52 protein-coding genes (1 of these 52 only partly in view) are annotated in these 57671 nt (G+C 66.1%); 30 read left to right on the top strand and 22 right to left on the bottom strand.

Features of this window, described 5'->3' with window-relative positions; translation table 11 throughout:
- The 3 genes from FOB72_RS00815 to FOB72_RS00825 form a co-directional block, all read right to left on the bottom strand.
- Positions 1-137 carry the 5' portion of a DUF192 domain-containing protein gene (locus tag FOB72_RS00815; RefSeq protein WP_150370803.1) on the bottom strand. Its footprint begins 322 nt before the window's first position, so 137 of the gene's 459 nt are visible here — the first part of the coding sequence; its start codon is at positions 135-137; the stop codon falls past the left edge of the window.
- Positions 138-282: 145 nt separating this feature from the next.
- Positions 283-468, bottom strand: a complete 186-nt coding sequence (locus FOB72_RS00820) for a hypothetical protein (protein ID WP_109580198.1) — start codon at positions 466-468, stop codon at positions 283-285.
- A gap of 107 nt (positions 469-575) precedes the next feature.
- The gene (locus FOB72_RS00825) at positions 576-1178 is read right to left on the bottom strand and encodes a pseudouridine synthase (protein WP_150370804.1); all 603 of its coding nucleotides are present in this window, start codon (positions 1176-1178) and stop codon (positions 576-578) included.
- A gap of 69 nt (positions 1179-1247) precedes the next feature.
- Here FOB72_RS00825 and icd point away from each other — a divergent pair, with 69 nt between their 5' ends.
- Complete coding sequence (icd, locus tag FOB72_RS00830; RefSeq protein ID WP_150370805.1) at positions 1248-2498, top strand: NADP-dependent isocitrate dehydrogenase; 1251 nt, start codon at positions 1248-1250, stop codon at positions 2496-2498.
- A 13-nt stretch (positions 2499-2511) separates the two neighbouring features.
- Here icd and FOB72_RS00835 read toward each other — a convergent pair whose 3' ends face one another.
- Both FOB72_RS00835 and FOB72_RS00840 read right to left on the bottom strand, forming a co-directional pair.
- Positions 2512-3264 (bottom strand): carbonic anhydrase, encoded by a 753-nt coding sequence (locus FOB72_RS00835; RefSeq protein WP_150370806.1) that lies wholly within the window; start codon positions 3262-3264, stop codon positions 2512-2514.
- A 295-nt stretch (positions 3265-3559) separates the two neighbouring features.
- Positions 3560-3766, bottom strand: a complete 207-nt coding sequence (locus tag FOB72_RS00840; protein ID WP_109580202.1) for a cold-shock protein — start codon at positions 3764-3766, stop codon at positions 3560-3562.
- A gap of 480 nt (positions 3767-4246) precedes the next feature.
- Between FOB72_RS00840 and clpS the strand changes: the two genes are divergently transcribed.
- The 4 genes from clpS to FOB72_RS00860 all read left to right on the top strand — a co-directional run bounded on the left by clpS (position 4247) and on the right by FOB72_RS00860 (position 8909).
- A complete protein-coding gene (gene clpS / locus FOB72_RS00845) occupies positions 4247-4573 on the top strand; it encodes an ATP-dependent Clp protease adapter ClpS (RefSeq protein ID WP_167468394.1) in 327 nt (108 codons plus the stop codon).
- Positions 4570-6867: an ATP-dependent Clp protease ATP-binding subunit ClpA gene (gene clpA / locus FOB72_RS00850; RefSeq protein WP_150370807.1), complete on the top strand. Its 2298-nt coding sequence runs from the start codon at positions 4570-4572 to the stop codon at positions 6865-6867. Before clpS ends, clpA begins: the two co-directional genes overlap by 4 nt.
- Before the next feature lie 170 nt (positions 6868-7037).
- Positions 7038-8063 (top strand): tripartite tricarboxylate transporter substrate binding protein, encoded by a 1026-nt coding sequence (locus FOB72_RS00855; RefSeq protein WP_150370808.1) that lies wholly within the window; start codon positions 7038-7040, stop codon positions 8061-8063.
- 3 nt (positions 8064-8066) lie between these two features.
- The gene (locus tag FOB72_RS00860) at positions 8067-8909 is read left to right on the top strand and encodes a VOC family protein (RefSeq protein WP_150370809.1); all 843 of its coding nucleotides are present in this window, start codon (positions 8067-8069) and stop codon (positions 8907-8909) included.
- Between the two features lie 90 nt (positions 8910-8999).
- On the opposite strand, the gene dut is transcribed toward FOB72_RS00860, so the two are convergent.
- The 6 genes from dut to FOB72_RS00895 form a co-directional block, all read right to left on the bottom strand.
- The gene (gene dut, locus FOB72_RS00870) at positions 9000-9497 is read right to left on the bottom strand and encodes a dUTP diphosphatase (RefSeq protein WP_150370811.1); all 498 of its coding nucleotides are present in this window, start codon (positions 9495-9497) and stop codon (positions 9000-9002) included.
- An 80-nt stretch (positions 9498-9577) separates the two neighbouring features.
- On the bottom strand, positions 9578-10603 hold the full coding sequence (locus tag FOB72_RS00875) for an LLM class flavin-dependent oxidoreductase (RefSeq protein WP_150370812.1): 1026 nt from the start codon (positions 10601-10603) through the stop codon (positions 9578-9580).
- 40 nt (positions 10604-10643) lie between these two features.
- A complete protein-coding gene (gene coaBC / locus FOB72_RS00880) occupies positions 10644-11843 on the bottom strand; it encodes a bifunctional phosphopantothenoylcysteine decarboxylase/phosphopantothenate--cysteine ligase CoaBC (RefSeq protein ID WP_150370813.1) in 1200 nt (399 codons plus the stop codon).
- A 63-nt stretch (positions 11844-11906) separates the two neighbouring features.
- Positions 11907-12458 (bottom strand): signal peptidase II, encoded by a 552-nt coding sequence (lspA, locus tag FOB72_RS00885; protein ID WP_150370814.1) that lies wholly within the window; start codon positions 12456-12458, stop codon positions 11907-11909.
- Complete coding sequence (ileS, locus tag FOB72_RS00890) at positions 12458-15337, bottom strand: isoleucine--tRNA ligase (protein WP_150370815.1); 2880 nt, start codon at positions 15335-15337, stop codon at positions 12458-12460. Before ileS ends, lspA begins: the two co-directional genes overlap by 1 nt.
- Before the next feature lie 132 nt (positions 15338-15469).
- Positions 15470-16435, bottom strand: a complete 966-nt coding sequence (locus FOB72_RS00895) for a bifunctional riboflavin kinase/FAD synthetase (protein ID WP_150370816.1) — start codon at positions 16433-16435, stop codon at positions 15470-15472.
- A gap of 282 nt (positions 16436-16717) precedes the next feature.
- Between FOB72_RS00895 and FOB72_RS00900 the strand changes: the two genes are divergently transcribed.
- Positions 16718-18508, top strand: a complete 1791-nt coding sequence (locus FOB72_RS00900; protein ID WP_223851375.1) for a hybrid sensor histidine kinase/response regulator — start codon at positions 16718-16720, stop codon at positions 18506-18508.
- 46 nt (positions 18509-18554) lie between these two features.
- On the opposite strand, the gene FOB72_RS00905 is transcribed toward FOB72_RS00900, so the two are convergent.
- Complete coding sequence (locus FOB72_RS00905; protein WP_150370818.1) at positions 18555-19214, bottom strand: response regulator; 660 nt, start codon at positions 19212-19214, stop codon at positions 18555-18557.
- Between the two features lie 237 nt (positions 19215-19451).
- On the opposite strand from FOB72_RS00905, the gene purN reads away from it, so the two are divergent.
- The 6 genes from purN to nadC all read left to right on the top strand — a co-directional run bounded on the left by purN (position 19452) and on the right by nadC (position 26581).
- A complete protein-coding gene (purN, locus tag FOB72_RS00910; protein WP_150370819.1) occupies positions 19452-20117 on the top strand; it encodes a phosphoribosylglycinamide formyltransferase in 666 nt (221 codons plus the stop codon).
- Positions 20114-21535, top strand: a complete 1422-nt coding sequence (locus FOB72_RS00915) for an RsmB/NOP family class I SAM-dependent RNA methyltransferase (RefSeq protein ID WP_191002171.1) — start codon at positions 20114-20116, stop codon at positions 21533-21535. The genes purN and FOB72_RS00915 overlap by 4 nt, the downstream gene beginning before the upstream one ends.
- 86 nt (positions 21536-21621) lie before the next feature.
- Positions 21622-22959: a mechanosensitive ion channel family protein gene (locus FOB72_RS00920; RefSeq protein ID WP_223851540.1), complete on the top strand. Its 1338-nt coding sequence runs from the start codon at positions 21622-21624 to the stop codon at positions 22957-22959.
- 265 nt (positions 22960-23224) lie between these two features.
- Positions 23225-24415, top strand: a complete 1191-nt coding sequence (locus FOB72_RS00925; RefSeq protein ID WP_150370821.1) for an acyl-CoA desaturase — start codon at positions 23225-23227, stop codon at positions 24413-24415.
- Positions 24416-24557: 142 nt separating this feature from the next.
- Positions 24558-25721, top strand: coding sequence for a quinolinate synthase NadA (gene nadA / locus FOB72_RS00930; protein ID WP_150370822.1), 1164 nt, complete (start codon positions 24558-24560; stop codon positions 25719-25721).
- The gene (gene nadC / locus FOB72_RS00935; RefSeq protein ID WP_150370823.1) at positions 25718-26581 is read left to right on the top strand and encodes a carboxylating nicotinate-nucleotide diphosphorylase; all 864 of its coding nucleotides are present in this window, start codon (positions 25718-25720) and stop codon (positions 26579-26581) included. The genes nadA and nadC overlap by 4 nt, the downstream gene beginning before the upstream one ends.
- Before the next feature lie 19 nt (positions 26582-26600).
- Here the strand turns inward: nadC and nadB are convergent, their stop codons facing one another.
- The 4 genes from nadB to radC all read right to left on the bottom strand — a co-directional run bounded on the left by nadB (position 26601) and on the right by radC (position 29635).
- On the bottom strand, positions 26601-28226 hold the full coding sequence (gene nadB / locus FOB72_RS00940; protein ID WP_150370824.1) for an L-aspartate oxidase: 1626 nt from the start codon (positions 28224-28226) through the stop codon (positions 26601-26603).
- A 127-nt stretch (positions 28227-28353) separates the two neighbouring features.
- On the bottom strand, positions 28354-28524 hold the full coding sequence (rpmG, locus tag FOB72_RS00945; RefSeq protein ID WP_010814980.1) for a 50S ribosomal protein L33: 171 nt from the start codon (positions 28522-28524) through the stop codon (positions 28354-28356).
- Between the two features lie 13 nt (positions 28525-28537).
- Positions 28538-28771 carry a 50S ribosomal protein L28 gene (rpmB, locus tag FOB72_RS00950; RefSeq protein ID WP_006575661.1) on the bottom strand — a complete coding sequence of 78 codons (234 nt, stop codon included), beginning with the start codon at positions 28769-28771 and terminating at the stop codon, positions 28538-28540.
- Positions 28772-28918: 147 nt separating this feature from the next.
- Positions 28919-29635 carry a RadC family protein gene (gene radC, locus FOB72_RS00955; RefSeq protein ID WP_150370825.1) on the bottom strand — a complete coding sequence of 239 codons (717 nt, stop codon included), beginning with the start codon at positions 29633-29635 and terminating at the stop codon, positions 28919-28921.
- A 94-nt stretch (positions 29636-29729) separates the two neighbouring features.
- On the opposite strand from radC, the gene FOB72_RS00960 reads away from it, so the two are divergent.
- The 7 genes from FOB72_RS00960 (at position 29730) to FOB72_RS00990 (ending at position 36771) form a co-directional block, all read left to right on the top strand.
- Positions 29730-30218: a peptidylprolyl isomerase gene (locus tag FOB72_RS00960; RefSeq protein WP_150370826.1), complete on the top strand. Its 489-nt coding sequence runs from the start codon at positions 29730-29732 to the stop codon at positions 30216-30218.
- 23 nt (positions 30219-30241) lie between these two features.
- Positions 30242-31201 (top strand): 4-hydroxy-3-methylbut-2-enyl diphosphate reductase, encoded by a 960-nt coding sequence (gene ispH, locus FOB72_RS00965; RefSeq protein WP_150373688.1) that lies wholly within the window; start codon positions 30242-30244, stop codon positions 31199-31201.
- A gap of 511 nt (positions 31202-31712) precedes the next feature.
- Positions 31713-32918, top strand: a complete 1206-nt coding sequence (locus FOB72_RS00970; RefSeq protein WP_150370827.1) for a branched-chain amino acid ABC transporter substrate-binding protein — start codon at positions 31713-31715, stop codon at positions 32916-32918.
- A gap of 215 nt (positions 32919-33133) precedes the next feature.
- Positions 33134-34069, top strand: a complete 936-nt coding sequence (locus FOB72_RS00975; RefSeq protein ID WP_109580222.1) for a branched-chain amino acid ABC transporter permease — start codon at positions 33134-33136, stop codon at positions 34067-34069.
- Positions 34070-34082: 13 nt separating this feature from the next.
- Complete coding sequence (locus FOB72_RS00980) at positions 34083-35237, top strand: ABC transporter permease subunit (RefSeq protein WP_150370828.1); 1155 nt, start codon at positions 34083-34085, stop codon at positions 35235-35237.
- Positions 35238-35254: 17 nt separating this feature from the next.
- The gene (locus tag FOB72_RS00985) at positions 35255-36031 is read left to right on the top strand and encodes an ABC transporter ATP-binding protein (protein WP_150370829.1); all 777 of its coding nucleotides are present in this window, start codon (positions 35255-35257) and stop codon (positions 36029-36031) included.
- Positions 36032-36054: 23 nt separating this feature from the next.
- Complete coding sequence (locus FOB72_RS00990; protein WP_150370830.1) at positions 36055-36771, top strand: ABC transporter ATP-binding protein; 717 nt, start codon at positions 36055-36057, stop codon at positions 36769-36771.
- 74 nt (positions 36772-36845) lie between these two features.
- Here FOB72_RS00990 and FOB72_RS00995 read toward each other — a convergent pair whose 3' ends face one another.
- Positions 36846-38033, bottom strand: coding sequence for an acetylornithine transaminase (locus FOB72_RS00995; RefSeq protein WP_150370831.1), 1188 nt, complete (start codon positions 38031-38033; stop codon positions 36846-36848).
- Positions 38034-38290: 257 nt separating this feature from the next.
- Entirely contained in the window at positions 38291-39346 is a 1056-nt protein-coding gene (locus tag FOB72_RS01000; RefSeq protein WP_150370832.1) for a CDP-6-deoxy-delta-3,4-glucoseen reductase, read from the bottom strand.
- Positions 39347-39356: 10 nt separating this feature from the next.
- Here FOB72_RS01000 and FOB72_RS01005 point away from each other — a divergent pair, with 10 nt between their 5' ends.
- The 11 genes from FOB72_RS01005 to hutG all read left to right on the top strand — a co-directional run bounded on the left by FOB72_RS01005 (position 39357) and on the right by hutG (position 51622).
- Entirely contained in the window at positions 39357-40415 is a 1059-nt protein-coding gene (locus FOB72_RS01005) for an NAD-dependent epimerase/dehydratase family protein (RefSeq protein WP_150370833.1), read from the top strand.
- A gap of 226 nt (positions 40416-40641) precedes the next feature.
- Positions 40642-41604, top strand: a complete 963-nt coding sequence (locus FOB72_RS01010; protein WP_223851376.1) for an ABC transporter substrate-binding protein — start codon at positions 40642-40644, stop codon at positions 41602-41604.
- 7 nt (positions 41605-41611) lie between these two features.
- Positions 41612-42478, top strand: coding sequence for an ABC transporter permease (locus FOB72_RS01015; RefSeq protein ID WP_150370835.1), 867 nt, complete (start codon positions 41612-41614; stop codon positions 42476-42478).
- Positions 42475-43263 (top strand): ABC transporter ATP-binding protein, encoded by a 789-nt coding sequence (locus FOB72_RS01020; RefSeq protein ID WP_150370836.1) that lies wholly within the window; start codon positions 42475-42477, stop codon positions 43261-43263. The genes FOB72_RS01015 and FOB72_RS01020 overlap by 4 nt, the downstream gene beginning before the upstream one ends.
- Positions 43264-43268: 5 nt before the next feature.
- Positions 43269-44036, top strand: a complete 768-nt coding sequence (hutC, locus tag FOB72_RS01025; protein ID WP_150370837.1) for a histidine utilization repressor — start codon at positions 43269-43271, stop codon at positions 44034-44036.
- An 83-nt stretch (positions 44037-44119) separates the two neighbouring features.
- Positions 44120-45718 carry a histidine ammonia-lyase gene (gene hutH, locus FOB72_RS01030; protein ID WP_223851377.1) on the top strand — a complete coding sequence of 533 codons (1599 nt, stop codon included), beginning with the start codon at positions 44120-44122 and terminating at the stop codon, positions 45716-45718.
- Between the two features lie 59 nt (positions 45719-45777).
- The gene (gene hutU / locus FOB72_RS01035; RefSeq protein WP_150370838.1) at positions 45778-47496 is read left to right on the top strand and encodes a urocanate hydratase; all 1719 of its coding nucleotides are present in this window, start codon (positions 45778-45780) and stop codon (positions 47494-47496) included.
- Positions 47493-48110, top strand: a complete 618-nt coding sequence (locus FOB72_RS01040) for a HutD family protein (protein ID WP_150370839.1) — start codon at positions 47493-47495, stop codon at positions 48108-48110. The genes hutU and FOB72_RS01040 overlap by 4 nt, the downstream gene beginning before the upstream one ends.
- The gene (gene hutI, locus FOB72_RS01045; RefSeq protein ID WP_150370840.1) at positions 48107-49348 is read left to right on the top strand and encodes an imidazolonepropionase; all 1242 of its coding nucleotides are present in this window, start codon (positions 48107-48109) and stop codon (positions 49346-49348) included. The genes FOB72_RS01040 and hutI overlap by 4 nt, the downstream gene beginning before the upstream one ends.
- A complete protein-coding gene (locus FOB72_RS01050) occupies positions 49345-50745 on the top strand; it encodes a formimidoylglutamate deiminase (RefSeq protein WP_150370841.1) in 1401 nt (466 codons plus the stop codon). Before hutI ends, FOB72_RS01050 begins: the two co-directional genes overlap by 4 nt.
- 58 nt (positions 50746-50803) lie before the next feature.
- A complete protein-coding gene (hutG, locus tag FOB72_RS01055; RefSeq protein WP_150373690.1) occupies positions 50804-51622 on the top strand; it encodes an N-formylglutamate deformylase in 819 nt (272 codons plus the stop codon).
- A 41-nt stretch (positions 51623-51663) separates the two neighbouring features.
- Here the strand turns inward: hutG and FOB72_RS01060 are convergent, their stop codons facing one another.
- From FOB72_RS01060 to FOB72_RS01075, 4 genes are all read right to left on the bottom strand, one after another.
- Positions 51664-53289: a bifunctional aspartate transaminase/aspartate 4-decarboxylase gene (locus FOB72_RS01060; protein ID WP_150370842.1), complete on the bottom strand. Its 1626-nt coding sequence runs from the start codon at positions 53287-53289 to the stop codon at positions 51664-51666.
- Positions 53290-53313: 24 nt separating this feature from the next.
- Positions 53314-54999 carry an aspartate-alanine antiporter gene (gene aspT / locus FOB72_RS01065; protein ID WP_150370843.1) on the bottom strand — a complete coding sequence of 562 codons (1686 nt, stop codon included), beginning with the start codon at positions 54997-54999 and terminating at the stop codon, positions 53314-53316.
- Positions 55000-55049: 50 nt separating this feature from the next.
- On the bottom strand, positions 55050-56762 hold the full coding sequence (gene aspT / locus FOB72_RS01070) for an aspartate-alanine antiporter (protein WP_150370844.1): 1713 nt from the start codon (positions 56760-56762) through the stop codon (positions 55050-55052).
- Positions 56763-56912: 150 nt separating this feature from the next.
- A complete protein-coding gene (locus FOB72_RS01075) occupies positions 56913-57662 on the bottom strand; it encodes a M48 family metallopeptidase (protein WP_150370845.1) in 750 nt (249 codons plus the stop codon).
- Positions 57663-57671: the final 9 nt, after the last annotated feature.

The raw sequence follows: 57671 nt of genomic DNA on the forward strand, positions 1-57671 counted from the left end.
GCCACCTCGGCGTGAATGGCGTACATGCCCGCGTTCAGGTTGACGGTGGGCAGCGCGCCCTGGGCATGCGCCAGGGGGGCGAGGGCGGTCAGCGCGAGGGCGCTGGCAGCCAGCGAGGACTTGAGCACGGAAGGCATGGCGTGGACGTGGGATAGGTTCGACTGCAGACCGTGAGCATAGCGCAGTCAGGACGCGCCGGGCCAGACGTCGGACCGGACAGCAAAAAAGGCAGGCCGCCTGAGCGAGCCTGCCTTCGGGTCACGCGAATGCTGCGACGTCAGATCATGCAGCCGGTGCCGAAGCGGCAGCCTTCTTTGCATGCTTCTTGTGCGAGGTCTTCTTCTTGGCGGACTTGGTGGTCTTCGAGGCCGCAGCGGGCGCGGCGGCGTCGGCGGCAGGCGCCGAAGCTTGAGCGAAAGCGCCGGTAGCGAACAGGCCGACAACCAGGGCAGCGATCAGTTTTTTCATTTGCGAGTACCTCGAATTGGAGTGCAGTCTGGGAAATTGACGCGCTTGTTGGCGTGTCTGCCTCAAAAACGAGACCATCTCGCCCCTCGTTGACCACAGAAATGTACCTATTTGTAACGCCGTCTTACGGGCCTGGACGGTGTCGCCGGCGGCAGACCGAGGGTCGACGGGTCGATCTCGCGGGACTGGCCGGGCTGCAGGCCCAGGTCCGGGAGCCGCAGCGCCCCGATCGCCACGCGCACGAGGCGCAGCGTGGGATAACCGACCGCCGCCGTCATGCGCCGCACCTGGCGGTTCTTGCCCTCGCGGATCTCCAGCTCCACCCAGGTCGTCGGGATCGCGGCGCGGAATCGGATGGGCGGATCGCGCGTCCATAGCCAGTCCGGTGCGCCGACGATGCGCGCGCGGGCCGGCCGCGTCGTGAAATCGCCCAGATCCACGCCACGGCGCAGCCGCGCCAGCGCGGCGTCGTCGGGCACGCCTTCCACCTGCGCCAGATAGACTTTGGCGAGCTTGTGTTCGGGGTCGGCGATGCGCGCCTGCAGCACGCCGTCGTCGGTCAGCAGCAGCAGCCCCTCGCTGTCGGCATCGAGCCGGCCGGCCGGATAGACATCGGGGGTGTGCACGCAGTCCGCCAGCGTCGGCCGCGAGGGGTGCGGCGAGAACTGGCTCATGGTGTTGTAGGGCTTGTTGAGGGCGATCAGCGTCATGGGCGCAGATTATGGCGGCATGGCGCGGATTGCTGCAAAATGCCTCGCGACACAAATGTGGAGACGCTCATGTACCAGCACATCAGGATTCCCGCGGGCGAGAAGATCACGGTCAACGCGGACGGCTCGCTCAACGTGCCGGACAACCCGGTCATTCCGTACATCGAAGGGGACGGCATCGGCATCGACATCACGCCGGTCATGCTGCGCGTGGTCGATGCGGCCATCGCCAAGTGCTATGGCGACAAGCGCCGCATCGCATGGATGGAGGTCTATGCGGGCGAGAAATCGACGCGTGTGTATGGCCCCGATGTGTGGCTGCCCGACGAGACGCTCGATGCGGTGAAGGAATATGTCGTGTCCATCAAGGGCCCGCTGACCACGCCCGTCGGTGGCGGCATCCGCTCGCTCAACGTTGCGTTGCGCCAGCAGCTCGATCTCTACGTCTGCCTGCGCCCGGTCCGCTATTTCAAGGGCGTGCCGTCGCCGGTGCGCGAGCCCGAGAAGACCAACATGGTGATCTTCCGCGAGAACTCGGAAGACATTTATGCGGGTCTGGAGTGGGAAGCCGAGAGTGCGAATGCGAAAAAACTGATCGCGTTCCTGCAGAACGAGATGGGCGTGCGCAAGATCCGCTTCCCGGAGACATCGGGCATCGGCATCAAGCCCGTCTCGCGCGAAGGCACGCAGCGGCTCGTCCGCAAGGCCATCCAGTATGCGATCGACAATGACCGCCCGTCGGTGACGCTCGTGCACAAGGGCAACATCATGAAGTTCACGGAGGGCGCGTTCCGCGACTGGGGCTACGAGCTCGCGCAGCAGGAATTCGGCGCCGAACTCGTGGACGGCGGCCCGTGGTGCAAGTTCCGCAACCCGCGGACGGGTCGCGATATCGTGATCAAGGACGCCATCGCCGATGCCTTCCTGCAGCAAATCCTGCTGCGCCCGGCCGAGTATTCGGTGATCGCGACGCTCAACCTCAACGGCGACTACATCTCCGACGCGCTGGCCGCGCAGGTGGGCGGCATCGGCATCGCGCCGGGCGCCAACATGTCCGACTCGGTGGCGATGTTCGAGGCGACGCACGGCACCGCGCCCAAGTACGCAGGCAAGGATTACGTGAATCCCGGCTCGGAGATCCTGTCCGCGGAAATGATGCTGCGCCATATGGGCTGGACCGAAGCGGCCGACCTGATTATCGCCTCGATGGAGCGCGCGATCCTGTCGAAGAAGGTCACGTACGACTTCGCGCGCCAGCTCGAAGGCGCGACGCAGGTCTCTTGCTCCGGCTTCGGTCAGGTGATGATCGACAACATGTAATCGGCGCGGCCGCTCATTCCTCGATCTTGCGGTCGTACAGAGGCTGCAAGGGCCGCGCGTTCATCGGATAGAGCTGGCGGAACGCCGCCAGTTGCGCGGCCGAGACCTGCACGGGCTGCTTGAGGACGCGCCACTGCACGCCTTCGCTGCAGGGTGGGGTGGTCAGCGATCCGATGAACGCATAGAACGCGTGATCGGCGGGCAGGAAGGCCGTGGCATCGAGCGCGTGCGACAGCTTCGCGGACTTGCCCGCCCGCTTCGGCATGGCCGCGAACACGTCGGCCAGCGCCGCGTTTTCCTCCCCTTCCTCGAACATGACCGCCACCACGGCGAGATTGCCGGCGCTGTCGCGATGCACGAGGTGAGCGGCCATCGGATAGACCCTGCCGTCAAAGCGCTCCTCGCTGGGCGCGTGAAAATGGATGTTCGACAGTTGATAAGCCACCGCATCCACACGGATGCTGCCGCCATCCTGCACGTCGAACTCCACCGTGTGACCGTTGTTGACGACGGATGTCGCCCCCGCCGCGTAGGCGAAGCCGACCGGCATATGCCGGCCCGGTGCGGTGTCGCGGATATCGACGGGGGACTGGGCGTGCCCCTGCTTGCAGGCCGCGTAGGCGGGGTCGAACTCGGCCCAGTGGTCGGGGCCGGTCTTGCCGGTATAGCTCCAGTGCGCGGGGCCTGCCTGTTCGCTGCCCTGGGTGCTACCGATCCAGGCGGCGGAGCCGAGCATGGCAACGGCGAGGAGAATGCGTTTGATCATGACAGTGCAAATGGGAAAAATATGACCCGCCACTGTCGCGAACCCGGTGTCGCCGCATCTTGCGCTGGCGCAAGGGCTTGTTATGTTTAGGAAAAATACGATCTACAAAGCGGGGTGATGGCGCCTTGAAAGGCGCCTTGAAACGCAGAAAGCCCGGAAATTCCGGGCTTTCTGCTGGATGCTTGGCTGACCTGCGATACTGATCCCGTTCCGGAAGCGCACCCGCCGCCTCGCATCCGTGGACCGTCGAGCTCTATGGCCGGTACGGTCGGCGCACGATTCAAGCCGATTGCGCTTAAGCTGCGTCCTGAATGTTCGTGGCCTGCTTGCCCTTCGGGCCCTGGACCACTTCAAACGAAACGCGCTGGCCTTCCTTCAGCGTCTTGAAACCTGCCATCTGGATGGCCGAAAAGTGCGCAAACAGTTCTTCTTCGCCGTCGTCCGGCTTGATAAACCCAAAGCCTTTGGCGTCATTGAACCATTTGACGATACCGCTTGCCATAAACTCCCCCAACGAAATAACAGTTTCAAGCGGGGGACAGGGGTTCGGACGCGGAAATGCGCAAGGTCGCCGGGAAAACCGGCGCGCCACCGATGCCGCAAGCCTCCCGCTCACGGATCCATCCGGGCCGGCCTTGTCTGCGTGGCTCGCCGACCGTGCCTGAATGTGCGACCGATTTTTCTGGCAAACCAAATGGCTGTCAAGCTGGCAGATTCCCCACTCGGCGTAGGGTGTGGCGGGATTGAAACGGCTGGCGATGGTACCGTGGAGGGCGCGCACCAGACCGTGTCAGGCGGGTTGGGCAGGCTGGCGCCGTGGCGGTGCGGTTGCACCACGGGCGTGCGCGGGACAGGTAGGAGAGCGGGTGCCAGGCGGCGTTCAGTGCGCCGGCGCACGCAAGTTTTTTCGCAGCGGCGGGCTCTTGAATCCGGCGTCTTTTCCCCAAATTGCAGACTTGTGAGTAAGGGTTAGAATAAGGCCATGGTTACACGGCTGGCGAATACCCCACAACGCGAAGCAGGCACCGTCATCGAACGGCGAGAGCAGCAGCTCAAGCCCCCGGCGATGTACAAGGTGGTCCTGCTTAATGACGACTACACTCCTATGGAGTTCGTCGTGATGATCCTGCAACAGTATTTCAGCAGGGACCGGGAGACGGCGACGCAGATCATGCTCACCGTTCACCGGGAAGGCAAGGGCGTCTGCGGCATCTACACGAGAGATATCGCGGCGACCAAGGTGGAATTAGTGTCAACCCATGCGCGGCAGGCGGGGCATCCCCTGCAGTGCGTGATGGAGGAAGCATGATTGCGCAAGAATTGGAAGTGAGCCTGCATATGGCTTTCGTCGAGGCCCGCCAGGCCCGCCACGAGTTCATTACCGTGGAGCACCTGCTGCTGGCACTACTCGACAATCCCACGGCAGCCGAGGTGCTGCGCGCGTGCGCGGCCAACATCGAGGACTTGCGCACCAGCCTCAAGAACTTCATCGCCGACAACACGCCGGTGGTGCCAGGTACCGACGAGGTCGATACGCAGCCGACGCTGGGTTTCCAGCGCGTGATCCAGCGCGCGATCATGCACGTACAGTCGACTTCCAACGGCAAGAAGGAAGTGACCGGTGCCAACGTGCTCGTGGCGATCTTCGGCGAGAAGGACTCCCACGCGGTGTACTACCTGCAGCAGCAGGGCGTCACGCGTCTGGACGTCGTCAACTTCATCAGCCACGGCATCCGCAAGGACCAGGCCGAGCCGGCCAAGCACGGCGAAGGCAATGCCGAAGGCGAGGGCGGTGACGGCAAGGAAAGTCCGCTCGAGCAATACACGCAGAACCTGAATGCGCTGGCCAAGGCCGGCAAGATCGATCCGCTGATCGGCCGCGAGAGCGAAGTCGAGCGCGTGGTGCAGGTGCTGTGCCGCCGCCGCAAGAACAACCCGCTGCTCGTGGGCGAGGCTGGCGTGGGCAAGACCGCGATCGCGGAAGGCCTCGCATGGCGCATCACGAAGAACGAAGTGCCCGACATCCTCGAGAAGGCGGTCGTGTACTCGCTCGACATGGGCGCGCTGCTGGCCGGTACCAAGTACCGCGGCGATTTCGAGCAGCGCCTGAAGGGCGTGCTGAAGTCGCTCAAGGACAATCCGAACGCGATCCTGTTCATCGACGAGATTCACACGCTGATCGGCGCGGGCGCCGCGTCGGGCGGCACGCTGGATGCGAGCAACCTGCTCAAGCCGGCGCTGTCGTCGGGCCAGCTCAAGTGCATCGGCGCGACCACGTTCACGGAATACCGCGGCATCTTCGAGAAGGACGCGGCGCTGTCGCGGCGCTTCCAGAAGATCGACGTGGTCGAACCGTCGGTGGATCAGACCGTGCAGATTCTGCGGGGCCTGAAGTCGCGCTTCGAGGAACATCACGGCGTGAAGTATGCCGCCTCGGCGCTGACGGCCGCCGCCGAACTGTCGGCGCGCTTCATCACCGATCGCCATCTGCCCGACAAGGCCATCGATGTGATCGACGAGGCCGGTGCCGCCCAGCGCATCTTGCCGAAGTCGAAGCAGAAGAAGACCATCGGCAAGACCGAGATCGAGGACATCGTCTCCCGCATTGCGCGCATCCCGCCGCAGAGCGTGAACCAGGACGACCGCAGCAAGCTGCAGACGCTGGAACGCGACCTGAAGTCGGTGGTGTTCGGGCAGGACCCGGCCATCGAGGCGCTGGCCTCGGCGATCAAGATGTCGCGCGCGGGGCTCGGCAAGACGGACAAGCCGATCGGCTCGTTCCTGTTCTCGGGCCCGACCGGTGTCGGCAAGACCGAAGTGGCCAAGCAGCTCGCCTTCATCATGGGCATCGAGTTGCTGCGCTTCGATATGTCGGAATACATGGAACGCCATGCGGTGAGCCGCCTGATTGGCGCGCCGCCGGGATATGTCGGGTTCGATCAGGGTGGGTTATTGACCGAAGCCGTGACGAAGAAGCCGCATTGCGTGCTGTTGCTCGACGAGATCGAGAAGGCGCACCCGGATATCTTCAATATCCTGCTGCAGGTCATGGACCATGGTTCGCTGACCGACAACAACGGCCGGCGCGCGGACTTCCGCAACGTGATCATCATCATGACCACGAACGCGGGCGCCGAGACCATGAACCGGGCGACGATCGGCTTTACGACCGCGCGCGAGCAGGGCGACGAGATGGCCGACATCAAGCGCATGTTCACGCCGGAGTTCCGCAACCGTCTGGATGCGACCATTAGCTTCCGCGCGCTCGACGAGGAAATCATCCTGCGCGTCGTGGACAAGTTCCTGATGCAGCTGGAAGAGCAGCTGCACGAGAAGAAGGTGGAAGCCAGCTTCACCGAGAAACTGCGCAAGTTCCTCGCGAAGAAGGGCTTCGATCCGCTGATGGGCGCGCGGCCGATGCAGCGTCTGATCCAGGACATGATCCGCAAGGCGCTGGCCGACGAGCTGCTGTTCGGTCGTCTGGTGAGTGGCGGCAAGGTTGCCGTGGATCTGGACGACGAGGATCAGATCAAGCTGACCTTCTCCGAGGCCGATCCGGAACCGCCGGAGGCACCGGAAAGCGAGCAGCGCGCGGAGGCCTGAACGGCCGGAATATGTGCCATCGCCCGGCGTGGCCGGGCGACTAAATGGGCGATAGACGGGCGCAATGCCTGCAGAATGCATATTCCTCGTGCAAAATACAGGGCGGCGGCATGCCGCCCTTTTTCTTTTTTGCCTTGTTGCGGTCCCCGATCGCACTGCCAGAGTCTCCGATGTCCTCTCCCGAACGCACGCGGCTCCGCCGTCTGCTGCTGAAGTCCCTGCCGCTCGGCACCTCGTCGATCGCACTGGGATCGCTCTCGTCCCTCGCATCGCTGGCTCACGCGGAAGGGCCGGCCAATCCGGCCAGCAGCCGTCCCATTTCGATGGTTCTCCCGTTTCCGCCCGGCGGGAGCGTGGATATCGTTGCGCGGCAGCTACAGCCTGGCCTCAAGACCGCACTCGGTCAGACGGTGGTCGTCGATAACAAGCCTGGCGCGGGCGGCCTGATTGCCAGCAATACCGTGGCGCGTGCCAAGGCCGACGGCAATACGCTGCTGATGGCGTTCGATACGCACGCGATCAATCCTTTTGCGTACAAGAACCTGCCGTACGACACCTTCAAGGATTTCACTCCCATCTCTCAGTTGGTGCGTTTTCCGCTTGTGATCGCGGCAAATCCGGCCGTGATGGCGACCAATGTGCGCGAACTCGTGGAACTGGCGAAGTCGCGTCCCGACGGTGTGCGTTACGCGTCATCGGGCATTGGCAGTCTGAACCAGCTTGCCGCGGAGGCCCTCGCCACCGAGGCGAACGTGCATTTCCTCCACGTGCCCTACAAGGGCGGCGGTCCGGCCGTGCAGGCTGTGCTGGCTGGCGAAGTCGATATTTTCTTCAGCAGCTACGCCGCGGTGCAGGCCCATGTCGCGGCCAAGACGATCAAGGTGCTCGGCGTGACCGGGACCTCGCGGCTGCGTCAGCTGCCGCAGGTGCCGACCGTCGCGGAGCAGGGTTTCAAGGGTTTCGAAGCGTATTCGTGGATCGGTGTCTTCGGTCCCGCGAACGTGTCGCCCGACACGGTCACGCGCCTGCACGATGCGCTCGCCAGCTCGATTCGGCAGCCGCGCGTGGTGGAAGCGCTGCAGGCGCAGGGCTTCGAGATCGCGGTCGGCACGCCGGCCGAACTGGGCGCACTGGTCCGCCACGAGCATGACAAGTGGCAGGCCGTTGCGCGCAAGGCCAACATTCAGTTCGACTAATCCATGTCCGGCATCCTGGAACCGTACGACCACGCCGTCATCATCTGCCGCGATCTGGATGCGGCGGTCGAACAATGGAAGCGCCTGGGCTTTACGCTGACGCCGCGGGGCTTTCACACGCTGGGATCGCAGAACCACTGCATCATGCTGGCGCGCGACTACCTCGAACTGTTGCACGTGACCGCGCCGACGCCGAGCCGCCAGTATTACTGGGACGCGCAGCAGCGTGGCGGTGGTTGTGCGGCCACGTCGTGCAAGAGCCGGGATGCGTTCGCGACGGCCCAGCGCCTGCGCGAAGCGGGCATCGAACGGTCGGACCCGATCGAATTCTCGCGGCCCGTGCGTCTCGACGACGGCAGCGAGCACGCGGCGACGTTTCGTGTGACGGCAGTCGATGGCGCGCCCGGCGCGCGCTATTTCGTCTGCGAGCACCGCACGCCCGAGCTGCTGTGGCGGCCGGAGTGGATGTCGCATGCCAACGGCGCCACGGCGATTGCCGCGATGTACCTCGTCGTGCCGGCCGATCAGGTCGAATCGGCGGGCAGGACCTATGCGCTGATGACGGGAGGCGAGGCCTCGGCGTCGAATGGCGCGGTCCGTATCGCCATCGATGGCGCCGAGCTCGTGGTGACGTCCGCCGACCGGCTGGCGGCGCAGACGGGCACCGCGGAAATCGTGCGCGAGGCGCCCGGTTATGCCGCGATCCGGCTGCGTACGGCCGGTCTGGCGGCGGCGCGCGCGCACTGGCGCGACGCTGGCATCGAAGCGCGCGACCTCGGGCCGCGCGATACGCTGATTCCGGCCGACGCCGCGAACGGCGTGGCGCTGCTGTTCACGCAGGCTTGACGCCCGAATCGCCCGAATCGCCCGGATCGCCCGAATCGCCCGAATCGCCCGAACCGCGCGAATCGCACGAGCCGCGCGGGGTGGGCAGGATCAGCCCGCCTTGGCGTGCGACACGCCCGTCGAGCCGAAGCCGCCGGCGCCGCGGGCGCTGTCTGCCGAGAATTCCGTCACCGTCGTGAACACCGGGCGCAGCACCGGCACGAACATCATCTGCGCGATGCGCTCGCCTGGCTGGATCACGATCGGCTCGGTGCCCGGCGCATTGCGATTCCACACGCTCACCATGATCTGGCCCTGGTAGTCGGCATCGATCACGCCGATCGAGTTGCCGAGCACGAGTCCCTTCTTGTGGCCGAGGCCCGAGCGCGGCACGATCGTCGCGGCCATGTACGGGTTGCCCATATGCACGGCGAAGCCGGCCGGAATCAGCTGCGCGGGCGTGCCCGGCTCGATCGTGACCGGGCCGTCCACGCAGGCGTGCAGGTCGATGGCGGCGGCCATGTCGCTCTGATAGGCGGGCAGACCCCACTCGTTCAGGCGGTTGTCGAGAATCTTGATTTCGACGGATGGGTTCAGTGCAGCGGTCATGATGGTCGGAATGGCGTCGGGCCGTTGGGCAAAGACGCGATGTTAGCCTAGTCTGGCGCGCGGTCGGCGCCGCGGCGCGGTCACGCGTCGAGCTCGAATGCCTCGGCGAGCAACTGATAGGTCCGCTGGCGCGCCGCGTAGCTCGCCGTCACGCTGAGCACGACGAGTTCGTCGGCGGCAAAGCGCTCCTGCAGCGCGAGCATCTGCTCGGTGACGGCTTCGGGCGTGCCGCAGATCGTGCGCGGCCGTTCGCGTTCGATGATCATGCGGTCGCGCTCGGTGGGCGAGAAATCGCGCGCCTGCGCGAGCGAGGGAATCGGGGCATTGATACCGTAGGCCATCTGCACGCGGCGGATATCGACCGCGCGCATGAGGGCATCGGCCTCCGATTGCGTATCGGCACAGATCACGAAGACCGCCGCGGCGCTGTATGGCGCCTGCTCGTAGCCCGGCGCGAATGTCTCGCGGTACTGCCGGGCGACCGCATGGCCGTAGTGGGCATTGATGAAATGCGCGAACGCGAAGCGCACGCCGAGCTTCGCCGCGAGCGCACCGCCGAAATCGCTGGAGCCGAGCACCCAGATCTCGGGCCGCGTATCGATGGCCGGCTGCAGCAGCACGCCGTCGGCGATATGGCCGGGCGGCACCTCGCCGCTCAGCAGCCATGCAAGGTCCTGCACCTGCTCCGCGAACTGGTCGCCACGGTTGTAGTCGCCCATGGCGACGGCCTGCGCGGTACGCATGTCGCCGCCGGGCGCGCGGCCCACGCCGAGGTCGATCCGGTTCGGAAACAGGCCCTCGAGCATGCGGAACTGCTCGGCGACCTTGAACGGGCTGTAGTACGGCAGCATGACACCGCCCGAGCCCAGCCGGATGCGGCGCGTGACGCTGCCCAGCCGCGCGAGCATGACTTCCGGGGCCGGATTGCACACGCCCTGCAGGCCATGGTGCTCGGCGCACCAGTAGCGGGTATAGCCGAGGTCGTCGGCCATCTGGGCCAGATCGACGGTGGCGGCCAGCGCGTCGCGCGCGGTATGGCCGGCGATCACCGGGCTCTGGTCGAGGACGGACAGCCGCAGGCGCGGCCGGTTCGGGGTAGCGGTCATGCGGGGCTCCCGGAGAGGATGGCGGTCAGGACGATGGCGGTCAGGGCAGGCGGCGCGGCAGGCGGTCCGCGATCGCGCCGACGAGCTGGCGCGCGAGCGCGAGCTTGTCCGCGCGCGGCAGGCGCGTCATGCCCGCGGCGTCGAACAGCACGATCTCGTTGTCGTCCATGCCGAACGTGTGGTGGCCGATATTGCCGACGAGCAGCGGCACGCCCTTGCGGCGGCGTTTCTCCTCGCCATATTGCGCGAGGTTCTCGCTTTCGGCCGCGAAGCCGACGCAGAAGGGGGCATCGGCGCGCGCGGCAACCGTCGCGAGGATGTCGGGGTTCTGCACGAACTGCAGCGTCGGTGTGTCGGTGTCGTTGGCTTTCTTCAGCTTCTGGTCCGAGACCGAAGCAGGGCGCCAGTCCGCGACGGCGGCCACCGCGACGAACACGTCCACGTCGCGCAATTGCGCCAGCACCGCGTCATGCATCTGCTGCGCGCTGCGCACGTCGGTGCGAGCCACGCCGCGCGGCGTGGGCAGCGCAGTCGGGCCCGCGACCAGCAAGACGTCGGCGCCGGCCTCGCGCGCGGCGCGTGCGATCGAGAAGCCCATCTTGCCCGACGACAAGTTGGTGATGCCGCGCACGGGGTCGATGGCCTCGAACGTCGGGCCGGCCGTGATCAGCACGCGCTTGCCGACCAGCGGCTTAGGCTGGAAGAACGCGATCAGGTCCTCGACGATTTCCTCGGGCTCGAGCATGCGGCCATCGCCGATCTCGCCGCACGCCTGGTCGCCGCTGCCGGGGCCGAGGATGGCCACGCCATCGGCGCGCAGCTGTGCCGCATTGCGTTGCGTGGCCGGAGCCGCCCACATCTGGCGGTTCATGGCCGGCGCAAGCAGCAGCGGGCAATCGCGCGCGATGCACAGCGTGGTGAGCAGGTCGTCGCAGAGACCGTGCGCGAGACGCGCCATGAGGTCCGTGGAAGCGGGGGCGATCAGGATGGCATCGGCCTCGCGCGAGAGGTCGATATGCGCCATGTTGTTATCGACGCGCGCATCCCATTGAGATGTGTAGACCGGGCGCCCGGACAGCGCCTGCATGGTAACGGGCGTGATGAAGTGCGTTGCCGCCTCGGTCATGGCCACCTGCACGGTGGCGCCGGCCTTGGTCAGCAGCCGGACCAGCTCCGCCGACTTGTAGCAGGCGATGCCGCCGGACAGGCCGAGGACGATATGCTTGCCGTGCAGATCCATGGAAAGCTCTGTGGAAACGATGATGGCGCATCATACCGCCGCCGCGCGCCACGTGCCGGGCGCTCAGTGACGCCGGACCCGCCGCAGTTCGTCGATGATCAGCAGCACCGCACCGACCGTGATCGCGCAATCCGCGACGTTGAACGCGGGGAAGTGCGCGTTGCGCAGGTGGAAGTCGAGGAAGTCGATCACGTGGCCATGGATGACGCGATCGATCACGTTGCCGATGGCGCCGCCGAGGATCATCGAGATCGCCAGGCAGAACATCTTCTGGCCGTTATGGCGATAGAGCAGCCAGACGATAAAGCCGGCCACGACGACGGCCAGCGCCGTGAAGAACCAGCGCTGCCAGCCGCCGGCGTCGGCGAGGAAGCTGAACGCCGCGCCCTTGTTCCATACCAGCACGAGATTGAAGAAGCTCGTGACCGGGCGCGACTCGCCATACACGAACGTACGGCTGATCAGGATCTTGAAGAACTGGTCGAGGATCACCACGAGCACGGCAAAGGCCATCCACAGCAGCGGCGTGGTGCTGCTGCCGCGGGCGGCGTTGCCGTTGCTGCCGCCCTTGCGGGCGGAAGGGCGTGCGCGTGACGAGGACGATGACGTGGCCATCAGGCGTGGCTCCTGTGTTCACCGGCGCCGAACAGGTTGCTGTCGCAGCGGCCGCAGAGGGTGGGGTGGGCCGGATTGTGGCCCACGTCGGCGCGATAGTGCCAGCAGCGCTCGCACTTGGCGTGCGCGGACGGCGTGACCGTGACGAGCAGGTCGCCGCCTTCCGGCGCCGGCTCCACCTTGGCCGCGGAGGTCAGCAGCACGAAGCGCAGATCGTCGTCGAGGCTCCGCAGCGCGGCCAGCACCGGGCCGCCCGCGGCGATCGTGACTTCCGCCTGCAGCGACGAACCGATCTCGCCCTCGACGCGCACCGCTTCGAGTTGCCTGGTCACCTCGGCGCGCACGGCGCGGATCTCGTGCCACTTCTGCAGCAGGTCGTCCGCGGCATCGACGGCGGGCACCGCGTAGTACGTGCTCGTGAAGATCGTGTCCTTGTGCTCGGTACCGTGCGCGAAGATCTGCCACGCTTCTTCGGCCGTGAACGACAGGAACGGCGCCATCCAGTGCAGCATCGCCTGCGTGATGTGATACAGCGCGTTCTGCGCGGCGCGGCGTGCCTGCGAGTTCGGTGCCGTCGTGTACAGGCGGTCCTTCAGCACGTCGAGATAGAAGCCGCCGAGGTCTTCGGAGCAGAACGTCTGCAGCTTGGCCACCACCGGATGGAATTCGTACGCGTCGTAGTGCGACAGCACTTCCTTCTGCAGGCGGTCGGTCAGCGCCACCGCGTAGCGGTCGATCTCGAGCCATTGCGACGGCGGCAGCGCGTGCTGCGCGTGGTCGTAGTCGGTCAGGTTCGACAGCAGGAAGCGCAGCGTGTTGCGGATGCGGCGATAGCCTTCCACCACGCGCTTGAGAATCTCGTCGGAGATCGACAGCTCGCCCGAGTAGTCGGTCGAGGCTACCCACAGACGGATGATCTCGGCGCCCATCTTGTTCGAGATGTCCTGCGGCGACACGGTGTTGCCGACCGACTTCGACATCTTGCGGCCTTCGCCATCGACGGTGAAGCCGTGCGTGAGCAGCGCCTTGTACGGCGGCTTGCCGTACAGCATCGAGGCCGTCAGCAGCGACGAGTGGAACCAGCCACGATGCTGGTCCGAACCCTCGAGGTACAGGTCCGCGAGGCGGCCATCCGGTTCGTCGGCGGACGGATCGTAGAGATCGTCGCGGTGCGAGCCGCGGATCACGGTCCAGTGCGTGGTGCCCGAGTCGAACCACACGTCGAGCGTGTCGCGGTTCTTCTCGTACAGCGCGGCCTCTTCACCGAGCAGTTCCTTCGGATCGAGCGTCTGCCAGGCTTCGATGCCATGCTGTGCCACGCGCTTCGCCACTTCTTCCAGCAGCTCCGGCGTGCGCGGATGCAGCGCGCCGGTTTCCTTGTGCACGAAGAAGGCCATCGGCACGCCCCATTGGCGCTGGCGCGAGAGCGTCCAGTCCGGGCGATGCGCGATCATGTTGTGCAGGCGCTGCTTGCCCCAGGCCGGATAGAACTCGGTGGCCTCGATGCCCGCGAGCGCGGTCTCGCGCAGCGTCGGGCCGTCGTTGGTCGGCACCACATCCATGCCCGCGAACCATTGCGAGGTGGCGCGATAGATGATCGGCGTCTTGTGACGCCAGCAGTGCATGTAGCTGTGCTCGTACTTGTGCGAGTTGAACAGGTTGCCCGATTGTTCGAGCACCGCGACGATCTTCGGGTTGGCGTCCCAGATCATCTGGCCGCCGAACAGCGGCAGCGTGCTCGCGTAGACGCCATCGCCCATCACCGGGCTGATGATGTCCGCGTCGGGCATGCCATGCGCCTTGCACGACTGGAAATCCTCCACGCCGTAGGCGGGCGCCGAGTGCACGATGCCCGAGCCCGTGTCGGTGGTCACGTAGTCGCCGAGGTAGATCGGCGACAGGCGGTCGTAGCCGGCGTCCATCTTCGCGAGCGGATGGTGGAAGCGGATCTCCGACAGGGCCTCGCCGCGCGCGGTGGCCACGACTTTGCCTTCCAGGCCGTAGGTCTTGAGCTGCTCTTCCACGCGCTCGGTGGCGAGGATCAGGTAGCCGCGCGGCGTATCGACGAGCGCGTACTCGACCTCGGGATGCACGTTGAGCGCCTGGTTCGACGGGATCGTCCAGGGCGTGGTGGTCCAGATCACGATCCAGCCCGGCTTGGCCTCGAGCTGCGCGAGCGGCACGTGGAAAGCGTGCGCGAGCTTGTCGGTCTCGGCGAACGGGAAGCCGACGTCGATCGACAGGTCGACCTTGTCCTTGTACTCGACCTCGGCTTCGGCAAGCGCGGAGCCGCAGTCGAAGCACCAGTTCACGGGCTTCAGGCCGCGGAACACGTAGCCCTTCTCCATGATCTTGCCGAGGGCGCGCAGTTCGTCGGCCTCGTTGCTGAAGTTCATGGTCAGGTACGGGTGCGCCCAGTCACCGAGCACGCCGAGGCGCTCGAAGTCCTTCATCTGGCGCGCGATCTGCTCGGTGGCGTACGCGCGGGCCTTCGACTGGACTTCCTGCACGGGCAGGCCCTTGCCGAACTGCTTCTCGATCTGGATCTCGATCGGCATGCCGTGGCAATCCCAGCCCGGCACGTACACGGCGTCGAGGCCCGTCAGGCCGCGCGCCTTCACGATCATGTCCTTGAGGACCTTGTTGACCGCGTGGCCGATATGGATGTCGCCATTGGCATACGGGGGGCCGTCATGGAGCACGAATTTCTTCGCACCCTTGCGCGCCGCGCGGATCTTCTTGTAGAGCTGCTTGTCCTGCCATTGCTTGACCCATTGCGGCTCACGCTTGGGCAGGTCGCCCCGCATGGGGAACGGCGTATCCAGCAGGTTGACCGGATACTTGCTTTTCTCGGGCTTGGCGCGTTTGTCGTCGGACATGTCTTGATTCTCGGGATACAGTCGGGCGCGGCGGTAGTTGCGTGTCGCCGCGCGATCATTCGGATATCTGGCGGGTGAGGCGGAGTGGCGGGCCACCGGGGCCGCGGTATCACGTACCGGGCACCGGCTCCGCTACCTAATTCGGTCGGTTGCCGAGGTCGCGTCCGGGGCGGTCAGCCCAAAGAATGCCCGCGCGTCGGCACTGTCCTTCGCGATGGCGGCGGTCAGCTCGTCCAGGCTGTCGAAGCGCGCCTCGTCGCGCAGCTTCTTCATGAACTCCACGCGCACGAGCTTGCCGTAGAGGTTCGCATTGAAATCGAACAGATGCACTTCCAGCAGCACGCGGCCCGCGTCCTCGATGGTCGGCCGCACGCCGATGCTGGCCACGCCCGGCAACGGCCGGTCGGCGAGCCCATGCACCTGCACCACGAAGATGCCGTTGACGGCCGGGCGCTTGTGCGAGATACGCAGGTTCAGCGTCGGAAAACCGAGGTCGCGGCCGAGCTTGCGGCCGTGGATCACGTGGCCGCTGATCGCATAGCCGTGGCCCAGCAGCCGCCGCGCGTGCTCGAGGTCGCCTTCCTCGAGCGCCTGGCGCACCGCCGAGCTGGAGATCCGCACGCCACCTTCGGAGACGGAGCCCATCTGCTCGACGTCGAAGCCGTACTGCTGGCCCGCCTCGCGCAGGAAGTCCACGTCACCGGCGCGCCGCGCGCCAAACCGGAAGTCGTCGCCGACCAGCACCCAGCGCGCGTGCAGCCCGTGCCACAGCACGTTCTCGACGAAGGCTTGCGGCGACTGCGCGGCAAAGTGGGCGTTGAAGTGTTCCACCACCACGCGATCCACGCCATTGGCGCGCAGCGCATCCAGCTTGTCGCGCAGCAGCGCGATGCGTTTCGGCGCGCGGTCGGGCGTGAAGAATTCGCGCGGATGCGGCTCGAAGGTCATCACGCACAGCGGCAGGCCGCGTGCGTCGGCGGCCGCGCGGGCGCGCGCGAGCAGCGACTGGTGGCCGCGGTGCACACCGTCGAAATTGCCGATGGTGAGCGCGCAGGGCGCCCGGCTTTCGGCGTTGGGCAGGCCGCGGAAGACTTTCACGAGGACGGCGAAAAAGCAATTCGGGGAAAACGGGCATTATAAGGCGAATGGCCCCGTCTGCCCCATTTGGTGGCGCACCGGCGCCCGATCAAGGGCCAATGTGGGCGGAAAGCCGCCGAAGCATGGCGCGGCACGGCAAAAGGCGGCATGATATGCGCCACTCGGAATACCAATCGCGCGACACATGCAATGCTCGGTGCGCCTTGCCGATTCTGTCGTTTTTGGCAGTGTCGGGCAGGGGCGGGCGGCGCCCGCGGTGTCAGCGTCAGATCAGGGTCAACATTGAACGCGCTGCTCAACAAGTTACTGCCCCCGCCCGGGCCGCCGCTCGACACCGAGACGCGCGCAAAACTGCTGGCCACGGTCCATCGCGTCTCCCCGACGGGGATCGGCGCTTCGCTCGTGCTGCCAGGCCTGACGGCCGCGACGTTCTGGCACGAGGCCCAGCACACGGCGCTGCTGGCATGGTGCGCGGTCATGCTGATCCTGACGGCCACGGTCGCGTGGTTCTACTTCGGCTACAAGCGCGATGGCGGCCGCATGAGCCGTTCCGCCCACACGCGCAAGTGGTGGAACAACATGCGCGTGTACTCGTTCGTCACGGGGCTCACGTGGGGCAGCTCGGCGCTGCTGCATCTCTATACGGACTCGAGCGTGTTCTCGGCGGTGCTCTATCTGCTGACACTCGGCGTGCTGGCCGGCGGTGCCACGTCGCAGTCGCCGGTCCCGTCGAACCTCGTCTTCGCGGGGGTGCCGATCCTCGTGCCGAACGTGCTGCTCGCCGACTTCGCGTTCCCGGGGCACGGCGGCTATGTGCAGCTGTTGCTGATCGTCTACGCGCTGATGCTCGCGCGCCATGCGCTGAACCTCCAGCACGCGCTCGTGCGCGCCATCCAGCTCGAGAGCGGCAGCCGCCGGCTGGCCAAGCAGTTCCAGGAAGAAAAGGAACGCGCGCTCCATGCCAGCGAGGAGAAATCGCGCTTTCTCGCCGCGGCCAGCCATGACCTGCGGCAGCCCGTGCATGCGCTGGTCATGCTCGTGGAAGCGTTGCGCGCGCGCAACCAGTCGAGCGCGCTGCACCCGCTCGTGGAGCAGGTCGCGGCGGGCACGCAGACCATCGACCTGCTGTTCCGCTCGCTGCTGGACCTCTCCAAGCTCGAGGGCCGCAAGGTACTGCCCACGCTGGAGCCCTGCGACCTCAACGGGCTGATCCATGACGTGATGAGCCAGTTCGCGGCCGATGCGCGCGAGAGCGGCCTGTCGCTGAATCCGCGGGTTCCCGACGAGATCTACGCGATGGCCGAACCGGTGCTGCTGCGGCGCGCGCTGTTCAACCTCGTGCAGAACGCGCTGCGCTACACGAAGCGCGGCGGCATCCTCGTCACGGCCCGGCAACGCCGCAAGCATATTCGCCTCGAGGTGTGGGATACGGGCGCGGGCATCACCCCGGAGCATCTGCCCGATATCTTCTCGCCGTATTACCAGGTCCACAACCCGCAGCGCGATCCGTCGCAGGGGCTCGGCCTTGGCCTCGCGATCTTCAAGGAGTGCGTGCGGCTGATGCGCGGAACGTACGGCGTGCGGTCCGTGCCGGGCAAGGGATCGGTGTTCTGGTTCGCGCTCGCGCCGGCGCCGGCGGAATCCATCGCCAGCATCCGCGCGATGCGCGCCAATGCGCGCGCCGAGGAAGCGAAGCCGGAGCCGATGCGCGGCACCGTGCTCGTGGTCGATGACGACAATCAGATCCGCAAGGCGTGGATCGCGCTGATGGAAGCGTGGGGTATCCGCGTGGCATGCGCCGCGCATGGCGCCGAGGCCGACAGCCTGTTCCGCAAGGGGTTGAAGCCGGACATCATCTTCTGCGATCTGCGGCTTCCGGGCAGCGAGAATGGGCTGGACCTGCTCGAGCGCTGGCAGACCACGCAGCCGCAGGCGCGCAGTGCATTGCTCACGGGCGATCTGAAATCCGACGCGCTCGTGGCGGCGGAAGAGGCGGGGTACTTCGTGTTGCCGAAACCGGTCGATCCGGCGGCATTGCGCATGCTGCTGCGCCGTTGGCTGCATCCGGCCTGATTGGGCCTGATTGGGCCGGAGGGGGCCGGAGGGGGCCGGCGCCGTGTTACTGGCGCAGGCGGAAACGCTCCATGCGCGACATGACCTGCATGCGCGTACGCACACCAAGGCGCTGCAGGATCGCGGACACGTGTTCCTTGACGGTGTTTTCGGTCAGGCCGAGCTTGCGCGCGATGACCTTGTTCGGCAGCCCTTCCAGCACCAGTGCGAGCACCGAGCCCTGACGCGGGGTCAGGCCCAGTTCCGCCGGCGTGACGGGGATGCCATGCGCGGGCCCGAACTGCTGCGAGCGGCCGCTGAGCGCTTCATCGGTCGGAAAACTCGTATCGCCGGCGAGCACCTTGCGGACCGCCGCGGTGAACGCGTTGGCATCGAGGTGCTTGCCGACGAAACCGCACGCGGAGAGCGCGCGGGCACGGCCCACGATCTCGGGCGTGGCTTCCGCCGACATGAAAATAAATCGCGCGCCGGGGATCACGGTCTTGAACGTCTGCATGGCATCGAAGCCCGTGCCGTCGTTCAGCCAGATATCGAGCAGCACGATATCGGGACGCAATCCCTGTTGCAGCGAGTTGAGAGCCTCTTTGGCACTGCCGGCCGCGTGAACCGCGACGTCCGGCATGACTTCCGCGAGAAACGCGGTCGTGCCTGATAGGGCCATAGGATGATCATCGACCACCAACAGAGTCGGTGCAGTGTTCGACATGCGTATTCCCGTCTAATTTCCCAGCTCGTCCTTGTTGTCACCTCGCCTTGCCTAAGGGGGCGCGTGGACGTAACGGCCACTCTAACAGAGCGAGTGAGGCGTCACAATCCATCCATCGCAGGTATTTTCAACAGGTCCGCCGTGGGAAATTGCCGATGCGTGCAAATTTCCCGTGAATTAAGCACCTAATACGCTCGCTTTGCGAGAGTTTAGGCTTTCGCTTGGTAGAATTGCGCGATGAAAAATATTGTGATCCTGATCTCGGGCCGTGGCACAAACATGGAAGCCATCGTCCGTGCCTGCGAATCCGAGCGCTGGCCTGCCCGGGTTGCGGCTATCCTGTCGAATCGCGCGGATGCCGCAGGCCTGCAGTTTGCCGCCGAGCATGGTATCCCCACGATCGTTATCGACCATCAGCATTATCCCGACCGTGCCGCTTTCGATACGGCCATGCGCGACGCGATCGACGCATGTCAGCCGGATCTGGTAGTGCTGGCGGGCTTCATGCGCATTCTCACGCCGGCCTTCGTCGACCACTACGCGGGCCGCATGCTGAATATTCACCCGTCGCTGCTGCCGAGTTTTCCTGGCCTCAAGACGCATCGGCAGGCGCTCGATGCGGGCGTCAAGCTTCATGGCGCGACGGTGCATTTCGTGACTTCTGAACTCGATCATGGTCCGATCGTGATGCAGGGGGCACTCGACGTTCTGCCTGGCGACACACCCGAGTCGTTGGCCGAACGTCTGCTCGATTGCGAGCACATCATCTATCCGCGTGCCGTACGCTGGTTCATCGAGAACCGGCTGCGCGTGCAGGACGGCATCGTTCACGTTCACCCGGCCGAACCGCAGTGGTTCCTGGCCCTTTCAGCCAGCGCCGGCGTGGCAGGTATCTCATCATGACAATCAGTCGTAATCACGCAACACCCGAACAGAATCGACAGCGAAATCGCAGCAAGGGCAAGTCGAGCCCGATCCGAAAAGCGGGCGGCAAGCCCGATGCCAACGGTCCGCGCACCGGTACCGATGGCGCGTTCGCGCGCAGCAGCAGCGGCCTGCAGGCGTTTCATCTGCAGCACATCGATCGTCTGCTCGGCAAGGTGCTGCTGTTCGCGCGTCCCGCGGACAGCGTGGTCAGCCATTACTTCCGCGAGAACAGCAAGCTCGGCCACCGCGAGCGCGGCATCATCGCCGAGGCGATCTTCGCGGTGTTGCGCCGGCGCGTCGAATTCGGTCAGTTCGCCGAAAGCGGTACCGGTTCCGCCACGCGCCGCCTGGGCCTGCTGGGCCTCGCCGCCACGCTCGGCCGCGACGCGCTGACACCGTTCCTGTATCCCGACGAGGCCGAGTGGCTCGACCGCCTGACCACGATCGAGCGCGCGAGCCTCGCGCCGCGCGTGCGCGCGAACCTGCCCGAGTGGCTGTACGACGATCTGCTCGCCCGCCACGGCGAGGCCTTCACGGCCGCGCTCGGCGACGCCTGGCTGCGTCCGGCGCCGCTGGACCTGCGTGCCAATCTGGCCAAGGTGTCGCGCGAACAGGCCATCGAGGAGCTCGAGGCCGCCGGTATCGGCGCCGCGCCCACGCCGATGGCGCCGGCCGGCATCCGCCTCGCGGGCAAGCCCGCGCTGAACCAGTTGCCGCTGTTCATCAATGGCGGCGTCGAAGTGCAGGACGAAGGCAGCCAGCTGCTGTGCAACCTGGTGGCACCGAAGCGCGGCGAGATGGTTGTCGACTTCTGCGCGGGCGCGGGCGGCAAGACGCTCGCGCTGGGCGTGGCGATGCGCTCGACGGGCCGTCTGTACGCATTCGACGTCTCCGAAAAGCGTCTGGCCAACCTGAAGCCGCGTCTCGCGCGCAGCGGGCTGTCCAACGTGCATCCGGTGCTGATCGACTCCGAGCGCGACGCCAAGGTCAAGCGCCTGGCGGGCAAGATCGATCGCGTACTCGTGGATGCGCCATGCAGCGGCCTCGGCACCCTGCGCCGCAATCCCGACCTCAAGTGGCGCCAGACGCCCGAGTCGGTCGTCGAGCTGACCGAGAAGCAGCGCGCGATCCTCGACTCCGCCGCGCGTCTGGTGAAGGGCGGCGGCCGCATCGTCTACGCCACCTGCAGCGTGCTCGAGGCCGAGAACGAAGCTATCGTGCGCGATTTTCTGGCAACGCACGACAATTTCCGCCTGGTCCCCGTGCAGGAAGTGTTTGCCGAGCAGAAGATCGAAGTCCCCTCGTTGCCGGCCGATAGCGGCATGTTGGCGCTATTTCCGCATATCCACCAGACCGACGGCTTCTTCGCCGCGGTGCTCGAACGGACGCGCTGATGCCCGAGGCGGCAAGCGCAGTGGATGCGGCGGGTCCGGCGGGTGCGGTGAGCGGGTCTCCCGCCACGCGTCCTCCGTTCGGGAGGATGCTCGATGACCTGATCCGCGATGCCGGCGGGCAGGCGTTCTTCTGGCAGATCGCGGTGCTGGCGGGCTGCCTCGTGGTCGCGTGGTTCCTCGCGCGCCATGTCGTGAAACGGCTCGACGCGCGCTATGCCACCTCGAGCTTCGCGCTGCGCTTTGCCGCCGCCAGCCTCGAGCGGGCCATGTTCCCGCTGTTCGGCTGGCTGCTGGTGATGGTCGCGCGCTACGCGCTGGTCCCGCTGGGTTCGGTCAGCGTGCTGCGGCTCGCGCTGGTGCCGCTGTTCGGCATCACGTTCCTGTATTTCGCGTTCTACATCCTCCGGCGCGTCATGTCGGGCGACGGCCAGCTGCAGGGCATGCTCGTGCTCGTCGAGAAGGTGCTGACGACCCTCGTGTGGCTCGGCATGGGCCTGTATGTGATGGGGCTGCTGTGGGACGTCATCGGCTGGATGCAGGACGTACGCTTCTCCGTAGGCGGCAAGCAGGACGTGAGCCTCGCGAGCACGCTGCTCGGCGCGATCTGGATCCTGCTGACCGTGCTGGTGGCCATGTGGTTCGGCTCGTGGCTCGAAGACCGGCTGATGCGCGCACCGAGCCTCGATACCAACCTCAAGGTCGTGCTCACGCGCATCGCCAAGGCATTGCTGCTGGTCGTGGCGCTGCTGCTGAGCCTGTCGCTCGTGGGTATCGACCTGACCGTGCTGTCGGTATTCGGCGGCGCGCTCGGGGTGGGTCTGGGCCTGGGTTTGCAGAAGATCGCGAGCAACTACATCTCGGGATTCATCATCCTGCTCGACCGCTCGGTCAAGCTCGGCGACCAGATCACGGTGGACAAGTACACGGGTATCGTGGCCCAGATCCGCACGCGCTACACCGTGGTGCGAAACGGGGACGGGGAAACGCTGGTGCCGAACGAGCAACTCGTGGCCCAGTCCGTCCAGAATCACTCGTTCTCGAATACCAATGTGCGCGTGGCGACACGTGTGCAGGCCGACTACGCCGCCGATCCCGACACCGTGATCGCGCTACTCGAGGCCTGTGTGCGCGATCTGCCACGCGTGCTCCCCGAACCGAAGCCGACCGGGTTTCTGGTCGCGTTCGCAGAAAGCGGCATCGAGTACGAAATTGCCGTCAACATCGCCGATCCCGAGAAGGGCAAGCTCGGCGTGCAATCGGCGATGAACCGCGCGATCTGGCGCACGTTCAAGGCAAACGGCATTTCCATCCCGTATCCGCAGCGCGAGATTCGTGCGACGTCGGGGTCACTCGCGGAACAAACGCCTCAGGCGCCTCTCCAAGTCGGGGAAAAAGCGGATGTTCCACCCGCGCCGATCCGGTAGAATGAGGGGTTGTCGCGGGCAGGATTTCCAGGCAGGAATTTCCAGGCAGGAACTTCCGCGCCCCACACCATACAGACACATACAGACATACAGCCGCCAGATTGCAGCGGCTCGTACCGCGAACCGCCCGGGCCCCGATGTGCCGCCGGGCGCGTCGAGATAGCTATCGCAATCGATGATTCTTTCGCAGACGTTTTGCTGCGCACTGAGTGGGCTGGCACGACCCGTGCTGGGCTACAGACCTGTTTAATCGACGGAGAACAGTTTGTTCGACACAATTCTTGACTGGGCCGCCAACGGCCTTGCCAACTGGTCCTGGTGGGAGATCACCCTCTTCACGCTCGTGGTGACCCATATCACCATCGCGGGCGTCACGATCTTCCTGCACCGCTGCATGGCGCACCGGTCGCTGGACCTGCATCCCATCGCCCAGCATTTCTTCCGGTTCTGGCTGTGGCTGACCACGGGCATGGTGACGAAGGAATGGACCGCCATTCACCGCAAGCACCACGCCAAGTGCGAGACCGAAGACGATCCGCACAGCCCGCAGACGCGCGGTATCCGCAAGGTGCTGATGGAAGGCGCCGAGCTCTATCGCGAGGAAGCCAAGAACAAGGAAACCATCGCCAAGTTCGGCCATGGCACGCCCGACGACTGGATCGAGCGCAATGTGTACTCGCGCTTCGGCTGGCAGGGCGTGGGCCTGATGCTGATCATCGATCTCGCGCTGTTCGGCGTGATCGGCATGACCGTGTGGGCCGTGCAGATGCTCTGGATCCCGATCCACGCGGCCGGCATCATCAACGGTCTCGGCCACTGGTGGGGGTATCGCAATTACGATTGCGAGGACGCTTCGACCAACGTGTCGCCGTGGGGCATCATCATCGGCGGCGAAGAGCTGCACAACAACCACCACACCTATCCGACGTCGGCCAAGTTCTCCATCAAGTGGTACGAGTTCGATGTGGGCTGGTGGTATATCCGCGGCATGCAGGCGGTGGGTCTGGCCAAGGTCAAGAAGATCCCGCCCAAGGCACGTCTCGTCGAGGCACGCCCGGTCGATCACAACACGCTGGAGGCGATCATCGCCAACCGCTACGACGTGATGGCCCGCTACGCCAAGGCCGTGAAGGGCGCGTTCCGTCAGGAACTGGACAAGCTCAAGGAAGGCCGCGTGGCCGAGTACAGCAACCTGAAGCCCGCGCGCAAGTGGTTCCACCGCGAGGAAACCAAGCTTGCGGCGACGCAGCGCCAGCAGCTGGCCAGCATCGTCGAGCAGCACAAGGCGCTGCACACGTTCGTGGAAATGCGCCGCGAACTGGCCGTGATCTGGGGCCGCTCGAACATGACGCGCGAGCAGCTGCTGCAGGCACTGCAGGCCTGGTGCCACCGCGCCGAGGCCAGCGGCATCGAAGCGCTGCAGGACTTTTCGCTGCGCCTGCGCCGGTACGCCTGATACAATCGGCCGCAACCCTGAGTCGGTTGCACCCAGAAGCCCCGCACCTCGCGGGGCTTTTTTTCGTTTTACACTCTTGCCGTGTTCGATAGATGGCGCCGCATGCACGGCGCCGTGCGGTCGGCAGAGGAGTACCGCAGACATGACCCCACAAACGACTTCCCAAGCGCTCAAGACCGTCGAGTTCGAGAAACCGATCCTGACCGATGACGACAGCGCCGGCACGAGCTGCGTCGCGCATGCCTGGGCCAAGGTGCCCCCGGTGCTGTCGCAGGACGAGCGCGCCGCGCTCAAGGACCGTATTCGCCGCCTGCTGAAGGCGCGCAACGCGGTACTCGTGGCGCACTACTACGTCGATGCCGATCTGCAGGATCTGGCCGAGGAAACGGGCGGCTGCGTGTCCGATTCGCTCGAGATGGCACGCTTCGGGCGCGAGCACCCCGCGACCACGCTCGTGGTGGCCGGCGTGCGCTTCATGGGCGAGACCGCCAAGATCCTGAGCCCCGAGAAGACCATCCTGATGCCGGACCTCGATGCGACCTGTTCGCTCGACCTGGGCTGTCCGGCCGACGATTTCGCGGCATTCTGCGATGCGCATCCCGACCGCACGGTGGTCGTCTATGCGAACACCAGCGCGGCCGTGAAGGCGCGGGCGGACTGGATGGTGACCTCGAGCATCGGGCTCAAGATCGTAGAGCATCTGCATGCGCGCGGCGAGAAGATCCTGTGGGCACCGGACAAGCACCTCGGCGGCTTCATCCAGAAGCAGACGGGCGCGGATATGCTGCTGTGGCAGGGCTCGTGCCTCGTGCACGACGAGTTCAAGGGCATCGAACTCGATCTGCTGCGCAAGGAGCATCCGAACGCGAAGATCCTCGTGCATCCCGAATCGCCGGCCAACGTGGTGGCGCTCGCGGACGTGGTCGGCTCGACGACGCAGCTGATCACCGCCGCGCAGCAGCTCGACGCGAAGGAGTTCATCGTGGCGACCGACAACGGCATCCTGCACAAGATGCGGATGGCGGCGCCGGGCAAGCACTTCATCGAGGCGCCGACCGCCGGCAACAGCGCGACGTGCAAGAGCTGCGCGCATTGCCCGTGGATGGCGATGAACGCGCTCTCGAACCTCGCCGAGGTGCTCGAGAAGGGTCACAACGAGATTCACGTCGATCCCGAGATCGGCCGCCAGGCCTATACGTGTATCGACCGCATGCTCGATTTCGCCGCGAAGCAGAAGGCGAACGTGCGCCCATCGTCCGATCTCGCGCGCGAGTCGCAGCTGTTCCAGGGAGTGGGTCCGGCATGAGCGCGAATCCGGTATTCGACAGTTATGGCCCCGCGCTGCGCGCGGCGCTCGCGCAGAACGTGGCCGCGGCCATCGCGGAGGATGTGGGAACGGGCGATCTGACCGGCCTGCTGGTGCCGGCGGACAAGGCCGCCCACGCGCGCGTGATCGTGCGCGAGTCTGCCGTGTTATGCGGCCAGCCGTGGTTCGACGCCTGCATGCAGGCCGTGGACGCGCGGCTTGCGGTGCGGTGGTTCAAGGAGGAGGGCGCGCGCATGTCGCCCGACGACGTGGTGTGCGAGATCACGGGTCCCGCGCGCGCGTTGCTCACGGCCGAGCGGCCGTCGCTGAATTTCCTGCAGCTGTTGTCCGGCGTGGCCTCCGCCACGCGGCGCTATGCCGATCTGATCGACGGGACGCGCGCACGCGTGCTCGACACGCGCAAGACGCTGCCGGGGCTGCGCCTCGCGCAGAAGTACGCGGTAAAGATCGGCGGCGGCGAGAACCAGCGGCTGGCGTTGTATGACGGCATCCTGATCAAGGAAAACCACATTGCGGCGGCGGGCAGCATCACGGCTGCGATGCAGGCCGCGCTCGCGCTCGATACCGACGCGACCGTGCAGGTCGAGGTGGAGTCGATCGCCGAGCTCGAAGAGGCGCTGGCCGCCGGCGCGACCTCGGTGCTGATCGACAACTTCACCGTCGAGATGATGCACGAGGCCGTGCGCGTCAACGAAGGCCGCGCGTTGCTGGAAGTGTCGGGCAACGTGAACGCCGATACCATCCGCAGGTTCGCGGAGACGGGCGTGGACCGCATTTCGGTCGGCGCGCTGACGAAGGACGTCCGCGCGACCGACTACTCGCTGCGTATTATCGGCTGAACCTCTATCGGCCGAACTTCTATCGGCTGATCTTCTGCTTGCCGTTGCGGTGCGCTTCCGCGCGGCGGGTCAGCGGCTGCAGCACGGTCGGCAGCGCCTTCGGCAGGGTATCGGGATAGTCGCGGCTGAAATGGAGGCCGCGGCTCTCGTGCCGCGAGTACGCGCTGTCAACGATCAGCGACGCCACCTCCACGAGGTTGCGCAGTTCGAGCAGATCGCGCGTGACGCGGAAATTCGCGTAGTACTCGGCGATCTCCTCGCGCAGCAGGCCGATGCGGTGCTGCGCGCGTTCGAGCCGCTTGTCCGTGCGCACAATCCCCACGTAGTTCCACATCATGCGGCGCAGCTCGTCCCAGTTGTGCGACACCACGACTTCCTCGTCGGCATCCGATACGCGGCTCTCGTCCCAGGCGGGCAACTGGATATCGGGCGCGCCGGCCTTGTCCTGCGAGGCGATATCGGCGGCGGCCGCGCGGCCGATCACGATGCATTCCAGCAACGAATTCGATGCCAGCCGGTTGGCGCCGTGCAGGCCCGTGCAGGCCGTCTCGCCCACCGCGTAGAGATTGGAGAGATCGGTGCGGCCCGCCGTATCCGTCACCACGCCACCGCACGTGTAGTGCGCGGCGGGCACGACCGGAATCGGCTCGCGCGTGATATCGATGCCGAGTTCGAGGCAGCGCGCGTGGATCGTCGGGAAATGCTCCTTGAGGAATTCGGGCGGCTGATGCGTGATATCGAGGTACACGCAGTCGAGGCCGCGCTTCTTCATCTCGAAGTCGATCGCGCGCGCCACCACGTCGCGCGGCGCGAGTTCCGCGCGCGGATCGTGGTCGGGCATGAATCGTGTGCCGTCGGGCAGCTTCAGCAGGCCGCCTTCGCCGCGCACCGCTTCCGAGATCAGGAACGACTTCGCGTAGGGGTGATAGAGGCAGGTCGGATGGAACTGGATGAACTCCATGTTCGCCACGCGGCAGCCCGCGCGCCATGCCATCGCAATGCCGTCGCCGGTCGCCGTATCGGGATTGGTCGTGTACAGGTAGACCTTGCCCGCGCCACCGGCCGCGAGCACCGTGTGCGTGGCCGTGATGGTGCGCACCTCGCCCGTCGCGTCGTCGAGTACGTACAGGCCGTAGCATTTGTTGCCGGGCAGGCCGAGCTTCTCCGCGGTGATCAGGTCGATCGCGAACTGGTCTTCGATGATCGTGATGTTCGGGTGCCGGCGCGCCTGCTCGGCGAGGGTCGTGACCACGGCATGGCCCGTCGCGTCGGCGGCATGGATGATGCGGCGATGGCTGTGTCCGCCTTCGCGCGTGAGGTGGAATCCGAGCTCGGCCTGATCGTCGCGCGTGAACGGGACGCTACGGTCGATCAGCCACTGGATGGCGTCGCGGCCGTGCTCCACGATGAAGCGCGTCGCACCTTCATCGCACAGGCCCGCACCCGCGACCAGCGTGTCCTGCGTGTGTTCGTCGTAGCTGTCGCCGGAGTCCAGTACCGCGGCGATGCCGCCCTGCGCCCAGTCGCTCGCGCCCTGCGTCATCGCGCGCTTGGTGAGCATCGCCACCCGGTGAGTCTCGGCCAGTTGCAGGGCGACGGTCAGACCGGCCAGTCCGCTGCCGACGATCGCGACGTCATAATTCATGGTGCAGGTATCGCGCGGGGGCGCGTGGCAAGAAGGAAACTGGCAAGTGTACGCGCAATGCCCCATACCGGCGCCAGAAAACAAAAAACCCCGCATGAAGCGGGGTTCTTCGCGAAAGCAGGATCAATTACTTGATCTTGGTTTCCTTGTAAGCGACGTGCTTGCGGGCGACGGGATCGAACTTCATGATCTCCATCTTTTCCGGCATGGTGCGCTTGTTCTTGGTCGTCGTGTAGAAATGACCCGTACCTGCGGTCGATTCCAGCTTGATCTTGTCGCGTCCGCCTTTGCTGGCCATGTTGGACTCCTAATTAGACTTCGCCACGTGCGCGCAGGTCTGCGAGCACGGAGTCGATGCCTTTCTTGTCAATCAGGCGCAGACCGGCGTTCGAGACGCGCAGGCTCACCCAGCGGTTTTCCGATTCAACAAAGAAGCGGCGGTTCTGCAGGTTGGGCAGAAAACGGCGCTTGGTCTTGTTGTTTGCGTGGGAAACGTTGTTGCCGACCATCGGCGCTTTCCCGGTCACTTGACAGACGCGTGCCATGAAGCACTCCTAAATCTTTTTCGTGGACAATGTTCGCAACAGATCAACAAAAGGCGCGCGGCCCGGACTGCAGCGGTTGAGACTTCAGCAAAACGAGCATTATAGACCGGAAGCGCAAGGGGAATCAACGTCTTCTGCGCTTTTCCGTCAGGGAGTGTGGTGCCGTGCGCTGGGCGGCACATCCGGGCCCGGCATCAGGTCGTGCTCGGCAAACGAGTAGACGGCGTTGCCGGCCACGATGCAGTGATCGAGCAGGTCGATGTCGAGCGTGCCCAGTGCGCGCGCCAGCCGCCGGGTGGTGGTGACGTCGCTGCGGCTGGGCGCCGCCGCGCCGCCGGGGTGATTATGCGCGACGATCACGCCGGCCGCATTGTGGAACAGCGCCTGGCGCGCGACCTCGCGGGGATAGACGCGGGTCTGCCGCAGGGAGCCGCGGAACAGCTCCTCGCTGGCGATCAGCCGGTGGTGCGTGTCCAGATAGAGGCAGTGGAACGTTTCGTGCGGCAACTGGGACAGCGTCAGGCGCAGGTAGTCGCGTACGGCCCGGGACGTGCCGAGCGGGCGGGGCGCGCGCAGCGATTCGGCGAGCGCGCGGCGCGCCAGTTCGGGCACGACCTGCAGCTGCGCGAACTTGGCCTGGCCCATGCCCTTGAACGCGGCCAGGCGCGCGGGATCGGCGGCGAATAGCTGGGTGAGCGAGCCGAAGCTGCCGATCAGTTCGCGGGACAGGTCGAGGGCGGTCTTGCCGGCCGCGCCGACGCGAAGGAACACGGCGAGCAATTCGGCGTCGGAGAGCGTGGCGGCGCCCGCCTGCAGCAGCTTTTCGCGGGGCCGTTCGCTGACGGGCCAGTCGGTAATCGGCATGAATCGGCTCCTTGGCGGATCGGCGATGGGTGCGTCGGTCGGCGTCAGTTGGTCCAGTCGCATACAATACGGGTTGTTGACCGGTTGATCACCCATGAATTTGCAAAATATTGCGTCGGAAGCGGAGGGCGGCCTGGCGGGCCGCAAGACCGTCCAGGCGGACTCCTTCCTGACCCTGCACTACAGTGTTTCCCTTGAAAACGGTACCGAAGTGGTGAGCACCTTCGAAGAGAAGCCCGCCACGCTGCTGCTTGGACAGGGCCAGCTCGCACCCATGCTCGAGCAGGCGCTGCTCGGCATGCCCGAGGGCGAGCGCATGACGTATCGGCTCGCGCCCGAGCACGCGTTCGGTCCGCGTAATCCGGAACTGCTACAGTGGGTCTCGCTGGCGACGCTGCGCGAGAACAGCTCGTTCGAGGAGGATTACTCGCCGGGCGATCTCGTGGAATTCAATGCGCCGGGCGGCGGTAGCTACGCCGGCGTGCTCAAGGAGTTCGGCGAGACTGCCGCGCTGTTCGACTTCAATCACCCGCTGGCCGGACAGACGATCCTGTTCGATGTCCAGTTGATCGGAATTCTCTGATGTCCACCGTTGCGGAACGTCCCATGCTCGACAATCAGCCCGCCCTCGATGCGGAGATCCTGCTCGCTCAGCCGCGCGGTTTCTGCGCCGGTGTTGACCGTGCCATCGAGATCGTCGAGCGCGCGCTCGAGCGATTCGGTTCGCCGATCTACGTACGCCACGAGATCGTGCACAACGCCTACGTCGTGGAGAACCTGCGCCAGAAGGGTGCGGTGTTCGTCGACGAGCTCGACGAGGTGCCGTCCGGTTCGACGGTCATCTTCAGCGCGCACGGTGTGTCCAAGGAAGTGCGTGCCGACGCGGTGGAACGCGGCCTGACCGTGTTCGACGCGACGTGCCCGCTCGTGACCAAGGTGCACGTGGAAGTGGGCAAGATGCGCGCCGAGGGTTGCGAGATCATCATGATCGGCCATCGCGGCCACCCCGAGGTGGAAGGCACGATGGGCCAGTCGGAGCACGGCATGTTGCTGGTGGAGTCCGTCGAGGACGTCGGACGCCTCGAGGTCAAGGACCCGGCCCAGCTGGCCTACGTCACGCAGACCACGCTGTCCGTCGACGAGACCGCCGAGATCGTGAACGCGCTGAAGGCGCGCTTCCCCGAGATCCGCGAGCCGAAGAAGCAGGATATCTGCTATGCCACGCAGAACCGCCAGGACGCCGTGAAGTTCATGGTGCCGCAGGTCGAGGTGGTGATCGTCGTGGGCAGCCCCAACAGCTCGAACTCCAACCGCCTGCGCGAACTCGCGGACCGCCTCGGCGTGCCGGCGTACATGGTGGACGATCCCGCCCAGCTGCAGCCCGAGTGGGTCGCCGGCAAGCGCCGCATCGGCCTGACCGCGGGCGCCTCGGCCCCCGAGGCCCTGGCGCAGGCGATCGTCGAGCGCCTGCGCGCGCTCGGTGCGCGCTCGGTGCGCGCGCTGGATGGCGTGGAGGAGAACATGTCCTTCCCGCTGCCGCGGGGCCTGGCAAGCGTGTCGGTCTGAGACGCGTTTGAAACCCGCAAAAAACGGCACCTTTATGGTGCCGTTTTTTTTCGCCTCGTATTTCTGCCATCGGGTGTGCCGATGTGCATACAGCCAGACAATATCAGGGTAATCCCGCAATCACGGGTTTTCCCTATTATGGTGCGGCCAGACATTATGCACATTGGAGAGGCATTGCTAAATCAGAAATAAATGCCTATTTAAAACCGTGTCTATTATGAGGTGCGCGACGCGCGGCTTTAATGCCACTTTTCACGCTCCGGGCACGATTCTTGATAGCTATGCGGCGGGTCCATCCGGTGGGCTTAGATTGCCCCAATCTGTGCATTGGGGAAATTCCCTAGCGCAATTGATGGGAAAAAGGTTCAGGTTGTTGCGTCGCATATTGCATCCGCAAAAAAAGGGGATACAATGCGCGGCGTTTCAAATTGAAACTAAACAAAGGCTGTACAGGGGAGCGTTCGGGAGGGTCCAGTTCTCCCCTGTTTTTGTGAATCCTAGGAGATCACTCATGCAATTCACGTTTGCCAAGATTCTGCCGATCGCGGCTGCAGTGGCGCTGGTCGCAGCCTGCGGCAAGAAGGAAGAAAAGCCTGCCGATGCCGCGGCATCGGCGCCTGCGGCGGCCGCAGCGCCCGCGGCGGGCGGCGGCGAAGTCGTCGTCAAGATCGGCCACGCGGCTCCGCTGACCGGCGGCATTGCCCACCTTGGCAAGGACAACGAGAACGGCGCGCGCCTGGCCGTCGAGGAAGCCAACAAGGCCGGCCTCGAAATCGGCGGCAAGAAGATCAAGCTGGAACTGGTGGGCGAAGACGACGCCGCCGATCCGAAGACCGGTACCGCCGTGGCCCAGAAGCTGGTGGATGCCAAGGTCGTGGCCGTGGTCGGCCACCTGAACTCGGGCGTGTCGATTCCCGCCTCGAAGATCTACAGCGATGCCGGCATCGTGCAGATCTCGCCGTCCTCGACAAACCCCGACTACACGAAGCAAGGCTTCAAGACCACGTACCGCGTGGTGGCGACCGATGCCCAGCAGGGTCCGGCACTGGCCAACTACGCCGCCAAGAGCCTGCAGGCCAAGAGCGTGGCCATCGTTGACGATGCCACCGCTTACGGCAAGGGTCTGGCCGACGAGTTCGAGAAGACCGCGAAGGCTGCCGGCGTGAACGTCGTGGCACGTGAAGCCACGAACGACAAGGCCACCGACTTCAAGGCCATTCTGACCAAGATCAAGGGCAAGAAGCCGGACGTGATCATGTACGGCGGCATGGACGCCACGGGCGGTCCGTTCGCCAAGCAGGCCAAGGAACTCGGCATCGCGTCGAAGATCGTTGGCGGCGACGGCGTGTGTACCGACAAGGTGGCCGAGCTGGCTGGCGATGCCGTGCAGAACATCATCTGCTCGGAAGCCGGTCTGGCCCTGTCGAAGATGGAAACCGGTGCGGACTTCGAGAAGCGTTACCAGGCACGTTTCAACGCGCCGGTGCAGATCTACGCGCCGTTCACGTATGACGCCGTCAACGTGATCGTGGACGCCATGAAGCGCGCCAACTCGGTCGAGCCCGCCGCCATCCTGGCCGAAATGCCCAAGACGAACTACAAGGGCGTGATCGGCAACATCGCCTTCGACGAGAAGGGCGACATGAAGGAAGGCACCATCACGCTGTACGAGTACAAGGACAAGAAGAAGTCCGTCCTCGACGTCGTGAAGATGTAATACCGGGCTTATCGGCCCCGACGAACGGCACCGTGAGTACTTTGCGGTGCCGTTCTTTTTAGTCCGTCGTACGCGATTGGCATCCTTACAAGGATGGGAGCGGACGGGCGCAGCACACCCGCCTATATTTACACCACCAAACCCATCATCGACGACCTCCTCGTTCGTGGCATGCCAACCATGCCAGCCGAACCGGAGCTGAAGCAGGAGTTTTCATGGATATCTTTATCCAGCAGATCGTGAACGGTCTGGTGCTCGGCAGCATCTATGCGCTGATCGCACTGGGCTACACCATGGTCTACGGCATTCTGGGCATCATCAACTTTGCGCATGGCGATGTGCTGATGATTGGCGCGTTGACCGCGCTGTCCGCAATCCTGGGGCTGCAGAAGTTCGCGCCCGGACTGCCCGAATGGCTGACGCTGGTGATCGCCACGCTGATCGCCATGCCCGTGTGCGCGGTACTCTCGTACACCATCGAACGGGTCGCCTATCGACCGTTGCGGAATGCGCCGCGCCTCGCGCCGCTCATCACCGCGATCGGGGTCTCGATCATTCTGCAAACCATGGGGATGCTGATCTGGTCGCGTAACCCGCTGACCTTCCCGCAGCTGCTGCCTTCTGAGCCGATCGACATCGGTTCCACCGGCGCGACGATCACCGGCAAGGAAATGGTGATCATCGGCATGGCCGTGATGGTCATGTCCGGCCTGCTCGCCCTCGTCAACCGCACCAAGCTCGGCCGCGCGATGCGCGCGACCGCCGAGAACCAGAAGGTGGCGGGCCTGATGGGCGTGAACCCCAATTTCGTGATCTCCGCCACGTTCATGATCGGCGCCGCGCTCGCCGCGCTGGCAGGCGTGATGATGGCGACGAACTACGGTAACGCACACTTCTACATGGGCTTTATCCCCGGTCTGAAGGCGTTCACCGCGGCCGTGCTGGGCGGCATCGGCAACCTCGCGGGCGCGATGGTTGGCGGCATGCTGCTGGGCCTGATCGAAGCGCTGGGCGCCGGTTACATCGGCGACCTGACCAATGGTGTGTTCGGCTCGAACTACCAGGACGTCTTTGCGTTCATCGTACTGATCATCGTGCTCGTGTTCCGTCCGTCCGGCATCATGGGCGAACGTGTCGCGGACCGTGCCTGAGGAGAGCGAATCCATGAATACCCCGATTCCATCCACGGCCGTCGCCGCGCCGTCGAAAGTTCCGGCAAAGACGCTGGCCGCGCTGCTCGGCTTCCTCGTGATCGCCCTGTGCGCACCGTTCTTCGTGCAGACGTTCGGCGGCAACTACTGGGTGCGCGTGCTCGACTTCGCGCTGCTCTACATCATGCTGGCGCTGGGCCTGAACATCGTGGTCGGCTTTGCCGGCCTGCTCGATCTGGGCTATATCGCGTTCTACGCGGTGGGCGCCTACTGCATGGCGCTGCTCGGCTCGCCGCACCTGGCGAACCAGTTCGAAGCGATTCAGGCGCTGTTCCCCAACGGCATCCACCTGACCATGTGGCTGGTGTTGCCCATCGCGATCGCGGTGGCGGCGACGTTCGGCGTATTGCTGGGCGCGCCGACGCTGAAACTGCGCGGCGACTATCTGGCCATCGTGACGCTGGGCTTCGGCGAGATCATCCGGATCTTCATGAACAACCTGGACCGTCCGGTGAACATCACGAACGGCCCCAAGGGCATTACCGGCGTGGACCCGGTCCACATCTTCGGGTTCGACTTCTCGAAGTCGCATGAAATCTTCGGCATGAAGTTCACGCCGGTGTTCATGTACTACTACCTGCTGGTGTTCCTGGTCATCGTGATCGTGTTCATCTGCCTGCGTCTGCAGAACTCGCGTATCGGCCGCGCCTGGGTGGCAATCCGTGAAGACGAGATCGCGGCCAAGGCGATGGGCATCAACACGCGCAACATGAAGCTGCTGGCGTTCGCCATGGGCGCATCGTTCGGCGGCGCCTCGGGCGCGGTGTTCGGCGCGTTCCAGGGCTTCGTGTCGCCGGAATCGTTCACGCTGTGGGAGTCGATCTACATCCTCGCGATCGTCGTGCTCGGCGGCATGGGCCATATCCCGGGCGTGATCCTGGGCGGCATCCTGCTCGTGGGCTTCCAGGAACTGCTGCGCGTCGTCGCGGAACCGATGCAGACGGGCCTGTTCGGCCACGTGATCGTCGACGCCGAAGTGCTGCGCCAGCTGCTGTTCGGTCTGGCCCTCGTGGCGGTGATGCTGTTCCGTCCGGCCGGTATCTGGCCGTCCCCGCGCAAGGAAGATCGCCCGGTGGTGCGCCGTGCCGGCAGCATCGGCCGTCTGTGAACGAAGGAGGAAGACACATGAGCAACAACGAATTCCTCCTGTCGGTACAGGGGGTCAACAAGCGATTCGGCGGCCTGCAGGCCCTGTCCGAAGTGGGCCTGCAGATCAAGCCCGGCGAGATCTACGGCCTGATCGGTCCGAACGGCGCGGGCAAGACCACGTTCTTCAACGTGATCACCGGCCTCTACACTCCGGACTCCGGCGAGTTCGTGCTGGGCGGGCAGCCGTACCAGCCGACGGCCGTGCATGAAGTGGCCAAGGCCGGCATCGCCCGCACGTTCCAGAACATCCGCCTGTTCGGCGACATGACCGCGCTCGAGAACGTGATGGTCGGCCGCCATGTGCGATCGAAGGCCGGCATCTTCGGCGCCGTCTTCCGTCCGCCTTCGGTGCGGCGCGAGGAAGAGGGCATCGAGGACATGGCGCACGACCTGCTCGACTACGTCGGCATCGGCAAGTACGCCAACTTCACCTCGCGCAATCTCTCGTACGGCCACCAGCGCCGCCTGGAGATCGCGCGCGCGCTGGCCACCGAGCCCAAGCTGCTCGCGCTCGACGAACCGGCGGCCGGCATGAACGCCACCGAGAAGGTGGAACTGCGCGGCCTGCTCGACAAGATCCGCAGCGACGGCAAGACGATCCTGCTGATCGAGCATGACGTGAAGCTCGTGATGGGGCTGTGCAACCGCCTGACCGTGCTGGACTATGGCAAGGTGATCGCGCAGGGCCTGCCGCAGGAAGTGCAGAGCAACCCCGCGGTGATCGAGGCTTACCTCGGCGCCTCGGCGCACTGACCGACACGCGGAGGCGAATCGAGATGAAACAGACAGTACTGAAGATTTCCGGCCTGAAAGTGGCCTACGGCGGCATCCAGGCCGTCAAGGGCGTGGACCTCGAGATCCACGACGGCGAACTGGTCACGCTGATCGGCGCCAATGGCGCCGGCAAGACCACCACCATGAAGGCCATTACAGGCCTCCAGGGCTGGGCGGGCGGCGACGTGGAATACCTGGGCAAGTCCATCAAGGGCGTGCCCAGCTACACGCTGCTGAAGCAGGGTCTCGCGATGGTGCCGGAAGGTCGCGGCGTGTTCGCGCGCATGACCATTACCGAAAACCTGCAGATGGGGGCGTACACGCGCAACGACGAGGCCGGCATCAAGGCCGATATCGACCGCATGTTCGAGACGTTCCCGCGCCTGAAGGAACGTGCCAACCAACTGGCGGGCACGATGTCCGGCGGCGAGCAGCAGATGCTGGCCATGGCGCGCGCGCTGATGAGCCAGCCCAAGCTGCTGCTGCTCGACGAACCGTCGATGGGTCTCTCGCCGATCATGGTCGAGAAGATCTTCGAGGTCGTGCGCACGGTGTCGGCGCAGGGTGTGACGATCCTGCTCGTGGAGCAGAACGCGCGCCTGGCGCTGCAGGCCGCGCACCGCGGCTACGTGATGGAGTCGGGTCTGGTCACGATGAGCGGCGACGCGAAGCAGATGCTCGACGATCCGAAGGTCCGCGCGGCGTATCTGGGCGAGTGATCCACGGCGCCAGCGACCATGAAAAAGCCCCGCGTATGCGGGGCTTTTTCTTTGGCCGAGGGGCTGAGCGGAGATCAGGCCAGCTTCTTGAGCAGCGTGCGCAGCATGCCGATCATCTGGTCGATCTCTTCACGCGTGACATTCAGCGCGGGCATGAAGCGCAGCAGGTTCGGGCGCGGCGAATTCAGCAGCAGGCCTTCCGGACCCATGTCACGTGCTTCTTCCACGATCTGCGGGCCGATGTCCTTGCCGAGCATCAGCGCGCGCAGCAGGCCGTCGCCGCGCTCGCCCTGGAGGCCGAACTCGGCGGTCAGGGCCAGCAGCTGCTCGCGCAGGTAGCCGGCCTTGGCGCGCACGTCCTCGAGGAAGCCCGGTGCCAGCAGTTGCTCGATCACCGCTGCGCCGACCGCGGTCATCAGCGGATTGCCGTTGTAGGTACCGCCCTGATCGCCGGCCTCGAAGCTCGCGACGTCGGCCTTGCACAGCAGCGCGGCCAGCGGCACGCCGCCGCCGATACCCTTGCCGAGCGTCATGATGTCCGGCTCCACGCCCGACAGTTCGTACGCGAACATCGTGCCGCAGCGGCCGCAGCCCGTCTGCACTTCATCGACGATGAACAGCAGCTTGTGCTTGTCGGCCAGCGCGCGCAGGCCCTGCATGAATTCGCGCGAGGCGGGAATCACGCCGCCTTCGCCCTGCACCGGCTCCAGCATGATGCCGACGGTCTTGTCGTTGATCAGCGCTTCCACCGACGCCAGGTCGTTGAGCTCGGCCTTCGGGAAGCCCGGCACCTGCGGCGCGAAGATCTTGTCCCAGCCGGCCTTGCCCGACGCGCTCATCGTGGCGAGCGTGCGGCCGTGGAAGCTGTGGTCCATCGTGATGATCTCGAACGCGCCGCCCTTGTGCTTCTGGCCCCATTTGCGCGCGAGCTTGATCGCGCCTTCGTTGGCCTCGGCGCCGCTGTTGGCGAAGAACACCTTGTCGAAGCAGCTGTTGTCCGTCAGCAGCCGGGCCAGCTTGAGCATCGGTTCGTTGTAGAACGCGGGGCTCGGGTTCATCAGCTTGCGCGCCTGCTTTTCCAGCGCGGCGATCATGCCTTCGTTGGAATGGCCGAGGCTGTTCACGGCCCAGCCCTGTACGAAATCCAGATAGCGCTTGCCGTTGTGATCCGTCAGCCACGATCCCTTGCCTTCGGTGAAGACCAGCTCGGGACGGTTGGTGATGTACATCAGGGATTGGACGGGATACTCAGCAAATGCCATGGCGGACTCCTGGGGTCGGCATGAAACGATGAACAAAAAACAAAAAGCCACGGGGGCTGCCCGTGGCTCGTTGACCTGAACAAACGCTGTCGACGATCAGCCGCGTGGCACCCCGGAGAGGGGCAACGTACGGGATTGGCGTCGGTTGCGTCGTTGGTTCATGGCGGCCAATATAAGGCGCATGCGTCCCGGTGTCAAAACGAAATTTGTCAGACCCCGGTGGCATTGTTGTGTCGGCGGAACGGCCGGCGCGCCGGTCAGGCCGCACCCGGGGCGTGCAGATCGGCCTCGGACGTGAACGAATCGGCGAAGAACGCGTCCTCGTGCAGCTTGCACTGGGCCGTGAAATCCTGCCGCGCGGCGTTGACCATGACGGGCGCGCCGCACGCGTAGACCTCGTGGCCGGACAGGTCCGGATGGTCGGCGATCACGGCCTGGTGCACGAAGCCCGTGCGGCCGGTCCACTGGTCTTCGTCGGCCGCGTTCGACACCACCGGCACGTAGCGGAAGTTCGGCAGCTCGCGCGCCCACTGCTCGCACAGCGCGTGCATATAGAGGTCGCGCGGGCGACGGCCGCCCCAGTACAGCGTCATCGGGCGGTCGATGCCCGTGTACCGGGCATGCTCGACGATGGCCTTGATCGGCGCGAAGCCGGTACCCGAGGCCAGCAGGATGATCGGCTTGTCCGAGTCCTCGCGCAGGAAGAAGCTGCCGAGCGGGCCTTCGAAGCGCAGGATGTCGCGCTCCTTCATCGCCGGCGCGCCTTCCCTGGCCCCGAACACATAGTCGGTGAACGCGCCGCCGGGCATATGGCGGATATGCAGTTCGATCGGGCCTTCCTCGTGCGGCGCGGTGGCGATGGAATAGCTGCGGCGCTTGCCGTCGCGCAGCAGGAACTCGACGTACTGGCCGGCCAGGAACTGCATGCGCTCGGTGGCGGGCAGCTGCAGGCGGACGGACACGACGTCGTCGGCCAGGCGCTCGATGGTCTGCACGCGGCAGGGAATCTTCTTGATGGGGATGTCGCCGGCGCCATGCACCTCGCGGCATTCGATCGTGATGTCCGACGTGGCATTCGCGCAGCAGAACAGCGCGCGGCCCTCGGTTTTCTCCTGCGCCGTCAGTGCCGATGCGGCATGATCTCCCTGCTCGAACGTGCCGTCGATCACGCGGCCCTTGCACGAGCCGCACGCACCGTTCTTGCAGCCGTACGGCAGGCCGATGCTGTGGCGCAGGGCGCCGCCGAGGATGGTTTCGTCAGCAGCCACTTCGAACTTGTGGCCACTGGGCATGACGGTTACTTGATAAGCCATAATCGGATCTATGAGCCAAACTCTGTCGCCGCTTGCGGCAACGTCCTCTTTGTTGTCGTCTTCCTCGTCCGCGTCGTTCCCCGCGGCCAGGCCGAGGCGCCTCGGTCGTCCGCGCCTGCTGATCGTCGGGTGCGGGGACGTGGGGACGCGCTGCCTGCGCATGCTGGCGGCACGCATGCGCGTGTTCGCGATGACATCGCAGCCCGCGCGGCGGGAGGCATTGCGCGAGGCGGGCGCCGTACCGCTCGTGGCGGATCTCGACCGGCCCGCCACGCTCGCGCGGCTGCGAGGCCTCGCTGGCCGCGTGCTCGACCTTGCGCCGCCACCGGGGCAGGGCGAGGGCGATCCACGCACACGTGCGCTGCTGGCCGCATTGCGCCGGACTGCGTGGCGCCGGGCCCGTGCGGGCGGCGCCTGGCGGAACGGCGACGAGCCCGTCATTCTACCCGAGCGGGGCTGGCATCGGGCGTCCTTGCCGACCGGGGCGCACACGCCCGCCGGCGTGCTCGTCTACGCGAGCACGACCGGCGTGTATGGCGACCGCGGCGGCGCGCGCGTCCAGGAGTTTCATACGGTGCGCCCGCAGACCGCGCGGGCGCGGCGCCGGGTGGCGGCCGAGGGCTCGGTCCGGGCGTTTGGCCGCGATGCGGGGTGGCGCGCGAGTATCGTGCGCATTCCGGGCATCTATGCCGCGGACCGGCTGCCGATCGCGCGCCTCAACAAGCGCACACCGGCGCTCGCGCCGCAGGATGACGTGTACACGAGCCATATTCACGCCGACGACCTCGCGCGCACGATGATCGCGGCGTTATGGCGCGGCCGGCCGCAGCGCGTGGTCCATGCGAGCGACGACACCGAACTGCGCATGGCCGACTACTTCGACCTCGTGGCCGACCGGCGCGGATTGCCGCGTCCGCCGCGCATCACGCGCCAGCATGCGCGCGAGGTCATCGATCCCACGCTGCTGAGCTTTATGAGCGAGTCGCGCCGGCTGGACAACCGGCGGCTCAAGCGCGAGCTGCGCGTGCAGCTGCGGTATCCGACCGTGCGGTCGTTCTTCGACGCGTAGTCCGCGCTCTAACCGTCCCGGGCGACCGGGACGGTGGCACGACGCTTGCGTAGTCCTCCGCTGTCTATACAGGAGCGGTGCGCGGCGCTGCATGATGGTGCGTTTCGCCTCGATTATCGCCATGACGCCGGCGGGATCGGTGCAAACCCTCCGTTGACTTGTATAGACAGGTGCCGCTAGATTTCCATCACCGTCCTACAGGGAGCCGAGAGCAATGACCCGAGCCATGCTTGCAGTCCTGCGAGCCACCGCACTGCGCGTCACCACATTGGGAGCCGTCGCTTTCGCGGCGGGCGCCGTCCATGCGCAGAACGTGCCCGTGACCCTCGGCATGAGCGGCTGGACCGGCTTTGCGCCACTGACGCTCGCGGACAAGGCGGGCATCTTCAAGAAGAACGGCGTGGATGTCGAGATCAAGATGATTCCGCAGAAGGATCGTCATCTCGCGCTCGCGTCGGGCGCCATCCAGTGCGCGGCCACGACCGTGGAGACGCACGTGGCGTGGAACGCCAACGGCGTGCCCATCACCCAGATCGTGCAGCTCGACAAGTCCTACGGCGCCGACGGCCTGGCCGTGCGCGCCGACGTGAAGTCGTTCGCCGATCTCAAGGGCAAGACGGTCGGCGTGGATGCGCCGGGCACCGCGCCGTACTTCGGGCTGGCATGGATGCTCAAGAAGAACGGCATGACGCTCAAGGACGTGAAGACCACGACGCTGTCGCCGCAGGCAGCCGCGCAGGCGTTCGTCGCGGGGCAGAACGATGCGGCGATGACCTACGAGCCGTATCTGTCGACGGTGCGCGCGAATCCCGACAAGGGGCGCATCCTCGCGACGACGCTCGACTACCCGATGGTCACCGACACGCTCGGCTGCGCGCCCAAATGGCTCAAGGACAATCCCAAGGCGGCGCAGGCGCTCGTGGACAGCTACTTCGAGGCGATCGAGATGATCCGCCGCGATCCGGCGAAGTCCAACGAGATCATGGGCGCCGCGGTCAAGCAGACCGGCGAGCAGTTCGCGAAGTCGTCGGCGTACCTGCGCTGGCAGGACAAGGAGGCCAACCGCGCGTTCTTCGCGGGCGAACTCGCGAACTTCAGCAAGGAGTCGGCCGCGCTGCTGCTCGAGATCGGCGTGATCCGGCAGGTGCCGGACGTGACCACGCTCTATGACGCGCGATTCCTCAAGTAAGCCGCCGATGCCTTCGATCATCGAGTCTCCGCACCCCGCGCCCCACCCGGCCGCGCTCGCCTCGCCCGCGGCGGCGACCGTGCGCCGGCACCCGTGGCAACTGCCGCTCGAACCCGTGTCGCCGCGCGCGCGCTGGCTGCTCGGGCTGTCGTTCTTCGTGTTGTTCTTCGCGGTGTGGGCCGCGGTGACGTTCGGCGGCCTCGTGCCGAAGACGTTCCTCGCCGATCCGCTGACGATGGCGCGCGAGGGCGTGATGCTGTTCACGCAGTACGGCTTCCTCGGCGATATCGGCATGACGGTATGGCGCGTGATCGGCGGCTTTGTCCTGGCCGCCGCGTTCGCGGTACCGCTCGGTATCGCGATGGGCGCCTACAAGGCGGCCGAGGCCTTCTTCGAGCCGTTTGTCTCGTTCTGCCGCTATCTGCCCGCGTCCGCGTTTATTCCGCTGCTGATCCTGTGGGCCGGTATCGGCGAGACGCAGAAGCTGCTCGTGATCTTTATCGGCTCGTTCTTCCAGATCGTGCTGATGGTCGCGGTGACCGTCGGCGGCGCGCGCCGCGACCTCGTGGAGGCGGCCTATACGCTGGGCGCGACGCCGCGCGGCATCGTGCGCCGCGTGCTGATTCCGGGCGCCGCGCCCGAGATCGCCGAGATCCTGCGGCTGGTGCTGGGCTGGGCGTGGACCTATGTCATCGTGGCCGAACTGATCGGCTCGTCCTCGGGCATCGGCCATATGATCACCGACAGTCAGGCGCTGCTGAATACCGGGCAGATCATCTTCGGCATCATCGTCATCGGCTGCATCGGGCTGGTATCCGACCTCGTCTTCAAGCTGGCCAACCGCCGGCTGTTTCCATGGAGCGCCATCCGATGAGCGCCTTGTCCATCCAGCAGGTATCGCGCACGTTCACGAGCCCCAACGGCGGCGAAACGCAGGCCCTGCAGCCCGTGGACTTCGAGGTCCGCGACAACGACTTCGTGACGATTCTCGGCCCATCGGGCTGTGGCAAATCGACGTTGCTGCGCATCGTGGCGGGGCTGGACCGGCCGACCGGCGGGCGTGTGCTGCTCGACGGCCGGCCCGTGGTCGGCCCCGGCGCCGACCGCGGCATGGTGTTCCAGTCGTACACGCTGTTTCCGTGGCTGACGATCGAACAGAACGTGCGCTTCGGCCTGCGCGAGCGTGGCATGAGCGAGGCCGAGCAGCGCGAGCGCAGCGACTTCTTTATCGCGCGTGTGGGGCTGCGCGGCTTCGAGCGGCATTTTCCGAAGCAGCTGTCGGGCGGCATGCAGCAACGTACCGCGATTGCGCGCGCGCTCGCGAACGATCCGAAGATCCTGCTGCTCGACGAGCCGTTCGGCGCGCTCGACAACCAGACGCGCGTGCTGATGCAGGAGTTGCTGCTCGGGATCTGGGAGTCCGCGCGCAAGACGGTATTATTCGTCACGCACGATATCGACGAGGCCATCTTCATGGCCAACCGTGTCGCGGTGTTTTCCGCGCGCCCGGGTCGGATCAAGAGCGAGATCGCGGTGGATTTTCCCCATCCGCGCCATTACACGATCAAGACTTCGTCCGAATTTTCGGCCTTGAAGGCAAGGCTGACCGAGGAAATTCGCGCGGAGATACGCGCCGGGGCGACCGCCGACGCGCACTGAATGCCATGAACCACGCAGCCAGCCCGGCGTCCCAGACCGGCACGCCCAACGCCCCCGCCGCGCTCTACCAGCAGGTGAAGGACTACATCGCCCGCGAGATCCAGAGCGGCGCGTGGCGTCCGGGCGACCGCGTGCCGTCCGAGCAGGAGCTCGTGACGCGGTTCTCGGTCTCGCGCATGACGGTCAACCGCGCGTTACGGGAACTGGCCGAGCAGGGCAGGGTGGTGCGCGTGGCCGGCGTCGGCACGTTCGTCGCGGAACACAAGCCGCAGTCGACGCTGCTCTCCGTGGTCAACCTGCAGGACGAGATCCGCATGCGCGGGCACGACTACGCGTGCGACGTGATCCTCGTGGAGCGCGTGGCGGCCTCGATCGAGGTGGCGGCCGCGCTCGACCTGCGCACGGGCGAGTCCGTGTTCCACTCGGTCTGCGTGCACCGCGAGGACGGCGTTCCCATCCAGCTCGAAGACCGCTACGTCAATCCGCGCGTCGCGCCCGACTTCATTACCCAGGATTTCCGCAACACGCAGCCGGGCGAGTACCTGCTGCGCAATGTGCCCTACGACCAGGTGGAGCATGTGGTCGATGCGATTTCGGCAACACCCGAGCAGGCCGCGCAACTGGAGATGCCGGCGACGCAGCCGTGCCTGCTGCTGACGCGACGCACGTGGACGGCGGGCACGCCCGTGACGTTCGTGCGCTGCCTGCATCCGGGTAACCGGTATCGCCTTGGCAGCCGGTTCCGCGCGGACGGCAATCCCGCGTTCGGCTAGGGGCAAGGTACGTCCGTATTCCCATCGCGCCATTTTTTGGCTAAGCTGTATAGACAGGCTTATACAAGAGATTCGAGAGAGACATGACGACAACTTCGAACGACGCTTCCCATCACGGCGCGGATCGCCGCGCGCGGCTCGTGCTGACGCCCGGCGAGGTAACGCTGGCCGACCTGCGCCGCATCTATCGCGGCGAGGTACGTGTGGCGATGGACGACGCGGCGTGGGCCGGCGTGACCGCCGCGCAGGCGACCGTGCAGGACATCATCGAGGCCGACGCGGTCGTGTACGGCATCAATACGGGCTTCGGCAAGCTCGCGCAGTCGCGCATTCCGCACGACAAGCTCGCGGAGCTCCAGCGCAATCTGGTGCTGTCGCACAGCGTGGGCACGGGCCCGGACCTGGCCGCCGATACCGTGCGGCTGATTCTCGCGATCAAGGCGATCAGCCTCGCGCGCGGGCATTCCGGTGTGCGGCCCGAGATCATCGAGGCGCTGCTGGCGCTCGCGAACCACGACGTCACGCCATGCATTCCGGCCAAGGGGTCGGTAGGCGCGTCGGGCGACCTCGCGCCGCTCGCGCATATGTCCTGCACGCTGATCGGCGTCGGCGACGTGATGGTGGAAGGCCGGCGCGTGCCGGCGCGCGAAGGGCTCGCGCACGCGGGCCTCGACGTGTTTACGCTGGGCCCGAAGGAAGGGCTGGCACTGCTCAACGGTACGCAGGTCTCCACGGCACTGGCGCTGGCGGGTTTGTTCGCGGCCGAAGATGCGTTCGCGGCCGGCATCGTCGCCGGCGCGTTGTCGCTCGAAGCCATCAAGGGATCGGTCAAGCCGTTCGACGCGCGCATTCACGCGGCGCGCGGGCAGGCGGGCCAGATCGCCGTGGCCGGTGCCGTGCGCGCAATGCTCGACGGCAGCGAGATCGTCGATTCGCACAAGGCCTGCGGCCGCGTGCAGGATCCGTATTCGATTCGCTGCCAGCCGCAGGTCATGGGCGCATGCCTGGACAACCTGACGCACGCTGCGCGCGTGCTGCGCATCGAGGCCAATGCGGCTTCCGACAATCCGCTCGTGTTCGCCGAGGCCGGCGATGTGGTGTCCGGTGGCAATTTCCACGCGGAGCCCGTCGCGTTCGCGGCCGACATCATCGCGCTGGCGATCGCCGAGATTGGCGCGATTTCCGAGCGCCGGCTCGCGCTGCTGCTCGATACGGGCCTGTCTGGGCTGCCGCCGTTCCTCGTGCGCGATGGCGGCCTGAACTCGGGCTTCATGATCGCGCAGGTCACGGCGGCCGCGCTGGCGTCCGAGAACAAGGCGCTGTCCCATCCATCGAGCGTGGACAGCCTGCCGACGTCGGCGAATCAGGAAGACCACGTGTCGATGGCCACATACGGCGCGCGCCGGCTGGGCGAGATGGCGGCCAATACCGCCGTCATCGTCGGTATCGAAGCGATGGCGGCCGCGCAGGGCATCGAATTCCATCGCCCGCTGAAATCGTCCCCGCTGGTCGAGAGCGAGCTTGCGCGGATTCGCGCGCGCGTCGCGTTCGTCGAATCCGACCGGTATCTCGCGCCCGATATCGAAGCCATGAAGCAATGGGTGCAGCAGGGCGATGCCGGCGCCGGCTGGCCCGCCGCCGTGCGCGAGCTGCTGCCGACCGCCGCCCCGCACCCCGCCTGAAACTCGTCCGAACAACGCCTCCGACCGACGCTCCAGTTACCCAACAGGATCCCCCGACCATGAACACCAACGAACATCAATTTGCCCAGCAGACCGCAGCGCCGCAACGCGGCCGGCGCGAGGTGCGCGCCCCGCGCGGCAATACGCTGCATTGCAAGAACTGGCTGATCGAAGCCGCCTATCGCATGATCCAGAACAACCTCGATCCCGAGGTGGCCGAGCGTCCGGAGGACCTCGTGGTGTATGGCGGCATCGGCAAGGCCGCGCGCAACTGGGAGTGCTTCGACGCGATTCTCGACAGCCTGCGCCGGCTGGGCGAGGATGAATCGCTGCTGGTGCAGTCGGGCAAGCCGGTGGGCATCTTCCGCACGCATCCCGACGCGCCGCGCGTGCTGATCGCGAACTCGAACCTCGTGCCGCACTGGGCCAACTGGGACAAGTTCAACGAGCTCGATCGCGCGGGACTGATGATGTACGGCCAGATGACCGCGGGCTCGTGGATCTACATCGGCACGCAGGGCATCGTGCAGGGCACGTTCGAGACGTTCGTCGAAGCCGGTAACCAGCACTACGGCGGCGATCTCTCCGGCAAGTGGATCCTGACGGCGGGCCTCGGCGGCATGGGCGGCGCGCAGCCGCTCGCGGGCGTGCTGGCCGGCGCGTGCGTGCTGGCGATCGAATGCCAGGAATCGCGCATCGACTTCCGCCTGCGTACGCGCTATCTGGACAAGAAGGCGACCACGATCGACGAAGCGCTCGCCATGATCGCGGAAGCGACGAAGAACAAGGAGGCGATCTCCGTGGGCCTGCTCGGCAATGCGGCCGAGATCGTGCCGGAGCTCGTGCGCCGCGCGCAGGCCGGCGGCATGCGCCCCGATATCGTCACGGACCAGACGTCCGCGCACGATATCGTGAACGGCTACCTGCCGGAGGGCTGGACGGTCGAGCAGTGGGAGGATGCCCGCAAGCGCGATCCGAAGTCGGTGGAGGCCGCCGCGCGTCCGTCCATCGTCAAGCACGTGCAGGCCATGCTCGCGTTCCGGCAGATGGGCGTGCCGACGCTCGACTACGGCAACAATATCCGCCAGGTCGCGTTCGACGAGGGCGTGGCCAACGCGTTCGATTTCCCGGGTTTCGTGCCCGCGTATATCCGCCCGCTGTTCTGCCGCGGCAAGGGGCCGTTCCGCTGGGTGGCGCTTTCCGGCGATCCCGAGGATATCTACAAGACCGACGCCAAGATGAAGGAGCTGTTCCCGGACGACAAGCCGCTGCATCGCTGGCTCGATATGGCGCGCGATCGCATCGCGTTCCAGGGGCTGCCGTCGCGCATCTGCTGGGTCGGTCTCGACGAGCGGCATCGCGCGGGCCTCGCGTTCAACGAAATGGTGAAGTCCGGCGAGCTCAAGGCGCCGGTCGTGATCGGGCGCGATCACCTCGACTGCGGTTCGGTGGCATCGCCGAACCGTGAGACCGAGGCGATGCGCGACGGATCGGACGCGGTGTCGGACTGGCCGCTGCTCAATGCGCTGCTCAACACGGCGGGCGGCGCCACGTGGGTCAGCCTGCATCATGGCGGTGGCGTGGGCATGGGCTTCTCGCAGCATGCGGGCGTGGTCATCGTGTGCGACGGCACCGATGCGGCGGCAAAGCGCATCGAGCGCGTGCTGTGGAACGATCCGGCCACGGGCGTGATGCGCCATGCGGACGCGGGCTACGAGAGCGCGATCGAATGCGCGCAGGAGAAAGGGCTCGACCTGCCGATGGTGAAGCAGGGATGAACGTGCGGCGCTTTTCGCTCGACGGGATCGCGCCGATGGCCTGGAAGAACGGCGGCGGCATCACGCGCGAGATCGCGGTGTGGCCGCCGGGTGCGACGATGGATGCGTTCGACTGGCGCATCAGCGTGGCCGATATCGTGGCCAATGGCCCTTTCTCGGCGTTTCCGGGGATCGATCGGCAGATCGCGCTGCTCGATGGCGCGGGCGTGGTGCTGGACGCGCGCGATGGCTCGTTCGGGCACCGGCTCGATCGTGTCGGCGAACCGTTCGCGTTCACGGGCGACGTCGCGGTGGATGCGGCACTCATCGATGGGCCGACGCGCGACTTCAACGTGATGACGCGGCGTGGACGATGCCGGGCAGTGGTCGAGGCGCTTCGGACCCCGGTGCGGACCCCGGTGCGGACCCCGGTGCGGATCGCGGGCGATTGCGCGACGCTGGTATGCGTCGTGGCCGGAGACTGGCGAGATGCCGGCGGCGACCGGCTCGCGCCCGGTGACGGTATGCTGTGGACTGCCGCGCCGATGCCCGATACGACATTGACGCCCGATGGCGACGGCGCGCTATGCCTGCGCGTCTCGCTATACCAGGCGCAGACCGGAGAGCCAATATGACCCAGCTTGCAACCGCCGCCGATGGCATCTGGCACCACTGCCATCTGCTGCCCGACGGCGACCCCGCGCATGCGATGCGCGATGGCGCGCTTGTCGTGGCCGATGGGCGCATCGTGTGGGTGGGCGCCCATGCGGCACTGCCTGCCGAGTATGCGGGCGACGCCATGCCGCGCCACGATGCCGGCGGGGCGTGGATCACGCCCGGGCTCGTCGATTGCCATACGCATCTCGTCTACGGAGGCCAGCGCGCCGACGAGTTCGCGATGCGCCTGGCCGGCGCGAGCTACGAAGATATTGCGCGCGCGGGCGGGGGCATCGTATCCACGGTGCGCGCGACGCGCGAGGCGAGCGAACAGGCGTTGTTCGAGCAGGCCGCCGCGCGCCTGCAACCGCTGCTTGCCGAAGGCGTGACGGCGATCGAGATCAAGTCCGGCTATGGCCTGTCGCTCGAGGCCGAGCGCCGGCAGTTGCGCGTGGCGCGGCGGCTGGGCGAGGCGTATGGCGTGGCCGTGCATACGACGTTTCTCGGCGCGCATGCGTTGCCACCCGAGTATGCGGGGCGTGCGGACGACTATATCGCGCTCGTTTGCGAGACGATGCTGCCGGCGCTTGCGGAGGAGGGGCTCGTGGATGCGGTGGATGCGTTCTGCGAATCGATCGGCTTCTCGCCGGCGCAGACCACGCGCGTGTTCGAAGCGGCCGCGCGCCATGGCCTGCCCGTCAAGCTACACGCCGAACAGCTGACCAACCTCGGCGGTGCCGCGCTGGCCGCGCGTCATCGTGCGCTGTCGGCCGATCATCTCGAGCATCTCGATGAAGCCGGTGTGGCGGCGATGGCCGCGGCCGGCACGGTCGCGGTGCTGCTGCCCGGTGCCTACTATTTCCTGCGCGACACGCATCTGCCGCCCATCGCGCTCCTTCGCGCGCATGGCGTGCCGATGGCCATCGCGACCGATCACAACCCGGGCACCTCGCCGACCACCTCGCTGCTGCTGATGCTGAACATGGCCGCGACGCTGTTCCGCCTGACCGTGCCCGAAGCGCTCGCGGGCGTGACCGTGCATGCGGCGCGCGCGCTCGGCGCGGCGGACCGGCATGGCCTGCTGGCGGCCGGCCGCGATGCGGACTTCGTGCTGTGGAACGTCGCCTCGCCGGCCGAGCTCGTCTACTGGTTCGGCCGCAATCCGGCCACGACCGTCGTGCGGCGGGGCCAGGTGTACCGGGGAGCGTCGGCATGAACACACTGTTCGCACGGCAGGCGCTGCTGCCCATGGGATGGGCCAGCGATGTGCTGCTGGACTGGGACACGCAGGGCCGGCTGACGGCGGTGACGCCGAACGCGACACCGGGGGCCGGCGTCGAACACGCGGCCGGGCCCGTGGTGCCCGGCATGCCGAACCTTCATTCGCACGCGTTTCAGCGCGGCTTTGCGGGACTGACGGAGTTGCGCAGCGCGTCGGACGGCGACGATCCCGCCGGGGGCGATTCGTTCTGGAGCTGGCGCACGCTGATGTATCGCTTCGCGCTGCGGCTGTCGCCCGACACACTCGAGGCGATTGCCACGCAGCTGTATGTGGAGATGCTGCGCGCGGGCTATACCAGCGTGTGCGAGTTCCACTACGTGCACCACGATATCGATGGGCAGCCGTATGCCGATGCCGCCGAGATGTCGCTGCGCCTGCTGCGCGCGGCGCAACGCACCGGTATCGGCATGACGCTGCTGCCCGTGCTGTACCAGACCGCGGGTTTCGGAGACAAGCCCGCGCAGCCCGACCAGCGCCGCTTTCTCCATCGCACCGAAGCCATGCTCGCGCTGCTGCAGCGACTGGCGCCCGCGTGCGCGGCGCACGGCGCGCGGCTCGGCCTTGCCCCGCATTCGCTGCGCGCGGTGCCGCCCGCGAGCCTGCGCGAGGCGGTGGCAGGGCTCCATGCGATGGATGCGCGGGCGCCCGTGCATATCCATATCGCGGAACAGCAGCGCGAGGTCGATGATTGCCTCGCGCAGACCGGTACGCGGCCCGTGGCATGGCTGCTCGATCATGCCGACGTCGATGCGCGCTGGTGCCTCGTGCATGCCACGCATATGGACTGGGACGAACGCCGCCGCCTTGCGGAGAGCGGCGCGGTGGCCGGCATCTGCCCGACCACCGAGGCGAATCTTGGCGACGGCGTGTTCGAGGCCGCGCCCTATCTGGCGCAGCACGGCGCATGGGGCATCGGTTCGGACAGCCATGCGAGCGTGAGCGTGGCCGAGGAGCTGCGCACGTTCGAGTACGGGCAGCGGCTTGGACTGCAGCGGCGCAATGTGCTGGCATCCGGCGCGCATCCGCAGGTGGCGGACCGGTTGTGGCTCGAGGCCGTGGCCGGCGGCGCGCGTGCATCGGGCCGTGCGGTGGCGGGTCTTGCGGTGGGCCAGCAGGCCGATTTCGCGGTGCTCGATGGTGGCAGTGTCGCGCTGGCGGGCCTCGACGGGCCGCAGGCGCTGGCCGTCCACGTGTTCGCCAGCCACGGTCATGAGACACTAGCGGAAATTCGCACCGCCGGCGTCCGCCGCGTGCAGCATGGCGAGCATCCGCTGCAGGCGGAGGCCGGCCCGCTGTTCACCGCCGCGCGCGCGCGTCTGCTGACCGACTGAGACCCCATTCGTCCCTAATACGCCCCACACGTCTACCCTCGACGACAAGATGTCCACGATGTCCTTCACCACCGATACCCCCGCTTTCACGCTGCACCGCGGCACACGCCCGCTACTCGTGTCCATGCCGCACGTCGGCACCTACCTGCCGCCGTCCGTGGCCGCGCGCCTGACCGACGAGGCGCGCACCGTGCCCGATACCGACTGGCACATGGACCGACTCTACGATTTCGCGCGCGAGCTCGGCGCATCGATCCTCATGGCCACGCACTCGCGCTATGTGATCGACCTGAATCGCCCGCCCGATAACGCGAACCTGTATCCGGGCCAGGACACCACCGGCCTGTGCCCGGTCGATACGTTCGACAAGACGCCGATCTACGCGGATGGCACCAACGGCCCCGACGATGCCGAGATCGCGACGCGCCGCGACAAGATCTGGCATCCGTACCACACGGCGTTGCAGCAGGAACTGGCGCGGCTGCGCGCGGAGCACGGCACGATCGGCCTCTGGGATGCGCATTCGATCCGTTCGGTGCTGCCGCGCTTCTTCGAAGGCAAGCTGACCGACTTCAATCTGGGATCGGCGAACGGCGCCAGCAGCGATGCGGGCCTAGCCGCGCGCATGCTCGAGATCGCGAACCTCGTGCCGGGCCATACGGCCGTGCTCAATGGGCGCTTCAAGGGGGGCTACATCACGCGGCAGTATGGCAATCCGGCCGGTGGCGTACATGCGATGCAGCTGGAGCTGGCACAGAGCGCGTACATGATCGAGAGCTATCCGTTCGACTACGACGAGTCGCGTGCCTCGCGCGTGCAGCCCGCGATCCGGAAGATGCTGGAGACGATGCTGCAGTTCGTGGAGTCGAAGGTATAAGGCGAAGGGAGGGGGGCACCCCCCTCCCTGTCGCCTATTGCCTATTTCTTGACGACGTTCTTGTTCGCCTTGTTACCCGTCGCCTGGTTGTACTTCTCCACATATTCTTCGAACAGCTTGCGAATCGAGCGACCGATCTTCACGTAGTCCGATTCGTTCAGATTGGCCAGCGATACGCGCCCGGACGGATGGCGCGTGCCGAAGCCACGTCCCGGCAGCAGCACCACACCCGCTTCCTCGGCCAGCCGGAACAGCAGTTCCACGGGCTCCTGCGAACTCAGCACCCATTTCACGAAGTCCGGGCCGATGGCCTTGCCGCCGAGCTGCTCGATATCGAGCAGCGTGTAGTAATCGACGACATTCGGATCGCCTTCCTCGGGCGCGATGCCGATCTCGCGGAACAGCGCGGCCTTGCGCTTGCGGATGAGCCGCTTCATCGCCTGCTTGTACGCATCGGGCGTGTCCATGAGCGAGAACAGCGAGAACAGCACCATCTGCACCTGCTGCGGCGTGGAAAGCCCCGCCGTGTGATTGAGCGCGACCGTGCGGCTGTCCGCCACCACGCGATCGATGAACTTGAGCGTGTCCGGTGTGGTGGTGATGGAGTTGTAGCGCTTGTGCAGCGATGTGCGCTGGGCTTCGGGCAGTGCCTTGAGCTGTTCGTCGAACACGTTGTCGCGATGCGTGGCGATGACGCCGAGCCGCCAGCCCGTGGCGCCGAAATACTTCGAGAACGAATAGACGAGGATCGTGTTGCGCGGGCACAGCGCGAACAGCGACGTGAAGTCGTCCGCGAAGGTGCCGTACACGTCGTCGGTCAGGATGATCAGGTCGGGCCGCTCCTCGATGATCGAGGCGAGGTACTCGAGGCTCTCGTCGCTCATCCGCACCGATGGCGGGTTGCTGGGGTTGACGAGGAAGAACGCCTTGACCTTGGGGTCGCGCAGCTTGTCGAGCTCCTTGTTCGGATACTGCCAGCGCGCGTCTGCGTCGGCATCGATCATCAACTCCACGAGCTGGTAATCGTTGAGCTCGGGAATCTCGATATAGGGCGTGAAGATCGGCATGCCGAGCGCGATGGTGTCGCCGGCCTTGAGCAGATGATTCTCGCGCATCGAGTTGAACAGATAGGTCATCGCGGCCGTGCCGCCTTCCACCGCGAACAGGTCGAATTCGCCGATGAACGGATGATTGCCGATCATCTCCTTGCGGATGTATTGGCCGACGATCTCCTCGGAGAGCCGCAGCATGCGGTCCGGCACCGGATAATTGCACGCGAGGATGCCCTCGCACATCTCGTACAGGAAGTCGCCGGCGTCGAGGCCGAGCTGGTCGCGCACGTACGACACCGCGCCCGCGAGGAATTTCACGCCCGGCGCGTCCGCGCATTCGCGCGCGAACAGGTCGAAGCGTTCCTCGATGCCTTCGCGCCGCGGAAACCCGCCGACGCCCTCGGGCATGTACGAGAACGAGCGCTCGGACTCGCGCATCGCGAACAGGCCGAGCTGCCAGAAGCCATGGCGCGGCACGGTGGCGAGAAAGTTCGGATTGCCGCGGCCCGCATTCAGCATCAGGCAGTCGCTGCGGCTGCTGGCGAGCTTGATGAGTTCGTCCTTGAGTTCGAATGGCGACAGGCTGGCCAGCTTGGCGAGATCGGGTTTGCTCATGGTTTTCGCTCCTTTAGACGAGACCTAGACGAGACCCACGACCAATGGGCCGAGCAGGGTCAGCAATACGTTGGCGATGGCATACGTGATGGCGAACGGCACGGTCGGCACCGGGCTTTCCGCCTTGTCGAGAATCCCGCCGAACGCGGGGTTGGCGCTGCGCGAGCCGGACAGCGCGCCCGCGAGCAGTGCCGAGTTGTCGTAGCGCAGGACGTAACGGCCGAACAGCATCGTGAGGAAGAGGGGCAGCAGCGTGACGACCGCGCCGAGAATGAAGATCGTCAGCCCGGACTCCTTGAGCGTGGACACGGCCTGCAGGCCCGAGTTGATACCGACGATCGCGACGAACGCGGCGAGCCCGAAGTCCTTGAGCAACTGGCACGCGGCGGTCGGCATGGCGCCATACATCGGATGCTTCGACCGCGCCCAGCCGAACACGAGGCCCGATAGCAGCGCGCCGCCGCCCGAACCCAGCGTGAGCGGGATGGAACCGATGCGCACGACAAGCAGGCCGATGAGCAGGCCCACGAGCACGCCGGCGCCGAAGTAGACGAAGTCCGTCTTCTCGCTGGGCTGCAGTTCGTAGCCCGCGCGTTGCGCCGCGCGCTTGGTATCGGCGGGCGTGCCGTAGAACGTGATGATGTCGCCGTGCTGCAGATGCACGTCCGGCAGCAGCGGCAGCGGATGCTCGTTGCGCTCGATGCGTTCGAGGTACACGCCGTGGCGCATCTCTCGGCTGACATTGGCGACGATCTCGCCGAGCGTCTTGTCGTTCATGCCCTTGAGCGTGAACACCGCGCGCCGGGTCTGCATGACCGTGCCCATGCCCTCCGCATCGGCGACTTCCTCGCCGATCACGAGCGCCGTGGGTACCATCGCGTCGCGCCGGCCCACCATCAGCACGAGGTCGCCTGCCTGCAGCAGCGTGTCCTGCGTGACCTCGAGCGGCTTGCCCGCGCGCTGGATCTTCTCGACGGTGACGAGGTCGTCGCCGCCCATCTCGATCTGCGACACGGTCTTGCCCGCGGCGCCGGTCACGCGGAACAGGCGGCCCACGAGGCGGGGCAGTGCACCGGCCTGGCCCGGGCCGTACTGCGGCAGACCGCCGTGCATGGCCGCTTCCACCTTCTTCGCGTCCGTCTTGAGGTCGGAGCCCATGAAGCGCGGCAGGATGTTCACGCAGACGATGATCGCGCCGAGCGAGCCGAATACGTAGGTCACCGCATAACCAATGGCGACGTTGGCCTGCAGCGTCTTGACCTGGTCCGGCGGCAGGCCGAGCTTGGTGATGGCGTCGCCGGCCGTGCCGATGATCGCGGACTGCGTCATGCCGCCCGCCGCAAGCCCCGCCGCCAGGCCCTTGTCGAGGTGGAAGAGCTTGGCCAGCACGACGACGGTCACGAGGCCGGCCACCGCCATGAAGACCGCCATCGCGATCTCGCGCAGCGAGCTGCGGTTGAGCGAGTTGAAGAACTGCGGGCCGCTTTCATAGCCCACGGCGTAGATGAACACCGCGAACATCACGGCCTTCACACCGTTATCGATCTCGACGCCCACCTGACTGATGACGACTGCCGCGAGCAGCGATCCGGCCACGCCGCCGAGCTGGAACTTGCCGAACGTGATCTTGCCGAGGGCGTAGCCGACCGCCAGCGACAGGAACAGCGCGGACTCCGGTGATTTCTGGAAGATGTTGTGCAGCCATTCCATGAAGACCTCCTCTTTGTATTGCCGTGATGCGATGCAAATCGGGATCGTGTTCAACGGGCTGCCATGGCGGCGGCCATCGTGACGGCGATGGGGCCGAGAAGCGGTAGCAGCACGTTGGAGATTGCGTACGTGATCGTGTAGCCGATCACGGGCGTGCCGTTACCCGCGGCATTGGTCAGCGCCATGATCGTGGGGGTGCTGCAATGCTGGCCGGCAACGGCGCCGAGCAGGATCGGCAGGTCGAGCCGCAGCCAGCGGCGGCCGATGTAGAGCGAGATGGCCGCGGGAATCACCGAGATCAGCACGCCCGCGATCGGCAGCACGAGGCCGTACTGCGCGATCAGGCGCAGCGCGTCGGGACCCGCGCTCAGTCCCACCGCGGCGATGAAGGTGGCCAGGCCGAAGTCCTTGAGAATCTCCGCGGCGGGGCCGGGCAGCGAGCCCATGAGCGGCACGCGCGCGCGCAGCCAGCCGAATGCGAGGCCCGCGACGAGGCAGCCGCCCCCCGTGCCGAGCGTGAGATTGGCGCGACCGATATCGACATGCAGCGAGCCGATCCACATGCCGAGCAGGATGCCGATGCCGAGGAACACGAAGTCCGTGCGAACCGTCGGCACGATCGCGTAGCCGAGCTCCGGCACCGCGTGCTGCACGGCATCGCGCGGGCCGGACAGCGTGAGCACGTCGGCGCGCTGGAGCACGGTCTCGGGCAGCAGGGGCACGCGATGCTGCATGCGCGAGAGGTTCGCGAGGTAGACGCCGCGGCCCGCGCCGACATCGGCCATCTCGCGCAGGCGCGACAGCGTGAGGCCGACGACTTCGCGGCGCGTCAGCAGCACGCTTTGCTCGCACTGGATCACGTCCTCGAACTCGGCGGCCAGCGCGTCATGGCCGCCGGCCTCCGTGCCGATGCGCGGTACGAACGCGACCATGGCATCGCGGCGGCCGACCGCCAGCACGATGTCGCCGACATGCAGGACATCGTCCGGTGCGGGTTTCGTCGTTTCGCCATCGCGGAGGATGCGGCGGATGGTCACGCCCATCGCGACGCCGCGTTCGGCGTCGATGACCGTCAGCGCCTCGCCGGCCGGGCCCACGCGCAGCACGCGCGAGACGATGCGCGGCAAGGCATCGAGCTGGCCGTCCTGCCCGTCATCCTGTCCGCCAAGCTTCTGCCATAGTCGCTGCGCCGATTCGCGCAGGTTCTCGCGCAGCAGCCACGGCGCGAGCTGGCTCGTGAACAGCACGATGGCGATCAGGCCGAACAGGTACGTGACGCTGTACGCGGTGACGATATGGCTCTGGAGGACGCGGGTCTGCTCGGCATCGACGCCGAGGTGCGCGATGGCTTCCGAGGCGGTGCCGATGACGGCGGACTCGGTGGCCGCGCCCGCCAGCAGTCCCGCCGCGGTGCCGGGGTCCAGCCGCAGCAGCGGTACCGCGATGGCCAGCAGCGCGAGCAGTACGAAGACTTCGACGAGCGACAGCAGGCCGATGCGCCATTCCTTCGCGACGTTGGCGAAGAACTGCGGGCCGCCCGTGAAACCGAGCGCGAAGATAAAGAGTGCGAACGCGACGTTGCGTACGTCGTCGTCGAGCCGGACGCCGGCCTGCCCGATGACGAGCGCGGCGATGAGCGTGCCGCAGATGCCGCCGAGCTGGAACGGCCCGAAGCGGATGGCGCCTACCGCATGGCCGATCGCCAGCGCCAGAAAGAGCGCGATCTCGGGATTTCCGGCAAGCAGTGCGAGCGCAGGTTCCATGACGCGGTTGCGGCCTCCAGGTCGCCCTTGCAGTCACGATGACAGCCCTGCCTGCAAGGGTGTGGAGGATTATCCGCGCGGCGTTTCGCGTCAGGAATTGAAACGTTTCGAAGGTGATTTAAACGGCTTCAACAAGCTCGCCGCCAACACCTATTTGCCGCTGTTGAGCCGGTCCTGAATATGCTGGGCGCGCGCGGCGGAGCCCGGATGCGAACTCAGCAGGCTCGAGTTGCCGCCGTCGAGCTTCGCCAGCTTCTGGAACGCGGTGACGAGTGCCTGGCGGTTCTGCCCGTTCTTGGTAAGCAGATCGTAGGAGTAATCGTCCGCGGCGCTTTCCTGCCGCTGCGAGAACTGGGCATTGATAAAGGTCTCGCCGAGTTCGCCGACCTGCGACGACGACAGCGCCGTGAGCGTCGTGTTGCCCAGCGACCCGAGCAGGCCCCGCGCGGCCGCGGTGGAATACGCGACCTGCATCGCGGCCTTGGTATGGCCGAGCGCCACGTGTCCGATCTCGTGGCCGAGCACACCGCGCACCTCGTCGTCGGTCATCAGGTCCATGAGGCCGCTATAGACGCGCACGCAACCGTTGGCCATCGCCCATGCATTGACGTCCTTGGTCATGTAGACCTTGGCATCGAGCGGCAGCCCGGTGTTCTTGAGGCCGGCCATGATGGTGGTCAGCCGCTTGGCATAGGTGCTGTCCGCGGTCGCCACGGTGTTCTTCTTGTCCATCTCCGCGCAGGACTGGTCGGAGAGCTGCTTGACGTTGGCATCGGACAGCGACGCCGCGGAGAACAGGCTGCCGCCGGCCTGCGTGAGCCCATCGTAGTTGGTGCCGGCACACCCGGCCATCAGGAGCGCGCAGCCAAAGGCCGCCGCCGTCGCGGAGATGCGAGTCATGGTCGTTCC

It is taken from the genome of Cupriavidus pauculus (assembly GCF_008693385.1).
Classification (GTDB): domain Bacteria; phylum Pseudomonadota; class Gammaproteobacteria; order Burkholderiales; family Burkholderiaceae; genus Cupriavidus; species Cupriavidus pauculus_D.

Coding starts and splice junctions, on each gene's coding strand:
- radC (WP_150370825.1), bottom strand. CDS start 29,635: ATGCCGATTACCGACTGGCCCGTCAGCGAACGGCCCCGCGAAAAGCTG.
- ileS (WP_150370815.1), bottom strand. CDS start 15,337: ATGTCCGACGACAAACGCGCCAAGCCCGAGAAAAGCAAGTATCCGGTC.
- FOB72_RS00960 (WP_150370826.1), top strand. CDS start 29,730: ATGAATTTGCAAAATATTGCGTCGGAAGCGGAGGGCGGCCTGGCGGGC.
- hutG (WP_150373690.1), top strand. CDS start 50,804: ATGTCCTTCACCACCGATACCCCCGCTTTCACGCTGCACCGCGGCACA.
- FOB72_RS01015 (WP_150370835.1), top strand. CDS start 41,612: ATGCCTTCGATCATCGAGTCTCCGCACCCCGCGCCCCACCCGGCCGCG.
- FOB72_RS01050 (WP_150370841.1), top strand. CDS start 49,345: ATGAACACACTGTTCGCACGGCAGGCGCTGCTGCCCATGGGATGGGCC.
- FOB72_RS00920 (WP_223851540.1), top strand. CDS start 21,622: ATGCTCGATGACCTGATCCGCGATGCCGGCGGGCAGGCGTTCTTCTGG.
- FOB72_RS01005 (WP_150370833.1), top strand. CDS start 39,357: ATGAGCCAAACTCTGTCGCCGCTTGCGGCAACGTCCTCTTTGTTGTCG.
- hutU (WP_150370838.1), top strand. CDS start 45,778: ATGAACACCAACGAACATCAATTTGCCCAGCAGACCGCAGCGCCGCAA.
- FOB72_RS00875 (WP_150370812.1), bottom strand. CDS start 10,603: ATGACCGCTACCCCGAACCGGCCGCGCCTGCGGCTGTCCGTCCTCGAC.
- FOB72_RS00990 (WP_150370830.1), top strand. CDS start 36,055: ATGAAACAGACAGTACTGAAGATTTCCGGCCTGAAAGTGGCCTACGGC.
- FOB72_RS00975 (WP_109580222.1), top strand. CDS start 33,134: ATGGATATCTTTATCCAGCAGATCGTGAACGGTCTGGTGCTCGGCAGC.
- nadA (WP_150370822.1), top strand. CDS start 24,558: ATGACCCCACAAACGACTTCCCAAGCGCTCAAGACCGTCGAGTTCGAG.
- coaBC (WP_150370813.1), bottom strand. CDS start 11,843: ATGGATCTGCACGGCAAGCATATCGTCCTCGGCCTGTCCGGCGGCATC.
- FOB72_RS00840 (WP_109580202.1), bottom strand. CDS start 3,766: ATGGCAAGCGGTATCGTCAAATGGTTCAATGACGCCAAAGGCTTTGGG.
- FOB72_RS00995 (WP_150370831.1), bottom strand. CDS start 38,033: ATGGCATTTGCTGAGTATCCCGTCCAATCCCTGATGTACATCACCAAC.
- FOB72_RS00970 (WP_150370827.1), top strand. CDS start 31,713: ATGCAATTCACGTTTGCCAAGATTCTGCCGATCGCGGCTGCAGTGGCG.
- aspT (WP_150370844.1), bottom strand. CDS start 56,762: ATGGAACCTGCGCTCGCACTGCTTGCCGGAAATCCCGAGATCGCGCTC.
- FOB72_RS00905 (WP_150370818.1), bottom strand. CDS start 19,214: ATGTCGAACACTGCACCGACTCTGTTGGTGGTCGATGATCATCCTATG.
- rpmB (WP_006575661.1), bottom strand. CDS start 28,771: ATGGCACGCGTCTGTCAAGTGACCGGGAAAGCGCCGATGGTCGGCAAC.
- ispH (WP_150373688.1), top strand. CDS start 30,242: ATGCTCGACAATCAGCCCGCCCTCGATGCGGAGATCCTGCTCGCTCAG.
- FOB72_RS01075 (WP_150370845.1), bottom strand. CDS start 57,662: ATGACTCGCATCTCCGCGACGGCGGCGGCCTTTGGCTGCGCGCTCCTG.
- FOB72_RS00855 (WP_150370808.1), top strand. CDS start 7,038: ATGTCCTCTCCCGAACGCACGCGGCTCCGCCGTCTGCTGCTGAAGTCC.
- FOB72_RS00835 (WP_150370806.1), bottom strand. CDS start 3,264: ATGATCAAACGCATTCTCCTCGCCGTTGCCATGCTCGGCTCCGCCGCC.
- FOB72_RS00980 (WP_150370828.1), top strand. CDS start 34,083: ATGAATACCCCGATTCCATCCACGGCCGTCGCCGCGCCGTCGAAAGTT.
- FOB72_RS00985 (WP_150370829.1), top strand. CDS start 35,255: ATGAGCAACAACGAATTCCTCCTGTCGGTACAGGGGGTCAACAAGCGA.
- FOB72_RS01000 (WP_150370832.1), bottom strand. CDS start 39,346: ATGGCTTATCAAGTAACCGTCATGCCCAGTGGCCACAAGTTCGAAGTG.
- FOB72_RS01010 (WP_223851376.1), top strand. CDS start 40,642: ATGCTTGCAGTCCTGCGAGCCACCGCACTGCGCGTCACCACATTGGGA.
- dut (WP_150370811.1), bottom strand. CDS start 9,497: ATGACCGCTGCACTGAACCCATCCGTCGAAATCAAGATTCTCGACAAC.
- icd (WP_150370805.1), top strand. CDS start 1,248: ATGTACCAGCACATCAGGATTCCCGCGGGCGAGAAGATCACGGTCAAC.
- nadC (WP_150370823.1), top strand. CDS start 25,718: ATGAGCGCGAATCCGGTATTCGACAGTTATGGCCCCGCGCTGCGCGCG.
- rpmG (WP_010814980.1), bottom strand. CDS start 28,524: ATGGCCAGCAAAGGCGGACGCGACAAGATCAAGCTGGAATCGACCGCA.
- hutI (WP_150370840.1), top strand. CDS start 48,107: ATGACCCAGCTTGCAACCGCCGCCGATGGCATCTGGCACCACTGCCAT.
- clpA (WP_150370807.1), top strand. CDS start 4,570: ATGATTGCGCAAGAATTGGAAGTGAGCCTGCATATGGCTTTCGTCGAG.
- lspA (WP_150370814.1), bottom strand. CDS start 12,458: ATGGCCACGTCATCGTCCTCGTCACGCGCACGCCCTTCCGCCCGCAAG.
- nadB (WP_150370824.1), bottom strand. CDS start 28,226: ATGAATTATGACGTCGCGATCGTCGGCAGCGGACTGGCCGGTCTGACC.
- FOB72_RS00825 (WP_150370804.1), bottom strand. CDS start 1,178: ATGACGCTGATCGCCCTCAACAAGCCCTACAACACCATGAGCCAGTTC.
- purN (WP_150370819.1), top strand. CDS start 19,452: ATGAAAAATATTGTGATCCTGATCTCGGGCCGTGGCACAAACATGGAA.
- hutC (WP_150370837.1), top strand. CDS start 43,269: ATGAACCACGCAGCCAGCCCGGCGTCCCAGACCGGCACGCCCAACGCC.
- FOB72_RS00915 (WP_191002171.1), top strand. CDS start 20,114: ATGACAATCAGTCGTAATCACGCAACACCCGAACAGAATCGACAGCGA.
- FOB72_RS00860 (WP_150370809.1), top strand. CDS start 8,067: ATGTCCGGCATCCTGGAACCGTACGACCACGCCGTCATCATCTGCCGC.
- FOB72_RS01020 (WP_150370836.1), top strand. CDS start 42,475: ATGAGCGCCTTGTCCATCCAGCAGGTATCGCGCACGTTCACGAGCCCC.
- hutH (WP_223851377.1), top strand. CDS start 44,120: ATGACGACAACTTCGAACGACGCTTCCCATCACGGCGCGGATCGCCGC.
- FOB72_RS00820 (WP_109580198.1), bottom strand. CDS start 468: ATGAAAAAACTGATCGCTGCCCTGGTTGTCGGCCTGTTCGCTACCGGC.
- FOB72_RS01040 (WP_150370839.1), top strand. CDS start 47,493: ATGAACGTGCGGCGCTTTTCGCTCGACGGGATCGCGCCGATGGCCTGG.
- clpS (WP_167468394.1), top strand. CDS start 4,247: ATGGTTACACGGCTGGCGAATACCCCACAACGCGAAGCAGGCACCGTC.
- FOB72_RS01060 (WP_150370842.1), bottom strand. CDS start 53,289: ATGAGCAAACCCGATCTCGCCAAGCTGGCCAGCCTGTCGCCATTCGAA.
- aspT (WP_150370843.1), bottom strand. CDS start 54,999: ATGGAATGGCTGCACAACATCTTCCAGAAATCACCGGAGTCCGCGCTG.